This is a genomic window from Collimonas sp. (assembly GCF_035566375.1).
Taxonomy (GTDB): Bacteria; Pseudomonadota; Gammaproteobacteria; order Burkholderiales; family Burkholderiaceae_D; genus Collimonas.
This window is the reverse complement of record NZ_DATMRK010000046.1, coordinates 1-57,241: the sequence shown is the minus strand read 5'-3', so window position 1 is coordinate 57,241 and position 57,241 is coordinate 1. Positions and strand designations below refer to the sequence as shown.

53 protein-coding genes and 1 riboswitch are annotated in these 57,241 nt (G+C 56.8%); of the genes, 29 read left to right on the top strand and 24 right to left on the bottom strand.

Going from position 1 to position 57,241, the window contains the following annotated elements:
• The first annotated feature begins 211 nt into the window (after positions 1-211).
• The 12 genes from gspG (at position 212) to VNZ60_RS14225 (ending at position 11,506) form a co-directional block, all read left to right on the top strand.
• On the top strand, positions 212-676 hold the full coding sequence (gene gspG, locus VNZ60_RS14280) for a type II secretion system major pseudopilin GspG (protein WP_325660209.1): 465 nt from the start codon (positions 212-214) through the stop codon (positions 674-676).
• 5 nt (positions 677-681) lie between these two features.
• Complete coding sequence (locus tag VNZ60_RS14275) at positions 682-1,182, top strand: GspH/FimT family pseudopilin (RefSeq protein WP_414648848.1); 501 nt, start codon at positions 682-684, stop codon at positions 1,180-1,182.
• Positions 1,183-1,599, top strand: a complete 417-nt coding sequence (gspI, locus tag VNZ60_RS14270; RefSeq protein WP_325660206.1) for a type II secretion system minor pseudopilin GspI — start codon at positions 1,183-1,185, stop codon at positions 1,597-1,599.
• Complete coding sequence (locus VNZ60_RS14265) at positions 1,589-2,260, top strand: PulJ/GspJ family protein (RefSeq protein WP_325660204.1); 672 nt, start codon at positions 1,589-1,591, stop codon at positions 2,258-2,260. The genes gspI and VNZ60_RS14265 overlap by 11 nt, the downstream gene beginning before the upstream one ends.
• Positions 2,257-3,234 (top strand): type II secretion system minor pseudopilin GspK, encoded by a 978-nt coding sequence (gspK, locus tag VNZ60_RS14260; protein WP_325660203.1) that lies wholly within the window; start codon positions 2,257-2,259, stop codon positions 3,232-3,234. The genes VNZ60_RS14265 and gspK overlap by 4 nt, the downstream gene beginning before the upstream one ends.
• A gap of 14 nt (positions 3,235-3,248) precedes the next feature.
• The gene (gene gspL, locus VNZ60_RS14255; RefSeq protein ID WP_325660201.1) at positions 3,249-4,544 is read left to right on the top strand and encodes a type II secretion system protein GspL; all 1,296 of its coding nucleotides are present in this window, start codon (positions 3,249-3,251) and stop codon (positions 4,542-4,544) included.
• Positions 4,544-5,083, top strand: a complete 540-nt coding sequence (gene gspM / locus VNZ60_RS14250; RefSeq protein WP_325660199.1) for a type II secretion system protein GspM — start codon at positions 4,544-4,546, stop codon at positions 5,081-5,083. Before gspL ends, gspM begins: the two co-directional genes overlap by 1 nt.
• A gap of 81 nt (positions 5,084-5,164) precedes the next feature.
• The gene (gene gspN, locus VNZ60_RS14245) at positions 5,165-5,941 is read left to right on the top strand and encodes a type II secretion system protein N (protein WP_325660197.1); all 777 of its coding nucleotides are present in this window, start codon (positions 5,165-5,167) and stop codon (positions 5,939-5,941) included.
• Positions 5,938-8,241, top strand: a complete 2,304-nt coding sequence (gene gspD, locus VNZ60_RS14240) for a type II secretion system secretin GspD (RefSeq protein ID WP_325660195.1) — start codon at positions 5,938-5,940, stop codon at positions 8,239-8,241. Before gspN ends, gspD begins: the two co-directional genes overlap by 4 nt.
• Positions 8,238-9,689, top strand: a complete 1,452-nt coding sequence (gene gspE / locus VNZ60_RS14235) for a type II secretion system ATPase GspE (RefSeq protein WP_325660193.1) — start codon at positions 8,238-8,240, stop codon at positions 9,687-9,689. The genes gspD and gspE overlap by 4 nt, the downstream gene beginning before the upstream one ends.
• Positions 9,690-9,711: 22 nt before the next feature.
• Positions 9,712-10,932: a type II secretion system inner membrane protein GspF gene (gene gspF / locus VNZ60_RS14230; protein WP_325660191.1), complete on the top strand. Its 1,221-nt coding sequence runs from the start codon at positions 9,712-9,714 to the stop codon at positions 10,930-10,932.
• Positions 10,933-10,951: 19 nt separating this feature from the next.
• The gene (locus VNZ60_RS14225) at positions 10,952-11,506 is read left to right on the top strand and encodes a type II secretion system protein N (protein ID WP_325660189.1); all 555 of its coding nucleotides are present in this window, start codon (positions 10,952-10,954) and stop codon (positions 11,504-11,506) included.
• 63 nt (positions 11,507-11,569) lie between these two features.
• On the opposite strand, the gene hslU is transcribed toward VNZ60_RS14225, so the two are convergent.
• The 12 genes from hslU to VNZ60_RS14165 all read right to left on the bottom strand — a co-directional run bounded on the left by hslU (position 11,570) and on the right by VNZ60_RS14165 (position 25,798).
• A complete protein-coding gene (gene hslU, locus VNZ60_RS14220; protein WP_325660188.1) occupies positions 11,570-12,922 on the bottom strand; it encodes an ATP-dependent protease ATPase subunit HslU in 1,353 nt (450 codons plus the stop codon).
• Between the two features lie 11 nt (positions 12,923-12,933).
• The gene (hslV, locus tag VNZ60_RS14215; RefSeq protein WP_041743744.1) at positions 12,934-13,470 is read right to left on the bottom strand and encodes an ATP-dependent protease subunit HslV; all 537 of its coding nucleotides are present in this window, start codon (positions 13,468-13,470) and stop codon (positions 12,934-12,936) included.
• A 201-nt stretch (positions 13,471-13,671) separates the two neighbouring features.
• Positions 13,672-15,051, bottom strand: a complete 1,380-nt coding sequence (locus VNZ60_RS14210) for an STAS domain-containing protein (RefSeq protein WP_325660185.1) — start codon at positions 15,049-15,051, stop codon at positions 13,672-13,674.
• A gap of 411 nt (positions 15,052-15,462) precedes the next feature.
• Positions 15,463-17,484: a TonB-dependent receptor gene (locus VNZ60_RS14205; RefSeq protein ID WP_325660183.1), complete on the bottom strand. Its 2,022-nt coding sequence runs from the start codon at positions 17,482-17,484 to the stop codon at positions 15,463-15,465.
• A gap of 238 nt (positions 17,485-17,722) precedes the next feature.
• Positions 17,723-18,106: a hypothetical protein gene (locus VNZ60_RS14200; protein WP_325660181.1), complete on the bottom strand. Its 384-nt coding sequence runs from the start codon at positions 18,104-18,106 to the stop codon at positions 17,723-17,725.
• Between the two features lie 133 nt (positions 18,107-18,239).
• Entirely contained in the window at positions 18,240-19,133 is an 894-nt protein-coding gene (gene dksA / locus VNZ60_RS25260) for an RNA polymerase-binding protein DksA (protein ID WP_414648841.1), read from the bottom strand.
• 82 nt (positions 19,134-19,215) lie between these two features.
• A complete protein-coding gene (locus tag VNZ60_RS14190) occupies positions 19,216-20,277 on the bottom strand; it encodes a CobW family GTP-binding protein (RefSeq protein WP_325660179.1) in 1,062 nt (353 codons plus the stop codon).
• Between the two features lie 109 nt (positions 20,278-20,386).
• Positions 20,387-20,968, bottom strand: coding sequence for a Fur family transcriptional regulator (locus VNZ60_RS14185; protein WP_325660177.1), 582 nt, complete (start codon positions 20,966-20,968; stop codon positions 20,387-20,389).
• 111 nt (positions 20,969-21,079) lie between these two features.
• Positions 21,080-22,054 carry a tyrosine recombinase XerC gene (gene xerC, locus VNZ60_RS14180; protein WP_325660175.1) on the bottom strand — a complete coding sequence of 325 codons (975 nt, stop codon included), beginning with the start codon at positions 22,052-22,054 and terminating at the stop codon, positions 21,080-21,082.
• A 28-nt stretch (positions 22,055-22,082) separates the two neighbouring features.
• A complete protein-coding gene (locus VNZ60_RS14175; protein ID WP_325660174.1) occupies positions 22,083-22,748 on the bottom strand; it encodes a DUF484 family protein in 666 nt (221 codons plus the stop codon).
• 225 nt (positions 22,749-22,973) lie between these two features.
• On the bottom strand, positions 22,974-24,179 hold the full coding sequence (locus tag VNZ60_RS14170) for a porin (RefSeq protein ID WP_325660173.1): 1,206 nt from the start codon (positions 24,177-24,179) through the stop codon (positions 22,974-22,976).
• A 497-nt stretch (positions 24,180-24,676) separates the two neighbouring features.
• The gene (locus tag VNZ60_RS14165) at positions 24,677-25,798 is read right to left on the bottom strand and encodes a porin (protein ID WP_325660171.1); all 1,122 of its coding nucleotides are present in this window, start codon (positions 25,796-25,798) and stop codon (positions 24,677-24,679) included.
• 347 nt (positions 25,799-26,145) lie between these two features.
• Between VNZ60_RS14165 and VNZ60_RS14160 the strand changes: the two genes are divergently transcribed.
• A complete protein-coding gene (locus VNZ60_RS14160; RefSeq protein WP_325660169.1) occupies positions 26,146-27,765 on the top strand; it encodes a tetratricopeptide repeat protein in 1,620 nt (539 codons plus the stop codon).
• On the opposite strand, the gene dapF is transcribed toward VNZ60_RS14160, so the two are convergent.
• Genes dapF through VNZ60_RS14145 form a run of 3 tightly spaced genes read right to left on the bottom strand, consistent with a single transcriptional unit; the run spans position 27,762 to position 30,418 of the window.
• Positions 27,762-28,625: a diaminopimelate epimerase gene (dapF, locus tag VNZ60_RS14155; protein ID WP_325660167.1), complete on the bottom strand. Its 864-nt coding sequence runs from the start codon at positions 28,623-28,625 to the stop codon at positions 27,762-27,764. The genes VNZ60_RS14160 and dapF overlap by 4 nt on opposite strands.
• Before the next feature lie 24 nt (positions 28,626-28,649).
• Positions 28,650-29,558 carry an LpxL/LpxP family acyltransferase gene (locus VNZ60_RS14150; protein WP_325660166.1) on the bottom strand — a complete coding sequence of 303 codons (909 nt, stop codon included), beginning with the start codon at positions 29,556-29,558 and terminating at the stop codon, positions 28,650-28,652.
• Positions 29,555-30,418: a lysophospholipid acyltransferase family protein gene (locus VNZ60_RS14145; RefSeq protein ID WP_325660164.1), complete on the bottom strand. Its 864-nt coding sequence runs from the start codon at positions 30,416-30,418 to the stop codon at positions 29,555-29,557. Before VNZ60_RS14145 ends, VNZ60_RS14150 begins: the two co-directional genes overlap by 4 nt.
• Before the next feature lie 350 nt (positions 30,419-30,768).
• Between VNZ60_RS14145 and metK the strand changes: the two genes are divergently transcribed.
• The 5 genes from metK to metF all read left to right on the top strand — a co-directional run bounded on the left by metK (position 30,769) and on the right by metF (position 36,085).
• On the top strand, positions 30,769-31,929 hold the full coding sequence (metK, locus tag VNZ60_RS14140; protein ID WP_325660162.1) for a methionine adenosyltransferase: 1,161 nt from the start codon (positions 30,769-30,771) through the stop codon (positions 31,927-31,929).
• Positions 31,930-32,110: 181 nt separating this feature from the next.
• Entirely contained in the window at positions 32,111-33,178 is a 1,068-nt protein-coding gene (locus VNZ60_RS14135; RefSeq protein ID WP_325660160.1) for an AI-2E family transporter, read from the top strand.
• Between the two features lie 88 nt (positions 33,179-33,266).
• Positions 33,267-33,341, top strand: a riboswitch (S-adenosyl-L-homocysteine riboswitch).
• A 26-nt stretch (positions 33,342-33,367) separates the two neighbouring features.
• Entirely contained in the window at positions 33,368-34,816 is a 1,449-nt protein-coding gene (ahcY, locus tag VNZ60_RS14130) for an adenosylhomocysteinase (protein WP_325660158.1), read from the top strand.
• 69 nt (positions 34,817-34,885) lie between these two features.
• Complete coding sequence (locus tag VNZ60_RS14125; protein ID WP_041742591.1) at positions 34,886-35,230, top strand: phage holin family protein; 345 nt, start codon at positions 34,886-34,888, stop codon at positions 35,228-35,230.
• A complete protein-coding gene (gene metF / locus VNZ60_RS14120; protein WP_325660155.1) occupies positions 35,231-36,085 on the top strand; it encodes a methylenetetrahydrofolate reductase [NAD(P)H] in 855 nt (284 codons plus the stop codon).
• A gap of 22 nt (positions 36,086-36,107) precedes the next feature.
• On the opposite strand, the gene VNZ60_RS14115 is transcribed toward metF, so the two are convergent.
• Positions 36,108-36,707, bottom strand: coding sequence for a 5-formyltetrahydrofolate cyclo-ligase (locus tag VNZ60_RS14115; RefSeq protein ID WP_325660153.1), 600 nt, complete (start codon positions 36,705-36,707; stop codon positions 36,108-36,110).
• Between the two features lie 32 nt (positions 36,708-36,739).
• On the opposite strand from VNZ60_RS14115, the gene VNZ60_RS14110 reads away from it, so the two are divergent.
• Genes VNZ60_RS14110 through VNZ60_RS14095 form a run of 4 tightly spaced genes read left to right on the top strand, consistent with a single transcriptional unit; the run spans position 36,740 to position 41,427 of the window.
• Positions 36,740-38,716, top strand: a complete 1,977-nt coding sequence (locus VNZ60_RS14110; RefSeq protein WP_325660151.1) for a lytic transglycosylase domain-containing protein — start codon at positions 36,740-36,742, stop codon at positions 38,714-38,716.
• A gap of 25 nt (positions 38,717-38,741) precedes the next feature.
• On the top strand, positions 38,742-39,437 hold the full coding sequence (locus VNZ60_RS14105) for a glutathione S-transferase family protein (protein WP_325660149.1): 696 nt from the start codon (positions 38,742-38,744) through the stop codon (positions 39,435-39,437).
• 18 nt (positions 39,438-39,455) lie between these two features.
• Positions 39,456-40,682, top strand: coding sequence for a multifunctional CCA addition/repair protein (locus VNZ60_RS14100; protein ID WP_325660147.1), 1,227 nt, complete (start codon positions 39,456-39,458; stop codon positions 40,680-40,682).
• Positions 40,683-40,716: 34 nt separating this feature from the next.
• A complete protein-coding gene (locus VNZ60_RS14095; protein WP_325660145.1) occupies positions 40,717-41,427 on the top strand; it encodes a GNAT family N-acetyltransferase in 711 nt (236 codons plus the stop codon).
• A gap of 48 nt (positions 41,428-41,475) precedes the next feature.
• On the opposite strand, the gene VNZ60_RS14090 is transcribed toward VNZ60_RS14095, so the two are convergent.
• The gene (locus VNZ60_RS14090) at positions 41,476-41,994 is read right to left on the bottom strand and encodes an Lrp/AsnC family transcriptional regulator (protein ID WP_325660143.1); all 519 of its coding nucleotides are present in this window, start codon (positions 41,992-41,994) and stop codon (positions 41,476-41,478) included.
• A 143-nt stretch (positions 41,995-42,137) separates the two neighbouring features.
• Here VNZ60_RS14090 and phhA point away from each other — a divergent pair, with 143 nt between their 5' ends.
• Both phhA and VNZ60_RS14080 read left to right on the top strand, forming a co-directional pair.
• Positions 42,138-43,031, top strand: a complete 894-nt coding sequence (gene phhA / locus VNZ60_RS14085; RefSeq protein ID WP_325660141.1) for a phenylalanine 4-monooxygenase — start codon at positions 42,138-42,140, stop codon at positions 43,029-43,031.
• A gap of 362 nt (positions 43,032-43,393) precedes the next feature.
• A complete protein-coding gene (locus VNZ60_RS14080) occupies positions 43,394-47,035 on the top strand; it encodes an indolepyruvate ferredoxin oxidoreductase family protein (RefSeq protein WP_325660139.1) in 3,642 nt (1,213 codons plus the stop codon).
• A gap of 80 nt (positions 47,036-47,115) precedes the next feature.
• Here the strand turns inward: VNZ60_RS14080 and queC are convergent, their stop codons facing one another.
• The 3 genes from queC to VNZ60_RS14065 form a co-directional block, all read right to left on the bottom strand.
• Positions 47,116-47,826: a 7-cyano-7-deazaguanine synthase QueC gene (gene queC / locus VNZ60_RS14075; protein WP_325660137.1), complete on the bottom strand. Its 711-nt coding sequence runs from the start codon at positions 47,824-47,826 to the stop codon at positions 47,116-47,118.
• Positions 47,827-47,878: 52 nt separating this feature from the next.
• Positions 47,879-48,640 (bottom strand): DUF3108 domain-containing protein, encoded by a 762-nt coding sequence (locus VNZ60_RS14070; protein WP_325660135.1) that lies wholly within the window; start codon positions 48,638-48,640, stop codon positions 47,879-47,881.
• An 84-nt stretch (positions 48,641-48,724) separates the two neighbouring features.
• Positions 48,725-49,861, bottom strand: coding sequence for a DUF3108 domain-containing protein (locus VNZ60_RS14065; protein WP_325660133.1), 1,137 nt, complete (start codon positions 49,859-49,861; stop codon positions 48,725-48,727).
• Positions 49,862-50,018: 157 nt separating this feature from the next.
• Here VNZ60_RS14065 and VNZ60_RS14060 point away from each other — a divergent pair, with 157 nt between their 5' ends.
• The 4 genes from VNZ60_RS14060 (at position 50,019) to rfaE2 (ending at position 53,731) form a co-directional block, all read left to right on the top strand.
• Positions 50,019-51,254 (top strand): branched-chain amino acid ABC transporter substrate-binding protein, encoded by a 1,236-nt coding sequence (locus VNZ60_RS14060; RefSeq protein WP_325660394.1) that lies wholly within the window; start codon positions 50,019-50,021, stop codon positions 51,252-51,254.
• 69 nt (positions 51,255-51,323) lie between these two features.
• Positions 51,324-52,043, top strand: coding sequence for a PhaM family polyhydroxyalkanoate granule multifunctional regulatory protein (locus tag VNZ60_RS14055; protein WP_325660131.1), 720 nt, complete (start codon positions 51,324-51,326; stop codon positions 52,041-52,043).
• A 254-nt stretch (positions 52,044-52,297) separates the two neighbouring features.
• Positions 52,298-53,152, top strand: coding sequence for a ferritin family protein (locus VNZ60_RS14050; protein ID WP_211462522.1), 855 nt, complete (start codon positions 52,298-52,300; stop codon positions 53,150-53,152).
• Positions 53,153-53,251: 99 nt separating this feature from the next.
• Positions 53,252-53,731, top strand: coding sequence for a D-glycero-beta-D-manno-heptose 1-phosphate adenylyltransferase (gene rfaE2, locus VNZ60_RS14045; RefSeq protein ID WP_325660129.1), 480 nt, complete (start codon positions 53,252-53,254; stop codon positions 53,729-53,731).
• Positions 53,732-53,799: 68 nt separating this feature from the next.
• Here the strand turns inward: rfaE2 and VNZ60_RS14040 are convergent, their stop codons facing one another.
• The 4 genes from VNZ60_RS14040 to VNZ60_RS14025 all read right to left on the bottom strand — a co-directional run bounded on the left by VNZ60_RS14040 (position 53,800) and on the right by VNZ60_RS14025 (position 56,068).
• Positions 53,800-54,276 (bottom strand): copper chaperone PCu(A)C, encoded by a 477-nt coding sequence (locus tag VNZ60_RS14040; protein WP_325660127.1) that lies wholly within the window; start codon positions 54,274-54,276, stop codon positions 53,800-53,802.
• 57 nt (positions 54,277-54,333) lie between these two features.
• Entirely contained in the window at positions 54,334-54,690 is a 357-nt protein-coding gene (locus tag VNZ60_RS14035; protein WP_325660126.1) for a DUF2946 family protein, read from the bottom strand.
• A gap of 70 nt (positions 54,691-54,760) precedes the next feature.
• The gene (gene trmL / locus VNZ60_RS14030) at positions 54,761-55,243 is read right to left on the bottom strand and encodes a tRNA (uridine(34)/cytosine(34)/5-carboxymethylaminomethyluridine(34)-2'-O)-methyltransferase TrmL (protein ID WP_325660124.1); all 483 of its coding nucleotides are present in this window, start codon (positions 55,241-55,243) and stop codon (positions 54,761-54,763) included.
• Positions 55,244-55,297: 54 nt separating this feature from the next.
• Entirely contained in the window at positions 55,298-56,068 is a 771-nt protein-coding gene (locus tag VNZ60_RS14025; RefSeq protein ID WP_325660123.1) for a ComF family protein, read from the bottom strand.
• Between the two features lie 107 nt (positions 56,069-56,175).
• Between VNZ60_RS14025 and VNZ60_RS14020 the strand changes: the two genes are divergently transcribed.
• Complete coding sequence (locus tag VNZ60_RS14020) at positions 56,176-57,120, top strand: methyltransferase domain-containing protein (RefSeq protein ID WP_325660121.1); 945 nt, start codon at positions 56,176-56,178, stop codon at positions 57,118-57,120.
• Positions 57,121-57,241 lie beyond the last annotated feature (121 nt).

The following is a 57,241-nucleotide window of genomic DNA, read 5'->3' as shown; positions in this document are numbered from 1 at the left end:
GCCCCGCCGTTTATTTTTGCGGATTGGGCGCGACGATGCAATGTCGTTGCGCGTGTTTCAAGTATTATCATTGCTTTGTGGCAAGACTGTGACAAAATCTGGATAAATACAGTGAATAGAATTATGTCTCTCTCCAGGGTTATTTAACAATGATTGCGGCATATAATCGCCCTTTCCAAACATGTCAGTGGTTTTTTTGATAAGGAAAGAAATGCTTAACACAATGCCTGCTCCCGTCCGACGTCGTTCTTCGCTCATCGTGCAGCGCGGCTTTACGCTGATTGAAATCATGGTGGTGGTGGTGATCATGGGGATTCTGGCGGCATTAGTGGTGCCGAAGCTGATGGGGCGTACCGATGATGCGCGGATCCAGGCCGCACGGCAGGACATCGGTACCCTGATGCAAGCGCTCAAGCTGTACAAGCTGGACAACCAGCGTTATCCGACCACGGAGCAAGGTTTACAGGCGCTGGTCGCCAAACCTACCAGCGGTCCCGCCGCCAATGGCTGGAAAAGCGGCGGTTATATCGACAAGCTGCCTAAAGATCCCTGGGGCAATCCTTATCAATTCCTGTCACCCGGCCTCAAGGGGGAAGTGGATATATTCTCGTATGGTCCAGATGGTCAGGCGGGTGGCGAACACAACGATGCCGTCATCGGCTCGTGGGATCTGTAATGTTCATGATGGCGCATCGCAATCTGCGCCAGGCCAATCCCCTTGTACGCAATGGTTTTACCTTGCTGGAGTTGCTGGTAGTAGTGGTGATTGCGGGCATCACGCTAGGCGTGGTCTCGCTTAACGCCTTCCGTAGCGACCGTCAGGTATTGCAAAACGACGCGCAACGGATCGCCTTGCTGCTGCAATTGACGCGCGAAGAAGCCATCTTGCGCAATCGTCCCACCGCTTTCGAAGCCGACCCCAACAGCTACCGTTTCCTGGTGCGTGAAGAAAACGGCTGGCAGGCAATGACGCAGGACGACATGCTGCGCCAGCGCGATTTCAAGCGGACGCCCATGCAGTTATCCATGAATCCGCCGCCGACCGAAGCCTCAGCGCCGAATACACTGCGCATTACCTTCGGCCGCGAGCCGGTCGACAAGCCATTCGCGCTGACCCTGGCCAGCGGCGACAGCAGCGTCGTGATTCGGGCCGACGGCATCGGCCATTTTTCGGTCGAATAAATGCCTATCCTGCGCGCGCTTCCTCATCGTCCTTACTGTCGTCCTCATTTTCCTCATACTGCAGGTTTCACCCTGCTGGAAGTGCTGGTGGCATTGGTCATCGTCGGCACTGCGCTGGGCGCCAGCTTGCGTGCGGTTGGCAGCCTGACGCAAAACAGCAGCGGCTTGCGCGCCGCCATGATGGCCACCTGGTCAGCGGAAAACCGCCTGACGCAGATCCGTCTTGGGCATGAATGGCCGACCATCGGCAGCCGTTCCTTCGCCTGCCCGCAAGGCGACCTGCCGCTGCAATGCGAAGAAAAAGTCTCTGGCACGCCGAACCCGTATTTCCGACGGGTGGAGGTAGCGGTGTTCGCCAGCGCCAATTCGGAACGACGCATCGTCAATTTGTCGCAGGTGGTGCCGAATGCACGTTAAGCGCAGGTCGAAAAATGCTTGGTCCGGCTTTACGCTGGTAGAAATGATTATCGCAATCACCATACTTGCGATGGTGGCGATACTTGGCTGGCGCGGGCTGGACGGGATTGTGCGCTCGCGGGTGGCGCTGACCAACGAAATGGAACAAACGCGCGGCATGCAACTGACGTTTGCGCAACTGCAAAGCGATTGCGCGCAAATCGCTCCGGTCAGCCTGATGTCTGCGCGCCCTACCTTGCTGGCGGCGCCGGGACGCCTGCTGATGGTGCGGCTGGTGTTTGCGGATCAGCAGCCGACCCGCATCCAGATCGTCGATTACCGCTTGCGCGATGGCCGCTTGACACGCCAGGAATCGGCGCCGACCCGCGATCTGAATCAGCTCGACAGCATGTGGCAGAGCGCTCTCAACGATGGTGGCGACAACGCAGCAAATAATCAAGCTGTGAATCAAGCGGTGTTATTGCAATCCGATATCGCCAGCATGCAGATGCAATTGTGGGGCAGCGATGGCCAGGGCTGGCGTCCGTCCGCTGCCGCCAATGCCGGCAGCCAGGATACTGTTAACGTCAACGCCAATCATTGGACCGGTTTGCAAGTCGCGCTACAGCCGCGTGGCCACGACAGCGTCATGGCCAAGACTTTCCTGCTGGGGGCGTCATGAGCATGCCGCCAAGGACTCGGGCCAAACAACGCGGCGTCGCGGTGGTGACGGCCTTGTTGCTGACCACCCTGGCGGTGACCATCGTCGCCAGTTTGTTTTGGCAGCAGCAAGTGCAGGTACGCTCGATTGAAAACCAGCGCCTGCAATTGCAGAAAGACTGGATCATGCGCGGCGCACTGGATTGGGCCAGCATGATTTTGCGGGCTAGCGGTCGGCAGTTTAATTACGATCATCTGGGGCAACCGTGGGCCGCGCCCCTGGCCGACACCCGCCTGGATCAATATGTCGAAGACGGACAGCCGGCCGGCGACGCTGGCGACGCCATTCTGTCCGGCAGCATTGTCGATGCCCAGTCGCGCTACAACCTGAATAATCTCAGCCTGAATGGCAAACCGGTTCCGGATGAGGTGGCGGTGTTCAAGCGCCTGCTGGGTTTTTTGCGCCTGCCAACCAGCCTGGCTAATCCGACCGCGCAAGCTATCGCCAACAGCCAACCTGTCACTACGCCCGCAGGCCAACAGAGCGCTGCCAAGTCAGACAGCGGTACGCTGCCCATGTTGCAGGTAAGCGATCTGTTGTCGGTACCCGGTTATACGCCGGCAATAGTGCGGCAATTGCAAGACTTCGTGGTGGTGTTGCCTGTGGCCGGTGCAGCAACGCCGATCAATGCGAATACAGCGCCGGCGGAGGTGCTAGCCGCCCGTTTCGCCGATTTATCGCTGTCGGAAGCAAATACCTTGGTGGCTAGCAGGCGGACTGCGCCATTTCGCGAAAAGCCATTTTTGTTTACGCAAATGACACAACTTTTTGGAAAATCATTTTCGCAGGCGGCCAATGTAGAAGTTTCCAGTAACTTTTTTTTGGTGTACGGCAAGATTCGCATGGGGCGCGCCGCGCTCAATACCGTATCCTTGCTACAGCGCCCCGCCGGTAACCGCAACGGCAGCAATATAGTGTGGATCAGAGAACAATAAATGGAAGATTCGTTTTGAGTACCTTATATATCCGCTTGCCCGCCAGGGCCACGCTCGATAGCGCGGCGGCGGTGGCCATGCCCGATTGCTTTTTCGCGCTGGTGGCCGATAGCGGCCGCATCGAACGCCAGGGTGCTGAACAATTGTCCGGCCTGGCCGAAATTATCGCAGCTGCCACGCGCGTGGTGCTGATACTGGCCGCTGCCGACGTCAACCTGCTGCAGTTGCAGGTGCCGCCCTTATCCGACGCCAAATTGAAAATGGCGTTGCCGAATCTGGTGGAAGAGCAATTACTGGTCGATCCGTTCGACTGTGTAATCGTTGCCGGCCGCAAGCGCAGTGGTGCGGCAGCGCAGGTTGCAGATAAGGTTGCAGATAAGCTACGCCTGATCGCCGTGGTGCAAAGAGACTGGCTGGAGTTGCTGGTCAAAACCTTGCTGGCGCTGGGCGCCCACCATCTGCAAGCCTGGCCGGCCCAGCTTTGCCTGCCTCTGCAAGATCCTGACACGGCGGTCGCCGCCATTACCGATCACGGCGGCGATATCGATGTCGCATTACGCATGTCCGCAGAGCAGGGCATAGGCTGGTCCTTGTCGCCGGCCTCGGGACAGTCGGTGGCACAGGAAGTATTGGACGCCATGACGGCCATTTTGCCGCAGCAGCCGATTACTTTGTATGTGCCGCAATCCAGCCTGGCGCTGTATCAGGAACTGGGGCAGGGGCAAATCACGGTGCTGGCCGATGACTGGTCGCGCTGGATCAGCGGCACGCAGGACTTGGCGCGCAGCGGTGTGGATTTGATGAGCGGCCTGACTGCCAGCGCGGCAGGCACCGAGTTCAGCTGGCGCCGCTGGCGCTGGCCGCTGGGATTGGCGGCGGCCTTGTTGCTGGTAAATGTCCTTAGCTTGAATTACGACTGGCTGCGCATGCGGCGCGAGGCTGCCAGCCTGCGTAGCGGCATGATGCAAAACTATCGCGCGGCCTTTCCGAAAGAAACCGTGATTGTCGATCCGATCGCGCAGGCCAAGCAAAAAATCGCCGCTGCGCAACGCGAGGGCGGCCAGCTTGCGGCTGACGATTTTCTGACGCTGGCAGCCGTGTTCGGCGCAGTCTGGGCCGGATCGCCGCAAAGTGCAGACAGCACGGCCATCAGCAGCCTGGAATATCGCGACCACCATTTGCTGGTGCGTTTGAAAAATGCGGCAGATGCAGATGCCGCAGAAGCGCAAATCAAGAGCGCTCTGGAGAGCAGTCAATTAACGCTGAGCAAGCCGGCTACCGGCGTATGGCAGATCGGGAGCCGCAAGTAATGTCTACACGTAATCCGCTACAGCAAACCTGGGGAAAAATCAGTGCTTCTGCCAGCCACTACTGGGCGCAGAGGAATCAGCGCGAACGCCGCTTGCTGACGGCTGCTGCGGTGCTGATCGTAGTCGCGGTGATTTATCTGCTATTGCTGGATCCGGCGCTGAGCGGGCGCGCTCGCCTGCAAAAAGATTTGCCGGCGCTGCGTCAGCACGCCGCCGAATTGCAAGCGTTGACAGCCAAGGCAGCGTCGCTGTCGAACCAGTCAGCTGAACGGCCCGTCTCGCCGCTCAGCAAAGAGGCAGTTGAGAGCGCATTGAAAAGCAAGGGCTTGAATCCGCAAAGCGTGGTGCTCAGCGGCGATATGGCCAAGGTGCAGTTATCAGCGGTGGCGTTTCCCGGCTTGCTGGACTGGCTCGACGATGCGCAAAAAAACGCCCATTGGCAGGTGGTGGACGCCAACATCGGTGCAGCGGCCGGAGCGAATGCGCAGCCGGGCATCGTCAACGCCACGGTCACCTTGTGGCAGCAAAAGCATGAGTAATGGCCGTGTGTGTGGAGTACTGTCATTCCCGCTGTTATCCCCATCGCAGGAAGTTTGATGCGGGGGCCGGGCAGAGTATTGATGTGGACCGCAGCGGCGATCGTGAGCGCGTTGATCACGGTGTCGGCTTTTTTGCCGGCGGCGTGGCTGGCGCCGCTGCTGGAAAGCCGCACCGGCGGCCGGCTCACGCTGGGCGATGCCCAGGGTTCCTTGTGGCACGGTTCGGCCTTTATCGGCGCTGCGCCGAGCGGCAAGGATGCGGTTACGGCCTTATTGCCGGGACGTTTTGTGTGGCACCTGTCGCCGCTGGTTTTGCTGGGGCGGGTCCAGGCGACATTGGAGAATGCGCAAGTGCTGTCGAGCGTGGTCAGCATTCGGGGTAGCTGGAGCGCTTGGAGCATCAGCCCGGCCAGCCTGGCTTTGCCGGCCGAACGTTTGGCGGCGCTGGGCGCGCCCTTGAACACTTTGCAGCCGTCGGGCAAGATGCTGCTGGGCTGGCAGCAGCTGAGGCTGGTGCTGGCGGGTAATGGCTCCGGCTCCGGCAGCATCGATGTCAACGGCGTGATGACACTGGACATGCTGGCGATGGCGTCGCGCTTGTCGCCGGTCAAGCCGCTTGGCAGCTATCGCTTGCGGTTCGATTGGCAAGGGCGGCAGGCGGGCCTGACGCTGATGACATTGAGCGGGGCGCTGTTGTTGAACGGCAGTGGCAAATTGCAAGACGGCCATTTACAGTTTTCGGGTAGCGCGGAAGCGGCGGCAGGACAAGAGGAAAAGTTGGCGACTTTGCTGAGCTTGCTAGGTCAGCGGCGCCAGATGAATGGCAGAAACGTTATCGGACTAGAGTTCAAATCATGAAAGATAAAATGTATTTCGCACTACTTTCAAACACAAGCAACTGGCGCAGCGCGGCTGCCATCGTCCTGCTGACCTGCGCTACCGCCGTTGCGGCCCAGCAGCCGGTGCTTGGAGCAGGCGGCAATGCAAGCGGCGGCAATGCCAACGGCGGCGCGAACGGCCAGGCCGTGATGAATTTTGTCGGCGCCGACATCGAATCGGTGATCAAGGCCGTCGGCCAGTACACCAATACCACTTTCATCGTTGATCCGCGCGTCAAGGGCAGCATCAACCTGGTATCGGAAAAGCCGCTGAGCAAAAACCAGGCTTTCGATTTGCTGGCGTCGACCCTGCGCTTGCAAGGTTATGCAGTGGTGCGCGGCGACGGTTTTGTCAAGGTGGTGCCGGAAGCTGACGCCAAGTTGCAGGTGGCGCCGACCCGGCCAGCCAATGTCAGGGGCGATCAGATTGCCACCCAGATTTTTTCGCTGAACTATGAATCGGCAACCAATATCCTGCCGGTATTGCGGCCGCTGATTTCACCCAACAACACCATCAACGCCAACCCGGGCAATAACACGCTGGTGGTGACCGATTACGCAGAAAACCTGCAGCGTCTGGGGAAAATGATCGCCGCCCTCGATGTGCCGGCAGTCAATGATCTGGATGTGATCCCGGTACGTTATGCGGTGGCCAGCGATATTGCGGTGATGGCGAGCAAGCTGCTCGATTCCGGTTCCGCTGCGCCTGGCGCCGGCGACAGTTCCCGCACCATGATCATGGCCGATTCCAGAACCAATTCAGTGATCGTCCGCGCGCCGTCTGCGGGCCGCGCAAACCTGGCCAAATCGCTGATCGCCAAGCTCGATCAGCCGACCGCCAACGCCGGCAATGTGCATGTGGTTTATCTGAAAAACGCCGATGCCGGAAAGCTGGCTAAAACCTTGCGCGCGATTGTGTCGCAAGATCCTTCGGCCTCAACCTCCAGCTCATCGAGCAAGAGTTCCAGCGGCGGTTCCGGCAGTATGTTGCAAGGCGCCAGTACCGGCGGAGCGCTGAATTCCAGCAATTCGACGTCGCCATCGTCGCCGTCGCCATCGTCGTCTTCCGATACATCGTCGCAATCTTCCGGCGGCAGCAGCGCTGCCGGCTTTATCCAGGCAGACGAATCCACCAATACCCTGATTATTACCGCCAGTGAACCGGTTTATCGCAATATCCGCGGCGTGATCGACCAGCTCGATACCCGTCGCGCCCAGGTTTATGTGGAGGCCTTGATTGTCGAAGTAACGGATAGTGCGGCCAGTGAGATCGGTGTGCAGTGGCTGGCGCTGAGTGGAGATAAGAACAGCAATTATCGGGTCGGCGGCGGTACCGGATTTACTGGCACCAATACGGGTCTCGGTACTACCAATCTGTTCAACGCGGCAATTGGCCAGGCTGTCAATACCGGAACCACCTCTACAGTACCGACGGTCGGCAGCGGCTTGCAGCTTGGCATATTCCGCCAGATTGCCGGCAAGATCGGTTTGGGTGCTTTAGCCAGCGCCTTGAATTCCACCACCGGCAGCAACGTGCTGTCGATGCCGAATTTGCTGACGCTGGATAATGAGGAGGCCAAGATCATCGTTGGTCAAAACGTGCCTTTTGTCACGGGTTCCACTTTGACCACCGGTGCCGGCACCAGCAGCCCGTTCACCACCATCGATCGCAAGGACGTTGGTACCGCATTGAAGATAAAGCCGCATATTTCAGAAGGCGGTACGGTGCGCCTGGAAATTTCGCAAGAAGTCTCGGCGGTGATTTCGAACACGGCAAATGCTGCCAACGGACCGACCACGACCAAGCGCTCCCTGGATACCAATGTCTTGATTGACGACGGCGAGATCATTGCGCTGGGCGGCCTGATTGGCGATAACAACCAGAACGGCGTGCAAAAAGTACCGCTGCTGGGCGATTTGCCATTCATCGGCAATTTCTTCAAGTACCAGTCCGGCTCCCGCGAGAAAACCAATCTGATGATATTTTTGCGCCCGGTTATTGTGCGCGACAAAGACACCAGCAATCTGTTAGCCGTAGATCGTTACGACTACATGCGCAAACAACAGATCAAGGTGCAGCCAGACAAGAGCATCCTGACCGATTTCGGTTCATCGGTGACCTCCAGGCTGGAAGACGGCGGCCCGTTCATCGATCTGCGCAAGCAACAGGACGTGTCAGACCGGCCCGACGGCCAGCATCAGCCTGCGCAGGAACAGCCGCAGCTGCTGATGCCGAAACCCGCGCCTGCACCTGGCTTCTTGAATGACAGAACGCCATGAGCGATCCCAGGATGACGGATATGCGTCTGCTGCCCTACGCTTTTGCCCGCGATTTCTCCTTGCTGGCACTGCGTACGGAAGACGCTAACGGCGCTGACAACGCGGTGGAGTTATGGATTTCCGACGCCACCCAGCCAAGCGCCATCGCCGAAGCCAGCCGCCGCTTTGGCCGTGTCAAATTCCGTAAGCTGTCGCGTGACGAGCTAGACGAGGCGATCGCCAAGGCCTATGCCGGCGCCGGCGGCGATGCTGCGCAAGTGGTGGATGAATTTGAATCCGATCTCGATCTCGCCAAACTGATGCAAGACATGCCGGCGATCGAGGATTTGCTGGAATCGTCCGACGATGCGCCGGTGATCCGCATGATCAATGTCTTGCTGACCCAGGCTTTACGGGAAGGCGCATCGGATATCCATATCGAACCGTTCGAGCAGATTTCGGTAGTGCGTTTCCGCATCGACGGCAGTTTGCGCGACGTGGTGCGGCCCAAGAAAGCCGTCCATGCTTCGCTGATTTCCCGGATCAAGATCATGGCGCAACTGGATATCGCCGAAAAGCGCTTACCGCAGGATGGCCGTATCACGCTGCGTGTCGGCGGCAAGCCGGTGGACGTACGGGTCTCGACCTTGCCGACCGGGCATGGCGAACGGGCGGTGCTGCGTTTGCTGGACAAGGAAGCCGGCCGGCTCGATTTGCAGCATCTCGGCATGAGCCCGGCAGTGCTGCCGCAGTTCGATCGCCTGATTGCTCAACCGCACGGCATCGTGCTGGTCACCGGACCGACCGGCTCCGGCAAGACCACCACCCTGTACGCCGCCTTGTCGCGCCTGAATACCAGCAGCACCAACATCCTGACAGTGGAAGACCCGATCGAGTACGAACTGGCAGGCGTCGGCCAGACCCAGGTCAACGCGCGTATCGAGATGACCTTCGCCAAGGCCTTGCGGGCGATTTTGCGGCAGGATCCGGACGTCATCATGATTGGCGAAATCCGCGATCTGGAAACCGCGCAGATTGCGGTGCAGGCCTCGCTCACCGGCCATCTGGTGCTGGCGACCTTGCATACCAACGACTCTGCCGCAGCGGTGACCCGTTTGCTGGATATGGGGATCGAACCATTCCTGTTGTCGTCTTCTTTGCTGGGGGTGGTGGCGCAGCGTCTGGTAAGAAAATTATGCACCCATTGCCGCCGTCACGACGGCCAGTTATGGCACGCGGTCGGTTGCGAACAATGCGGCCATACCGGTTATCACGGCCGGGTCGGCGTCTACGAGTTGCTGCTGACTACCGACGAGATTACGGCGCAGATTCACAACCGGGCGTCGGAAGCCGAGATACAACAAGTGGCGCAGCGCAACGGCATGCAAACCATGCGTCAGGATGGCGAACGCTGGCTTACCGAGGGCGTCACGACTCAGGCCGAGCTGATGCGTGTCACTAAAGAGTAAAGAGAAATAAGCGAGGAGTAGAGTGCCAGCATTTCGTTACGAAGCGGTAGATGCCGCCGGCAGCACCACCAAGGGCGTGGTGAATGCGGATAGCGCCAAGATGGCGCGGGCCGATCTGCGCGCCCAAGGTTTACTGCCGTTGACGGTGGAGGCGATTGCGCAGCAGGTGGATGCTGCCGGCAATCTGAAGCGGCGCGGTTTTGGAGAGCATCTGTCGACGGTAGAGATCGCTCTGTTTACGCGCCAGCTGGCCAGTCTGCTAGAGGCCAGCCTGCCGCTGGAACAGGCCTTGACGGCGTTGCTGGAACAGTCCGAGCGTAGTTACCAGCGCGATCTGATCGCATCGATCCGCTCCGACGTCATGGGCGGCGCCGCCTTATCTACCGCACTAGCCGGGCACCCACGCGATTTCGCTGAAATCTACCGGGCCTTGGTGGCCTCGGGCGAACAGATCGGCCAGTTGTCACGCGTGTTGTCGCGCCTGGCCGATTACATCGAACGCCGCAATGCACTGGTGCAGAAGGTCAAGCTGGCGTTCACTTACCCGGCGATCGTGACCGTGGTGGCTTTTGTGATCGTGATTTTCCTGCTGACCTACGTGGTGCCGCAGATCGTTTCGGTGTTCGCCAACACCAAACAGAAATTGCCGATGCTGACGGTAATGATGCTGGCGACTTCTGATTTTGTCCGTAACTACGGCTGGATCGTCTTGATCGTGGTAATCGCACTGTTCTACGGCTGGCGCACGGCGCTGAAAAATCCTGCCACCAAGATGCGCTGGCATACCTGGCTGCTGAGCGCGCCGCTGTACGGGAAATTCGAACGCAGCTTGAATACCGCCCGTTTCGCCAGTACGCTGGCGATTACCACCGGTTCCGGCGTACCGATTTTGAAAGCGCTGCAAACCAGCCGCGATACGCTCTCCAACGTCGCCATGCGGCAGCAGGTCGACACTGCCGCCACCAGCGTGCGCGAGGGGGTCGGCCTAGCGCGCGCGCTGGCGGCGCACAAGCATTTTCCGCCGATGCTGATTCACATGATACGGGCCGGCGAAGTGACCGGCGAACTGCCGGCCATGCTGGAGCGCGCCGCCAGTGCCCAGGAGCAGGATCTGGAGCGGCGCGCCATGACTATCGCCGGCTTGCTGGAGCCAGCCCTGATTCTGGCGATGGGGGTGGTGGTATTGCTGATTGTGTTGGCGGTACTGATGCCGATTATTGAAATCAACCAGTTGGTGCGCTAGGACAAAGTCAGGGAAAAACGTGAATCTACAATTAACTAAAAAACTGGGCCGCCAAAGCAAACGACTGCCAGAGTTTCTCAGCCTGCTGCTATTCATGCTGCTGTGCGCTTGCACCGCTTACTGGGTCATGCAACTGATCAAACCGCCGTTGCGTGCGGTGACTGCGCCGCCGACAGAGGAACAGGCGCAGATCGATGTCTCTCTGGCCGCAGGGCTGTTCGGCGGCCGCGGCACGGTGACGGTTGCCAGTAACTACCAGTTATTGGGTGTGGTGGCGGCGAAAACAGAGGGCGAGAGCGTGGCGATCCTGAGTGCCGATGGTAAGCCGGCGCAGGCGGTGCGGCAAGGTAAGGAATTGCTGCCCGGGACCAGCGTCAAGGAAGTGCATGCCACTTATGTCTTGTTGTCGGAAGGCGGTGTTTTGAAGCGGGTGATGCTGCCGGAAGATGCGCGTTCCAAATCGGGATTGGGCGGAGCCGCCCCGCCGATAGCGATGCCGTCGCAGATGGCGCCGGCTCCTCTCAATCAGGATTTGCCGCCCGAACAGCCGCCGGTGCAAATACAAGAGAAATGAGGGAACAGGTGAATTGCCGGATCGAGATCCTATGCATGCAATAGGATCTCGATCCGGTTTGTCTTACAGCACGTAACGCGATAAATCTTCGTTGACTTCCAAAGCTCCCAGCCGCTGATCGACATAAGCAGCATCGATCACCATGGTTTTCTCGCCGGAGTTAGTCGCCGAAAACGAAATTTCTTCCAGCAGTTTTTCCATTACGGTATACAGCCGGCGGGCGCCGATGTTTTCGGTTTTTTCATTGACTGAAAAGGCGATTTCCGCGAGTCGCAGCACGCCTTCTTTGGCAAACTCCAGCGTTACTCCCTCGGTTGCCAGCAGCGCCTCATATTGCTTGGTCAGGCAGGCGTCGGTGCCAGTCATGATTCTTTCGAAATCGCTGATCGACAACGAATCGAGCTCGACCCGGATCGGGAAGCGGCCTTGCAGCTCCGGGATCAGATCCGACGGTTTGGCCAGATGGAAAGCGCCGGAGGCGATAAACAGGATGTGATCGGTCTTGATCATGCCGTATTTGGTGTTGACGGTGGTGCCTTCCACCAGCGGCAGCAAATCGCGTTGCACTCCGGCGCGCGAGACATCGGCGCCGCCGTTTTGCGAACGGGTGGCGATCTTGTCGATCTCATCCAGAAACACGATGCCGTTTTGCTCAACGTTATTGATGGCTTTTTGCTTCAGCTCATCTTCGTTAACCAGTTTGGCGGCTTCTTCCTCGATCAGGATTTTCATCGCATCCTTGATCTTGAGCTTGCGGTTTTTCTTGCGATTGCCGCCGACTCCGGAAAACATGGATTTGATCTGCTCGGTCATTTCTTCCATGCCGGGCGGAGCCATGATTTCCATTTGCGAAGTCGCTTCCGATAGCTCGATCTCGATTTCCTTATCGTCGAGCGTGCCTTCGCGCAGCCGCTTGCGGAAAGTCTGACGGGTGTTGCTGCCTTTGTCACCGCCGCTTTCGCCATCGCCTGGGCTTGGTTCAGGATGAAAGCCGAAATCGCGCGCCGGCGGCACCAGGATATCGATCACCCGGTCTTCGGCGGCATCCTCGGCACGGGTGCGCACTTTGCGCATTTCCGCTTCACGGGTTTGCTTGATGCCGATGTCGATCAGGTCACGGATGATGGTGTCGACGTCGCGCCCGACGTAACCGACCTCGGTGAACTTGGTGGCTTCGATCTTGATGAAGGGAGCATCGGCCAGCTTGGCCAGGCGCCGTGCAATTTCAGTCTTGCCGACGCCGGTAGGCCCGATCATCAAAATGTTCTTGGGCGTGATTTCATGGCGCAGCGGCTCGGCGACCTGCTGCCGGCGCCAGCGGTTACGCAAGGCAATCGCCACCGCACGCTTGGCGCGATCCTGGCCGACTACATGTTTATCCAGTTCTGAAACAATTTCTTGGGGAGTCATGTTCATGATGTTAGGTCTTAATCGAGAGTTTCGATGATGTGCGATTGATTGGTGTAAATGCAGAGTTCACCTGCAATCACCAGCGATTTCTTGACGATGTCGGCCGGCGACAATTCAGTGTTTTCCTGCAGCGCTTTGGCTGCCGATTGGGCGAAAGTGCCGCCCGAGCCGATTGCGCCAATGCCGTCGGTAGGCTCCAGCACATCGCCGTTGCCGGTGATCACCAGGGTGGTTTCGCGGTCGGCGGTCAACAGCATGGCTTCCAGCCGGCGCAACATGCGATCGGTGCGCCATTCCTTGGCGAGATCGACCGAGGCGCGCATCAGATTGCCCTGATGCTTTTCCAGTTTTGCTTCGAACAGATCGAGCAGGGTGAAGGCATCGGCAGTACCGCCGGCAAAACCGACCAGCACCTTGCCTTGGTATAACTTGCGGACTTTGCGGGCGGTGCCCTTCATGACGACGTTGCCGAGTGTTACCTGGCCATCTCCGCCGAGCGCAACGCTGTTGCCGCGTCGCACTGAAAGAATGGTGGTGCCGTGAAATTGTTCCATTTTGCTAGCCTCAGAAAAGGCGGCCCCGGGGCCGCTCATGCAGGACGCAGAGCGCCGGAGCTGCATGATGTGATTCGCTATCGAATGATAAATCGATACTGTTCCGAAAAAATGGGGACGGCCGGCTTGATTACAAGCGCTGAATTACACGGATTTAGCGTTGTTCTTTTGCTACTGCAGAGATTTGGTTTTGCTAAAAAACTAATTCTTGCGTGGCACTACACGCACGATTTCCTGTATGCCTACCACCTTGAACAGGGCCGTCACCAGATGGTTGACGTTGTGAAACTCAATCGCGTTGCCGCTGCCGGCAAGCAATGCCAAGCCATTCAGCAGTTCGCCGGCGGCGCTGAAATCGACCCTGACCAAACGCGAGCAATCCATGATCGCGGGGCTGTGGGCAATCGCGTGGGTTTGGATTTTGGTCAGCAACTCTTCGGTTCGCCCTTCAATCAGGATCGGCATCAGCAAACTGCTGCTGCCGCTGAGATTCACGTTTTGCGTATTGTCCTCAGCCGCAGTGATGATCTTGGCGTGCGGCGCTACAAACGGTGGTGGCGAGACTTCGAAAGTGATCGAGTAATCTATGCTGGCGTCTTCGTAGGCCTGCTCGAGATTGAGCAGATGCAATATTTCCAGCAGCAGCAGCCACGGCGCAGCGGTTTCGTCGCGTCGCCCGACCTGCAGGATCTGGCGAATCTTGTCGGCCAGTTCGTCGGCGCCGACCAGTGTCAGGTCCAGCCCGGATTTTTGCAGTTTTTTCAACATGCGCAGCAACAGGCCGCAACCGATCGGGTCGACCGCGCTGACCCGGGTAAACTCCAGGCGCACCGCCGGATGGGTGGCACTCAGTTTTTGTGCGCGTTCCAGCTGTTTGCCGATGTTGGCGTCGAGCTTGCCGGAGAAAGCCACTGCCGGCGAAGTGCCTGTTTTTTCCTGGGTTTTTGCCTGCGGATCGAGTGTCATGATATCGATCCAGGTCGGCGGCGAAGTTTCAAATTTGTTGGCAAAGTCGACCGATAGATTGTCGAATTCCTGTTGCTTGCCGGTGATCTGATACAGGTCCAGCAGCATCCACCAAACGATGTGGGTGGATGAACCGAGATTGTTTTCGGCAATTGCATTTAGCAGCAGCACTTCGGCAATGTCACTCTGATCGCTGGCAAACAATACTGCCGCCTCTTCAATTACTTCCGGCGTGTCGGATACCGACACTTCGATGCTGCCGCTGCGCGATTGATCGTCCAGATATTCTGTGGTCCTGCTCATTACCGGCAGCGTCAGCTGGGTGGTGAGCGGGCCCTGGGTGGTGGTCGGCGTGCTGTCGATGTCGGCCGACGCTTTGGAGGAGGGCGGCAGATGGACGAATTCGGACGACATCTCCGATTCGATCGCATCGATCTTCATGGTTGTGGTGCTGCGTGCCGCACCATCGCGCTGCGTGGTCGAGTTGGCGTGTCGCTCAGGACTTTCACCAAACAGAACCGGCGCTTGATTGTCTGCTGCGGCTGCTTCCTTGTCATCCGCCGGTGGTGTGCCGTTTGGACGATTATTTTTGCCGAAGAGCGAGAAAATCCCCACGTGTTAATCCTGAAAGTAAGTTGCTGTTAAAGCTGTACGAGTAGCTGCGATTTGTATTGAAAGCCGAGGTCTCGGATGGGCTAGCCGTGATCCAATTCCGATTCTGCGAATTACGCTTTTATCATCGCTTTTGCTTTGTTTATTGCACCATTTTTGTTTGGAGACCGTTCTTGCTTTTGCTTATTCTTAGGTAAAAAAAGCACGATCAATCGATACCGCTAAAGGTAACACAAAGCAACTCAGGAAGTATGCCTGGAAGCCCTTAAGTGATGACATAAATATGTTGTGAATTTCGCATTTCAGGTGGAAAGAACGATCACTCTCTAGGCCGATGCATGGGGCCAGGCGGGGGATTGCGCGGCAGGCCATGGCATGGATTATTGCCTTGCTTTGCAATCCCGGTTTTCTGTTTTAGAACTTGCTGCGTACCCCAAGAATCAAGCTGCGTCCTGGTTGTGGTGCGATGTCTTTCAACACGGAAGTCGCCAGACGGATATCCTGATTCAACAGATTTTTGGCCAAGGCAAACCAAGTGAGCCGAAGCGTCCCCAGCGTCTGGGTATACGAGAGATTGGCGTCGATTTTGGTGTATGCCGGCGTCACGCGGTTTTCAAAGGTCGCCAGCCGATCTTGTTGCTGTGCGCGCAGGACAGTGACGCCGCTACGCCATGCACCCTGTACATAACCGAGATCGACACCGTAACGGCTGGCCGGTTGCAATGGCAGGTTGCCCATCTGATCCAGCTTGCCGCGTGAGGCATCGGCAAAGCCGCGTATCGAAAAACCTTCGCCGCGCAGGTTGTAGCTTATTTCCGCTTCGGCGCCGCGGATGGTGGCGTCCGCCTGCGACCAGAAGCGTTCGGTGAACTCGCCGTCCAGCTCTGGCGCACCGCTGGCGTCAACCTGGCCGGCATTACGGCCAAACACATAATTGCTGACATGATTCTGGAACAGATTGGCTTTCCAGCGAATCAGCCCTGTAGTTTTTTGCAAGGTCAGTTCGATATTGCGCGAGGTTTCTTTTTTCAAGCTCGGATCGCCGATATCGAAAGTGGCGGTGGATTCGTGCGGGCCGTTGGAATACAGTTCTTCGGCAGCCGGTGCGCGTTGCGCGATTGAAACCGTGGGGCCGAAGCCGTATCCTGGCATGAAATTCCACAAAGCACCGACCGAATAGGATGCCAGGCTGAATTTGCGGTCAGCGAAACCGGACTCCGCATCGGGCCGGCGTTTGACCGATTCAAGACGCAAGCCGGCGCTAGTCAGCAGCGGACCAAAATTGCGTTCTTCCACCAGGAACGCCGCGATCGAAGTTGATTTGGTACGCGGTATGGTATTGGGCAGACCGCTCTCCGCAGCCAAGGCCGAGAAGCGCGTGTCTTCGGTTTGCATGCCGAAAGTGCCGTGCCAGCCGGCCAATGGTTTGTGCGCGAGTTCCCATCGGCTCTCGGTCGACTGGTTGGAGAAAATCGTGTTCGGTGTGCCGTTTTCCTGTTTCTCGGTGTGGGTGTAGTCGGTGTGGCCCAGCTTGAATGTGAATTTTTCGAAGCCTGCCAGCGGCTGGTCGACCTGGCCGGCGATGTCGTAACGGGTTTGATGCAGATCGATAAAGGACTTTTCTGCAGTGGGGATGCCATAGTGGTCGTCCAGGGTTGCCACCGAGGCGCCGACATAACCCCAGGAAGCCAGGTAGGAGGCGCCAGCGCCGACACCGGTTTCGTGGGTAAAGGAATTAGGCAGGCGGCCCGACGCTGAACCGGGATCGTTCTGGCTGGCATGGCCGGGGATCTTGTAATTTCCGGTATCGCGCCAGTTGCCGTCCAGATGCATGCCGATCGGTCCGGTGGCGCCGTCCAGGGTCAGAGAGGTGCTTCTGCCGTTATCGACGCTGCTATAGCGGGCCTCGGCTTCGCCACTGATCTCTTTTTGTAATTGGGTCGGGATGCGGTCATTGACGACGTTGACCAGGCCGCCGATTGCGCCGGAACCATACAACAGAGCGGCGGGGCCGCGCAGGATTTCAATTTGGCGGGCGGTAGCGGCTTCAGTGGCTACCGCATGATCGTTGGACAGGCTCGATACGTCGGCCACCGACATGCCGTTTTGCAGGATCTTGACGCGTGGACCTTCCATGCCGCGAATGATCGGGCGGGAAGCGCCGGCGCCGAAACCGGATGCCGATACGCCCAGTTCTTGCGACAAGGTGTCGCCCAGCGAGGCGCCGGTCTTGTTGCGCAATTCTTCACCGGACAAGACTTTGGTCGGCGTCAGGATCTGGGTATCGACATTGGCGTTGAGCGGACTGGCGTTGACCACGATGGGTGGCAAGGTTTTAGTTGCATCGATAGTGTCGCTCTGGGCGGATGCAGTAGACGACAGAACGGACAGCGCGGATAGAACCGCACTGGATAACAGCGTACGTTGGGCAGACATGATGATTCCTAGACAGGTGATGGCCGTCGCTTTTCATATCGATGCGGAAGCTGTACGCGACAGCGCCAGGCCAAAGCCTGCAGCTCCAGGCGACATCAGTCGTCGGCAGCAAGGCATGGCCAGAGCGCGATCGGGCACGGATTATCCGGACGACGGCCATATCGGCGATAGGGCGACGGCAATAAATAATTCGATGCGTTTGATGCTTCGGGATGAGCGAAACGAGTGAAGCGTCCTGTCAGGAACGGGGCGGTGCGCGTGGTGAAAAATGGCAGGTAAACGGCGCATCCCAAGAGGCGAATGCCTGCCACAAGGCCAGCAGGTGTTTGCCGGGTAGTGGCGGTAGCGCTAGAGGCGTCGAGTAAATCGCCGCTGCCAGGGTGGCGTCATCGAAGGCTGCGCAAGAGTGATGTGCTTTGCCGCCGCCTTCGATGGTGCGTTCAATCACCGACGTCATGTGCGTCAGGCGGGTCGACGGCTTGTTTTCCCAGGCTGCGTGGACGATGCTATGCGTCAGCCCCAGCCATTGGGCGAACAGGATCGCACATATCAGCACGAACACCAGCAGCGGCGCCAGGGCGGTGTGCTGGAGGCGTCTTGAGCGGCATGCTTGGGCTGACATCAAGGAGTCTGGATAACGTAAAAGCGCGTGAAAGCGGCAGAGGAAGCGCTAGTGATCAGGCCGCAGACAAACTACGCAAGCCTGCTATGCTGCTCCGGCTTGCGTTTTCCCCAAGCCGGACCGCTATCGAGAATCAATCGCCGTAAAGCTTTTGTTTCAGTTCGCGACGTTGTTGTGCTTCCAGCGACAGGGTAGCCGTTGGCCGCGCCAGCAAACGTGGAATGCCGATAGGCTCGCCGGTTTCTTCGCACCAGCCATACTCGCCGGCGTCAATCGATGCGATCGACTGCTGTACTTTCTTCAGCAATTTGCGCTCACGATCGCGGGTCCGCAGTTCGAGCGCATGTTCTTCTTCGATGGTCGCACGGTCTGCAGGATCCGGCACCAGGACGGTTTCACGCAAATGTTCAGTGGTTTCTCCTGCATTCTTGAGCAGGTCGATTTCTAACTGCTGCAAACGCGCTTTGAAGAAAGCCAGTTGCGCCTCATTCATGTAGTCCTTTTCGCTCATCTTGAGGATTTGCTCTTCGGTCAACAGAATGGATTCAGAGGTTGGTTTGGTTGTTTTAGTAGCCACTTCGCTTGCTTTCGATACGACGTTTTTTTCAATTTTATCCGTTGATCCGGCACTTACGGGCTTGTTGCTGGTGCTGCCAGCACCGGATCTGGCCGTTGGGGAACTCAGTTTCTTTGTAACAGAACTACCGCTCGTTGTATTACGCGTTACCTCGTTGCGCGTTTCCTTGTCAGCTGCAGGATCGGATTTTGTAACAGATTTGGCAATCGCCGTTTTCTTGGCTAGCGATTTTACAACAGGTTTGGGACTGGGTTTGGCAACTTTAGGCACGGCCTTGTTTGCGGTTGCAGCAGGGGGCTCGGTCTTCCGCGGCGCCTTGGCGGAGAGTTTTGCCGATTTTTCAGCTATTTTTTCACTGGCGGGAGCACTAGCCTGCCGGGCTTTCGGCGTCATTTTGCCTAGCGAGGCCGCTGCCTTCTTGGCAACGGTCTTTTTAACGGTCAGGTTCATGGTCCTCTCCTTAAATCAGCAACCAAGCGACGATGCGATTGGCCCGCTATCCAGTGATTTCCCAGCGCAAAACTGCCATAGTTTATACCAAACATTGCTCCAAACCGCGAATAAAAATGTCTTTCGGCAGATTCTTGCCAATGAAGACCATTTTGCTGCCGCGTGTCTCATTCTCATCCCATTTACCGCCGACATCGCTGCCCATGATCTGGTGCACTCCTTGGAACACTACCTTGCGGTCGGCGCCATCCATCAACAATACGCCTTTGTAGCGCAACATGCGCGGTCCGTAGACTTGTACCAGGCCGCCGAGAAACTCGTCAAGGCGCGCGGTATCGAATGGCCTTTCACTTTTGAACACAAAAGCCGCGATTTCGTCGTCGTGATGCGGGCGATGATGGTCGTGATGATCGTGGTGGGCATGTCCTTCATGTTGATGGGATGGGTGGTCGCAATCGTCGCCGCTATGCTCGTGGGCATGTTCTTCGGTTGCCAAAAAATCAGGGTCGATTTCCAGCTTGGCGTTGAGATTGAAACCACGGATATCCAGGATTTCGTCTATCGGCGTGTGTTGCGGATCGAGAGTAATGACCGGTGCGCGCGGATTGATGCGTTTCAGACGGCTGGTCAAGACGGCCACTTCTTCTGTGCTGACCAGATCGGTTTTGGAGAGCAGCAACTTATCGGCAAAGCCTACCTGGCGTTGCGCTTCTTCTTGTTGATCGAGCTGCGCCATTGCATGTTTTGCATCGACTACGGTGACGATGGCGTCCAGCATGAAGTGCATCGCCACTTCATCGTCGACAAAGAAGGTTTGCGCTACCGGCCCTGGATTGGCCATGCCGGTGGTTTCGATAATCACCCGGTCAAAGTTTAGTTCGCCCGCGGTACGGCGGCGTGCCAGCGTGGTCAGCGCAACGATCAGGTCGCCGCGCACGGTGCAGCAGATGCAGCCGTTGTTCATCTCGACGATTTGCTCGGTGCTGTCCTGCACCAGGATTTCATTGTCGATATTTTCCTGGCCGAATTCATTTTCAATCACGGCGATTTTATGGCCATGCTGCTGTTGCAGGATGCGGTTCAGCAAAGTGGTTTTGCCGGCGCCGAGAAAGCCGGTCAGGATAGTGGTCGGAATAAGTGCCATGGTCAGATTCAGAAAAATAAAAAACGATAAAAAGCGGGATAGGATTCAGATCAGTCACGCTGCTGCAGGGCTGTTTCAACAATGCTGTTACACAACGCTGCTACACCAATCAATGGGAGCAATCGGCGCACCAGCCCTTGATGGTCAGTTCGATTTCATGACCCTGAAAACCCTTGCCTAGCGTGTCTTGCAAAGCTTGTTGCAACTGCTTGCGCAGCTTGGCCGGGGTGCTGCCGGCATGGTTGTCGCCGAGCGCCAGTATGCTATCCAGGAAACCGGCGTCGCCGCTGCCGTCCAGGCAAAACACCTTGGCGCAACGGGTGCATTTGAAATGTCCGTGTTGATGCTGATGCTGGGTCTGGTGCGCTGCGGCGCTGTGTTCGGTACCGGCGCTATAACGGAATACGCGGTCGTCGCCGGCAATCTTGTGCGCCAGGCCGGCGTCGGTCAGGCAATCGAGGGCGCGATACAAGGTCACCCGGTCCATCTCGACAAATTGATCCTGCATGTCCTGATGCGAAAAAGCGCAACGTGCTTCCAGCAGGGCCGCCAGGACTTTGATGCGGGCAGGCGTGATGCGCAGCGCGACTTCGCGCAACTGCGCCTCGGCCAGTGCCGCCGCATGTGGTTGGGAGTTGCCCTTGGCGGCTGCAGTGGCAGCGGTAGATTTGGATTTCGGGCCTGGATTCATAATGCGATGTGGGTAGGTGAGACGCCAATTATGCCTGAAATGCAATTCAGTTGCATATTTGATGTCGGATGTGGCTCAATCCCGGTAGTTAAAACGCTTGCTGCCTGCTGATCATTTATCTGAAATTTTTTTTGCGCGCGGGTGGGCGGCGTCATAGACCTGCGCCAGGCGCTGGAAATCAAGCGAGGTGTAGACCTGGGTGGCGGCAATCGATGCGTGCCCCAGCAGCTCCTGCACTGCGCGCAAATCGCCGGAACCCTGCAGCATGTGCGAGGCGAATGAATGGCGTAGCACATGGGGATGGACATTGCTGGCGATGCCGAGCGACTGCGCATGATGTTTCAAGCGCAATTGAACCACGCGCGGCGACACGCGGGTGCCGCGTTCGGTCAAGAATAACGCCGCAGTATGCTGTTCCTGATCGCCTTTGAGCAGCGTTTCGCGTTGCGGCAGCCATGCCGCGATAGCTTGTATTGCCGGCTTGCCTACCGGTACGCTGCGTTTTTTCCCGCCTTTGCCGGTGACTGTCACTTCCGCCGCATCCAGATCGATCCAACCGGCCGATTCGTAGTCAGCCAGCCGCTTGTAACGTAGGTCCAGCCCCACCAGTTCCGAGACCCGCAGCCCGCTGGAATACAGCAATTCAAACATCGCGTGATTGCATAGCGCCATGCTGGATCCGGCATCGGCCAGCGGGTTGGGGCTGGCAACCAGATGTATCGCGTCATCCGCCGCCATCGCTTTCGGCAGCGGTTTGGCGCGTTTTGGCGCTTTGACGCCTTCGACAGGGTTGCTGGCAAGTGTGGTCTGTTCCGCCAGCCATTCGAAAAATCCGCGCCAGGCTGACAACTTGCGCGCAATCGAACTCGGATTCAAGCCGCGGGAGTGCAATTGCGCGGCAAATTTACGAATGTGGAAGTGAGTGACGGCGGCGAATTCCCAATGCTCGCCCAGCGCTTGTGTCAGGGCCGCCAGTTCTTTCAGATCACGGGCGTAGTTGCTGATGGTATGCGTTGACAGCTGGCGCTGACCGGCCAGGCTATCCAGATAGCTGCTCAGGTAAGTTGAATTGGTATCGCCGCTCACGATGTCGAAGGATGAGGATGCACCAGGGCTACGCGAGCAAGCAAGCCAGTGCCGCGCTGGCCGTTTCGCCAATTTGCACCAGGAAGTCGGTCGCCATGTCGGCGCTGAAGCGTTGCGGATCGGGGGAGCCCAGCACTAGCAGGCCGAAGGTTGCCGAGGTGGCGCTAGTGCTGCGTAGCGGCAGCATGGCAACGGACTGGACGTCGTGTTCAAGCCAGGCGGCAGCTTCGAAATCATTATTGCTGCCGCAAAACGGCAGGCTCAAGCCATTGGCGAAAAGTTTGACATCCTCGGAAGCCGCTGCCGCAAACCAGGTGTGCGAATAATCCTCGGCCACACCCCACAAGCGCAAGGTAGCCTGAGGCACTGCAAAGCTGGTGCGCAGGCCATCGACCAGTGTGTGCGGCAAGTCAACGTCATTACGCGCCAACAGCAAGCTGCGAGTCCAGGTATGCAGTTTATGCGAGCTGGCGTCATTTTCCTGGGCATTGCGCATCATGTCGGCGAGTCGCAAATCCTGCAATTTGATTTTCTCGCGCAGCACCTCCATCTGCCGCTCCTGCAGCGACACAGCGCGGCCTAACAAGGGGCTGCTGAGGCGGATCTTTGCCAGCAGTTCGGCATGTTCTTCGAAAAAATGGGGGGAGTCGATCAGATATTGGGCGACAGTATCGGGATCAAGTTGGGAGCTCATGAGGTGTGTGGACAAGGTCGGTGATGAAGAGAAGAAAAAGAATGATCAAGAGTACACCGCTATCGCGCTGCGTGACAACCCGGCAGCACGAGAGAGTTCGGCACGGGGTTCAGCTCAATGAGCGCGGCACAATAAAAAAGGCCCACATGGCAAGCCATGTGGGCCTTTTACATCTCTAGTCAAGCAACCTGGCCCGCTTGCTGCTGCGGGTTCGGTTAGCTTAAATTAGAACTTGTGACGGATACCAACAGCAACTGCTGTTTGGTTTTGCTTGTCAGTGTTGCTGCCGATGCCGTCACCGAAGACGCCTGGATTGGCAGCATCTTTAGCGCGCAGGTTCGAAACGAATGCATACAGGTCAGTACGCTTCGACAGGAAGTAGTCAGTACCCAGGTTGATTTGGGTCAGCTTACCCTTAGGGGAGTTTGCATCAGCAAATGTCAGCTTGTTGTACTGAACGCTAGCTAACAGGTGCAGAGGAGCTGTAACTGAGTAGTTCACACCCAGTTCGAAGATGTCAGCTTTGCTGTTGTTGGTGCCGCCAATGCTGAAGGCGCCGATTGGTGTCAGACCCAGAGTAGTCGAGCTGACTGCCAGAGGTTGCTTAACGCGCGACCAGTTACCGTACAGACGTGCAGGACCAACTTGGTAGCTAGCACCCAAGCTGAAAGTCTTCAGAGCTGTATCGCCAGCAGCGCCATAGCTATTGTTGAATACTGGCGAGCTGTTATTCAGCAGGGAAGCATCGCTGGCATTGCTATTGCCGGCAGCCGAAACAGTGCCCAATTTCGATTGGTAGTAAGCTGCGAACAGACCCAGTGGGCCGTTTGCGTACTGACCGCCCAGACCGAACGATTGGCCGCTCGAAGTTTTGCCAGCTGCTTCGCCGAAGCCATAGATTGCGCTACCTGTGAAGCCAGCGAAATCTGGTGTGTTGTAACGGATCGAATTGTTGGTACGTGTACCTTCCAAACGGTCCAGGTTGTGACCGACGGAACCAGTTACGCCGCCGAAGTCTTGAACCGAAGTCCATTGGCTGACGTCGTCCAGGATGTCAGTCTGACGACCCAGCAGAACGGAACCGAAGTTGCCGCCCAGACCGACCACCGACTTACGACGGAACAGAGTTGTCGAGGACTTGCTGTCTTGACCGTTCAAAGCGCCAGTGTCATTGTTGAAACCAGCTTCCAATTGGAACAGAGCCTTCAGACCGCCGCCCAGATCTTCAACGCCTTTGAAACCCAGACGCGAACCTTGGATAACGCCGGAGTTAACGCTGAATTTGCTACCAGTAGTGCCGGCGCCAGCCGAAGCCTTGCTTGTGTACACGATACCAGTATCAACGATACCGTAGATGGTTACGGAGCTTTGAGCTTGTGCTGCACCTGCGATTGCGCCGAGTACGGCCAGTGCGATTAGTGATTTCTTCATTTGACGTCCTTTATTTAGAAAACTGTCTTAAGGATCCGTACATCTTGCCGGATGGATGAACATTAAGGTGTCTCGCTGGCTATGCTGGCGGTTTGGTTTCCTGTGACGCTATAAATTGGTCGAAATTGAGGAAGATTGTTAATTGTGTTGTATTTTTGTGACACGAGGCGGGGCGAGCCTGGCTCTGGCCTGGCTGTATGTTTCCGCATGACTTGGTGGGGTGCGCCGAAAACGCAGGATAGGTGTTATTTACTGTCTGGCATGCTAAAGATGCATGGCGCATCAGAGCAGGTAAAGAACGTATTTCCAGTTTGCTTAAAGTGAACTCTGGCGACAATATGCGCCAAAATCTTCTATTTCTAGATAATCTCGGGCTACGCACCGTTAGTTCCTCTTCTCAGTTGCGACGGTTAATACGCCGGACTGGGAAGAGGGGGGGGGGCAAGCAGCCCCCCATAACGCAATCGAATCTATCGTCAAATGACAATAAAGTTTGATTAGAACTTGTGGCGGATGCCAACTGCAACTGCTGTCTGATTGCTGTTACCGTTGCTACCCTGTACTGCTGGAGCTGTAATGTCGCCAACCAGCGCGCCATTGCGGCCCTTTGCGTAGGAAGCCAGGGTATACAGATCGGTACGCTTGGACAGGTAGTAGTCCAGGCCCAGGCTGAACTGGGTCACGGATGGCTTGGAGCCTTGCAGACCGTCGATCGATGTCTTGGTGTGTTGAACCGCCGCCAGCAAGTGCATCGGTGCTGTTACAGCATAGTCTGCGCCGAGTTCGAAAATATTTTGCTTGAGCACGTCAGGCACGTTGACGCGCGACCAGTTGCCATACAGGCGTGCTGGACCGGCTTGGTAGCTGGCGCCCAGGCTGAATGTCTTGTTGACAGTGGTGCCGTCAAGGTGGGCGGCTGTCAGCTGGGCTGGAGTCAGGCCAGTCAAGGCGGTGATGCCGGAAATCAGCGTGTCGCTAGGGTTGGAGCCAAATTTCGATTGATAGTAACCAGCGTACAGTCCCAATGGGCCGTTAGCGTAAGTGCCGCCAGCGCCGAAGGATTGGCCGGCAGTTGTGTGGCCGGCTTGTTCGCCGAAGCCGTAAATCACGCTACCAGTGAAACCGCTCAGATTCATGCTGTCATAGCGAATCGAATTTTGCGTGCGGATGCCTTCGAGGCGATCAAAAGCGTGCGGGCTGCCTACGAAATTACCGAAATCTTTAACGGATGTGTATGCATGGCCAGCGTCGTCCAGGATGTCGGATTGACGACCCAGCGTAACAGTACCGAAGTTGCCAGCCAGGCCAACCACCGATTTACGAGCAAAGCCGTTGCCATCTGACGCGCCGGTATCGTTCTTGAAGCCCGCTTCCAGTTGGAACAAAGCTTTCAGGCCGCCACCCAGATCTTCGGTGCCCTTGAAGCCGAGGCGGGAAGTATCGATGTTGCCCGAGTCGACGCCGAACTTGCTGCCGTTGCTGGCAGTGCCGGTGCGCACGTTGTGATTCGAGAAAGTGATGCCGGTATCTACGGTACCGTAGATAGTGACGGAGCTTTGAGCTTGTGCTGCGCTAGCGATTGTGCCGAGTGCGGCCAATGCGATGAGTGATTTTTTCATTTAACGTCCTTGATTTGAAAATCGGCTTGAGGATCTGAGCTTTTTGCCGGAGGCGCGAACATTAAATGGGCTTGGCATAAAAGAATTTTATTTTGTTTGTTGGGCAATTGTTATTTTGCAAAAAGCGATGTTGTTTGTGAAATGTGTTGTATTTCGACAACTGATTTTGTGTGCTTTCTGGCTTTTTTTAAAAAAAACTATTGATGGTAGATTCGCGATAGCTCGCAGCCGAGTGATTAATTTGAGTATTTGTGTGGTGTAAAAGACGCGTAGATTGTAAAAATCTGCCTAAAATAAAACAGAATCGATTTATCAAGCATAATTTAGGCTTTTGCAACGAAGGCTTTATGGCTAAACGTGAGGACCTAGCGATCATCCGTGCCGCTCGTGCAGGGCAGGCTGCGGCACAACTGGCTTTAGGCAGCCGCTATCTGTTTGGCGGCAATGGCTTGCCACAAAGCTTCTCGACCGCGCTGCATTGGCTGGGCCGGGCTGCGCAACAACAGGAGTCCGAAGCGTGGATGTTGATCGGCAGTCATATTCCATTGGAGGTAGCGCGTGCCGCTGCTGATCCCTTGGCCCTTTGCGTCTGGTACGAACGGGCTTTTGACGCCGGCTCGATGCAAGCGGGCCTGGTGCTGGCGCAACTGGTATTGACTGGCAACGGCCAGCTTGGCGGTGAGCAGGTATTGCCGGGATTGCGCAGCAAGGTGATCAAAGTATTGGAAGCCGCTGCGAATGCTGGCGTGGCCGAAGCTCAATGGCTGTTGGCGCAACATGCTGACAGTGTGCCCGCAATTGCGGTCAACCGGACGTCGACGCTGGCGCCTGTCAGCGATAACCAGGCCGAGAGCAAGATGGGGCAGGATGCCACCTTGAAGTGGACCGCGCGCGCCGCGGATGCCGGCGTGATGCAGGCGCAGCAATCGCTGGCGCAGCTGGCCTGGGAAAAATCCGACTGGCCGGTTTTCCTGGAAAGAGCGTTGCCGCTGGCCAGAGCGTTGTCGGAACAGTATGCCGATATCTTGGCGCAATTGAATGTGCCGTCGGAAACTCTGGCGCGCCAGCTTGGCGAAGAAAACCTGTCTTTGCTGTTGCGCAGCGCTCAGGTGTTGCAGACCAGCGCCAGCTTTGATGCCGGCGAGGTGCAACAGTTTCTCGAACTGGCCGCATATGGCGACGATAAGGCTGCGCAATTGGCGCTGGGCCTCTGGTATGCCCGCATGAATAGCGATGGCGAGCGGGTGCTGGTAGGAACCGGCTCGGCCAATTATAAAAAGGCAATTCGCTGGCTGACGCTGGCGGGCGAGGCTGGTTTGGCGGACGCCTGGTACGCCCTGTCGCGGATATATTTGAAGTCGGAATTTTCCCAGCGCAATCTGGTGGATATGCAGCGCCATTTGGAACATGCTGCCGAAATGGGGCACTCTGCGGCGCAACTGGAATGCGGACTAAGTGCCTGGCGCAATCGACGCGAAAAACTCACCAACGATGTCCGCGCCGTCTACTGGTTGCAAAAAGCGGCGGCACAGGGCAGCAGCGAGGCGGCAGATCTGCTGGCAAAGATTGCCGACAGCGCGCAGCCGGCAGCCTGGGCGGAAGCGGCAAAACAACAACTGACGCGCGAGCAAGTCAAGGCGCACCCGTTTCTTGCCGCGCGGATTGAGCTCGCGATCTTATTTGGCTTGAGCCGGCCAGAAGCTTTGTTGCTGGATTTGAATCAAGCCGATTGCGGCCATTGCCTGGTAATCGACATCCGAGCCCACTATGCGCGCAGCAAACGTCGTTTGATATTGATCCAGACCGGCGACGAGCGCCAGGCCTTGAGCCGGATTGCGCGCTTGTTTGAAGATGTGGATTGCGGGCCGAATGGACCGGAAGGCAACTATCGGCAGCGCCTGTATCGCTTCAAGGCGGCGACACCGGCCTCTGAGCTCGAAGCCGACGAAGCAACCATTGACAGCTAATCAGCCGTAGTCATTTCGATTTCACCCTCGAATACCGATACCGCCGGGCCGGTCATCATGACCGCTTGCTGATCGCCAGCCCATGCAATCGACAATTCACCGCCATGGGTTTGCACTGTGACCGGCGAATCCAGCAAGCCGCGCCGGATGCCGGCTACCACCGCCGCGCAAGCCCCTGTGCCGCAGGCCAGGGTTTCGCCGGCGCCGCGCTCAAATACACGCAGCTTAATGTGATGGCGATCGACCACTTGCATGAAGCCGGCGTTAACTCGCCGCGGAAAGCGTGGGTGATGCTCTATCAGCGGGCCGTCGATCAAGACCGGCGCTGCCTCGCTGTCTTCAACCACTTGCACCGCGTGCGGATTGCCCATCGACACCACTGAGATCCAGGTTTGTTTGCCCGGAATCTCCAGCGGCCAGAGTACATCCTCGCCCATCGCCTGGCCGCTCAGATTGCTGGCGTCAAACGGCACCGCAGCGGGCGCCAGGATCGGAGCACCCATATCGACCGTGATGCGGCCGTCGTCTTCCAGCTTCGGCTCAATTACGCCGGACATGGTTTCCACCCGAATCGTGCGCTTGCTGGTCAGACCCTTGTCGGTGACAAATTTGACGAATGCGCGGGCGCCATTGCCGCATTGCTCGACTTCGCCGCCGTCAGCGTTATAGATCCGATAACGGAAATCGACACCATCTGTGTCTGATTTTTCCACCACCAGCATTTGATCTGCGCCTACGCCAAAGCGGCGATCGCCCAGTAGCTGCCATTGCGCTGCAGTAAAGTCTATATGCTGGCTGATCGCATCAATCACGACGAAATCATTACCCGCACCGTGCATTTTTGTGAATTTGAGTTTCATACGCGCATTATGATGGAAACGACGCTAGTGCGCAGCAGTGTCAGTCTGCTCCGGCGTGGATGAGGAATAGACATCGGCCTGTCCCGGCGGCCGCGTCTTGAAGCGTTTGTGGGCCCAGAAATATTCGGCCGGCGCTTCCAGGATACGGGCTTCGATAAATGCGTTCATGCGGCGGGTTGCCTCGGCAATATCGTCTCCGGGGTAATTTTCCCAGGCGGGGTAAAAGGTCACTTTCCAACCTTTGTAGCCAGGCAAGAAAGTCGCGATCATTGGCACCACATTGGCTTTGGTGGCGGCGGCGATCCGTGCAGTGGCGGTAAGGGTTGCCGTCGGGATCCCAAAAAACGGCACAAACTCGGCGTCCTTCATGCCGAAATCCATATCCGGCAGCATGATGAAGGGAAAACCTTCGCGCATCGCCCGGATGATCGGCTTGACGCCTTGCTCACGGTTAAACAGCTTGACCGGACGGAAGCGCGAACGCCCCTTCAGCAGCGCTGCATCGATTACCGCATCTTGCTGGCGCGTATAAATAGTGCAGATCGATAGCGCGGAATTCAACACCAGCGCGATGCCGGGAATTTCCAGGCAGACGAAATGCGGGCAAAGCAGAATAGTCGGACCGGCTTGCAAGGTGCTGAGCGGCAGATCCGATTCAATCTTGATCAGGCGGCGCAAGCGGTTTTCAGAGGCCCACCACAGCACGCTACGTTCCAGCACGCTGCGCGAGTATGCCTGGAAGTGGCGGCGCGCCAACGCCACGCGCTCAGTTTCCGGCATGTCTGGAAAACACAGCCGTAGATTGGTCAGCGTAATATGCCGCCGCGGTTTCATGATGATGAACAGTAACGAGCCCAGGGCTTCGCCAACCGGGCCCAGGATCCACAGCGGTAAAAAATGCGCCAGCCACAATAGTCCGAGCAAGGCTCTCATGCCTGCGGCCCCTGTGCGGCAGGGGGCGCGGGCGCCGCCACTCCAGGCGGCGTCTTGTAGCGGTTATAACTCCAGATATATTGCGCCGGGCAACGTGCGATCAGTCTCTCCATGGCCTGGTTGATGGCCAGCGTGCGTTGTTCGGGGCTGTGGCCCGGTGTTTCTTCGAATGGCACAAAGCGGATCACATAACCGCGGCCGAACGGCAACCGTTCGGCATAAGACAGGATAATCGGCGCGCCGCTCATTTGCTGCAGCTTGGCCGGCAAGGTCATGGTGTAGGCTGGACGTCCGAAAAAGTCGGCCCAGATTCCTTCGCCGTTCTGTGGCACCTGATCCGGCAACAAGCCGATCGCCTGGCCCTTTTTGAGTGCCTTGAACAGAGTCCGCACACCCGCCAGATTGGCCGGCGCCAGCAACAGGTTATGACGGCTGCGTGCGCCCTCGATCAAAGGTTTGAGGGCTGCTTTGCGAGGTGGCCGATAGAGTGCGGTAAGCGCGGTCTTGGTGGCGATGGCCTGGGCAATGATTTCAAAGCAGCCCAGGTGCGGGGTCAGGAAGATCACGCCGGTTTTGGCATCCAGCGCTGCTTGCGCCAGTTCCCAGTTTTCGATGGTGGCGGTACCCAACACGCGTTGCGGCGCGGCGCACCAGATGAACGGCAGCTCAAACATGCTCTTGCCGGACTCGCTGATAGCTTGCGGCAAAGCCGCTGGATAACCGGCCCGGAACAGATTGTCTTTTAACTTGCTGCGATACGAAGCAGAGGCCAGGTACACCAGCCAGCCGCCCAGCGTCCCTATTGCGTGTAGGAAAAATAGAGGTAGTGTCGAGAGTAGGCGGAAGAGTGTTACAAGCATTGGCGGAGCTCAATAAGAGCCAAAAGAGGGTGGATTTTGCCGATTTTTTTCAAGAGGCGTAAAATAGCACAATAGTCTGAAAACCGAATGGCGTTGCAAAGCGTTTTTTAGGCCCCAGATAGATTGCTTACAAGAATCGCATTAATATATAGTAACTAGCTGCCGTTATAGTAACCAGCAGCGGTAACTAGCAGCGGTAACTAGCAGCCGTAATTAGAATTTAGAATTAGCATCATCCGCCGAGTTAATAGACAACTTGCGAGGCGGCATACAAATTTCGCTAAAGCGTCGCAGGCTCAACAGGTTTGACTGCGACATGGTCATCACTGTTATTTTTTTAGGAGCCTGCTATGGCGCATGAATACCTCTTCACTTCCGAATCCGTTTCCGAAGGTCATCCCGACAAAGTCTCGGATCAAATCTCTGACGCGATTCTCGATGCAATTCTTACCCAGGACCCGCAAGCCCGGGTTGCTGCCGAAACCCTGTGCAACACCGGCCTGGTAGTACTGGCTGGTGAAGTCACCACTTTTGCCAACGTCGATTACATCGCCGTTGCGCGTGAAACTATCAAGCGTATCGGCTACGACAATGCCGATTTTGGCATCGACTACAAGAGTTGCTCGGTACTGGTCGGCTACGACAAGCAATCACCGGATATCGCCCAAGGAGTGGATGAAGGCAAGGGCCTCGATCTCGATCAGGGCGCCGGTGACCAAGGTCTGATGTTCGGTTATGCCTGTGATGAAACGCCGGAATTGATGCCGGCCGCAATTTATTACGCCCACCGGATCGTCGAACGCCAGTCGCAATTGCGCAAGGACGGCCGCCTGCCTTGGCTGCGCCCGGACGCTAAATCGCAAGTCACGTTGAAATACGTCGATGGCGTGCCAGTGGCGATAGACACCGTGGTGTTGTCGACCCAGCATGCGCCGGACATGCAGCACAAGGCGATTGAAGAAGCGGTGATCGAAGAAATCATCAAGCCGGTAGTGCCGAAGGAGTGGCTGCAAAATACCCGTTACCTGGTCAACCCGACCGGCCGTTTTGTCATCGGCGGTCCGCAAGGCGATTGTGGCCTGACCGGGCGCAAGATCATTGTCGACACCTACGGCGGTGCTGCGCCCCACGGCGGCGGCGCATTCTCTGGAAAAGATCCATCCAAGGTCGACCGCTCGGCGGCTTACGCCGGCCGTTATGTGGCAAAGAATATCGTTGCGGCCGGCCTTGCCACTCGCTGCCAGATCCAGGTGTCGTACGCAATCGGCATTGCCAAACCGACCTCGGTGATGGTGACCACCTTTGGCACCGGCAAGATCAGCGACGAAAAACTGGCGCAACTGGTGCTGGAACATTTTGACTTGCGTCCTAAGGGCATTGTGCAAATGCTCGACTTGCTGCGTCCGATTTATCAAAAAACTGCGGCCTACGGCCATTTCGGCCGGGAAGAGCCGGAATTCACCTGGGAACGTACCGATAAAGCTGCTGCACTGAAAGCAGCTGCGCTGTAATTGCTGTCCGGGCATGGCGGGATTTGTTTTCCCGTCATGCCGCACCGAACACCGGCCACGCCAGAATCGCGCTTTGCACGATTGTAACGACTTGTTACACTGACCTCCTCAGTGACTACCTTGAAAGAAAGATCGGGCGGCAGCAATTAGTGTATTGCACCTGATCTAACCAAGTCCCCACATGGCCTCCGTCCAAAAAATTGCATCTGAATCACCGTCCGATCCGGCGAAACCGCGCCCGATAATCACGGCGTTGCCGCGCTTTCGCCTGGCGGCATGGCTGGTGGCGCTAGCGGCATTGTTTCTGGTGTTGGCCTTGCATATGCTGACAGCCTTGCTGGCCGGCTTGCTGGTGTATGAACTGGTCCGCACATTGACGCCATTTGTGCAGCGCCGGCTGACCAGCGAGCGCGCCCACCTGATTTCGGTAGTGTTCTTATCGGCCATCATTATCGGGCTGTTGACACTGGCTATTTTTGGACTGGTGGCGTTTTTTCACGGCGGTCCCGACCGCATGCAGGTGCTGCAATCGAAATTGATATTGGTGCTGGACCAAGCTCGCACCCAACTACCCGTCTGGATACAACAATACCTGCCAGACGATATCGACGATATCCGGCAAACCCTCAGCGACTGGCTGCAATCCCACAGCAGCGAAGTGCAACTGGCCGGCAAGGAAGCCGTACAGGTATTCGTACATGTACTGATCGGCATGGTGCTGGGCGCCATGATAGCGATGAATGCGGCGCATCCGATGCCTTTGTTGCAACCGCTGGCCAGCGAATTGCTAGGGCGGGCGCATTTGCTGGCGGACGCCTTTCATCGCGTGGTGTTCGCCCAGATCAAGATTTCCTTGCTGAATACGACATTGACAGCGATCTTTCTGTTGGTGGTGCTGCGGCTCGGCGGCGTCCATCTGCCATTGACCAAGACCATGATCATCGTCACTTTCCTGGCGGGTTTGCTGCCGGTGATCGGTAACCTGATTTCCAACACCCTGATCGTGTTGGTTGCCTTGTCGGTATCGGTCTATGTGGCATTGGCTGCATTAGTGTTTCTGGTGGTGATACACAAACTCGAGTATTTCCTCAATGCGCGGATAGTCGGATCGCAAATCAATGCGCGCAGCTGGGAGTTGCTGCTGGTGATGGTGCTGGCCGAAGCGGCATTCGGTTTGCCGGGGTTGGTGGCGGCGCCGATTTACTATGCTTATATCAAGAGCGAGTTGCATGAAATGGGCTGGGTCTGAGGGCTAGCCGGCCATTCGCCAACCCGGATAGCCGGAATATGTATTTCAGCTAGCTGAAAATTTGCTGTTTTGCTTTAAAATAGCGGCTCGTATCCAAGGAGCGTTGCGACAGACATGGTCTGCCAGGCTTGGTACAGTCATTTTGCAACTGCGCTCACGTTACTTTTTTTCTAACGAAAGGAGGGCGTGATGAACGCCGCAGTCATGAACGCATCTACACATTCCTCGACACATTCCACATCTTCAACCCAGGATTACGTGGTTGCCGATATCAGCTTGTCCGCATGGGGCGACAAGGAAATCAAGATCGCCGAAACCGAAATGCCGGGCCTGATGGCAATTCGTGAAGAGTTCGCCGCTGCACAACCGCTCAAGGGCGCACGTATCACTGGTTCGATCCACATGACGATCCAGACCGCGGTGCTGATCCAGACCCTGGAAGCATTGGGCGCCAAGGTACGCTGGGCGTCCTGCAATATCTATTCAACCCAGGATCACGCCGCCGCTGCGATTGCCGCAGCCGGCACGCCAGTGTTCGCCTTCAAGGGTGAATCGCTGGACGACTACTGGGAATTCACGCATCGCATTTTCGAATGGCCGGGCGAAGAGCAAGCCAACATGATCCTCGACGACGGCGGCGATGCAACGCTGTTGCTGCATCTCGGCACCCGCGCTGAAAAAGACGCTTCGGTCTTGAACAATCCAGGCTCAGAAGAAGAAATCTGCCTGTTCAATGCGATCAAGAAAAAGCTGGCGACTTCGCCTGACTGGTACTCGACCCGCCTGGCTCAGATCAAAGGCGTGACCGAAGAAACCACGACCGGCGTGCATCGCTTGTACCAGATGCATAAGGAAGGCAAGCTGGCTTTCCCTGCGATCAACGTCAATGACTCGGTCACCAAATCCAAGTTCGACAATCTGTACGGTTGCCGCGAATCGCTGGTGGATGGCATCAAGCGCGCCACCGACGTCATGATCGCCGGCAAGGTTGCCGTGATCGCCGGTTATGGCGATGTCGGCAAGGGTTCGGCGCAAGCCATGCGCGCCCTGTCGGCCCAAGTCTGGGTGACCGAAGTCGATCCGATCTGCGCCTTGCAGGCAGCAATGGAAGGTTATCGCGTAGTGACCATGGAATACGCCGCCGAACATGGCGACATCTTCGTCACCTGCACCGGCAACTACCATGTGATCACCCACGCCCACATGCAAAAGATGAAAGACCAGGCGATCGTTTGCAACATTGGTCACTTCGATAATGAAATCGAAGTCGCCGCGTTGAAGCAATACACCTGGGAAAACATCAAGCCGCAAGTCGACCACATCATTTTCCCGGACGGCAAGCGCATCATCTTGCTGGCTGAGGGCCGCCTGGTGAACCTGGGTTGCGGTACCGGCCACCCGTCGTATGTGATGAGCTCGTCGTTCGCTAACCAGACCATCGCTCAGATCGAATTGTTCGCGAACACCAAAGCCTATCCGGTTGGCGTATACACCTTGCCAAAACACCTGGACGAAAAAGTCGCGCGCCTGCAGTTGAAAAAACTGAATGCGCAACTGTCTGTATTGACTGAGGAGCAAGCCGCCTATATCGGCGTCAAGCAAACCGGTCCTTACAAACCGGAACACTACCGCTACTAACAGCGAAGCTACGCAGCGGCATGCAAGTGTGCCGCTGCACCGGCCTCGCAAAATAAAAAGGAAGACACGATGCGTTTACTGATTACCTGGCTGATCAATACCCTGGCCTTGCTGGCGGTGCCGTATTTGATGCATTCAGTGCAGTTTGCCAGTTTCGGTGCGGCGCTGATCGCGGCGCTGGTGCTGGGTTTCGTCAATACCTTGATCCGCCCCATCCTGCTGTTGCTGACCTTGCCGGCGACTTTGCTGACGCTGGGTTTGTTCATCTTCATCATCAACGGCTTGATGTTCTGGCTGGTGTCGCATCTGGTGAGCGGATTTTACGTGGCCAGTTTCTGGTCGGCGGTTGGCGGCGCTATCTTGTACAGCATTGTTTCGTGGGCGCTTTCCACTTTGCTATTGAAGAAGAATTAGATGGTACAGAAAAACGCACAAAAGAATTTCAGCATTGAGTTCTTCCCGCCGAAGACACCGGAAGGGGCGGAGAAATTACGGGTGACGCGCGCCAAGCTGGCTGAGCTGCATCCCCGCTATTTTTCGGTCACCTTCGGCGCCGGCGGTTCGACCCAGAAGGGCACGCTGGACACCGTACTCGACATCCGTAGCGAAGGCCACGAGGCGGCGCCGCATCTGTCTTGCCTGGGTAGTTCGCGCGAAGCGCTGCGCACCATCCTGACGCAATACAAGGATCACGGCATCAAGCGCCTGGTGGCGTTGCGCGGCGATTTGCCTAGCGGTTACGGAGCGATGGATATTTCTTCCGGCGAGTTTCGTTATGCTAACGAACTGGTGGAATTCATTCGCGCCGAAACCGGCGACTGGTTTCATATCGAAGTCGCGGCCTATCCTGAAATGCATCCGCAAGCGAAGTCGCCGCAGGACGACGTGCAGCGCTATGTCAACAAGGTGAAAGCGGGCGCCAGCGGCGCCATTACGCAATATTTCTACAACGCCGATGCGTATTTCCGGTTTGTCGAAGAAGCGCAAAAACTGGGGGCCACGATACCGGTGATTGCCGGCATCATGCCGATCACTAATTACTCGCAACTGATGCGGTTTTCAGACATGTGCGGCACTGAAATCCCGCGCTGGATCCGTCTCAAGCTTGCCAGCTACGGTGACGACACGGATTCGATCCGGGCTTTCGGTCTGGATGTCGTGACCCAACTTTGCGAACGGTTGCTGGCAGGCGGTGCGCCCGGTTTGCATTTTTATACGCTGAATCAATCGGCGGCGACTATCGCGATCTGGCAGCGGCTCAAGCTATAAATTAAGCTATAAATTCGTCAAGCTATAAATTCGCTGCCTCAGTGATGACGGCGTCCAGCGCGATATCGTGCGCTGCGCCGTCAAATTCCACCAGTGCGCAAGAATAGGCAATGCCGATTGCCTGCGGGTGTGGCAGCGGCGCCAGCGTCCGGTCATAAAATCCGCCGCCGTAACCCAGCCGTATCTTGTGCTGGTTGAAACCCACGCAGGGAATCAACAAGGCTTGCGGCGTGGTTGCCACATCGCTCGCAGGTATGGCTACTCCAAATCCGTCCTTGGCCATGGCCTCGCCCGGACTCCAGCGGACAAACCGCAAGGGACTGTCGCTGCCCACTACTACCGGCAACGCCAGTTGCATGCCGCGCGCCGCCAGCTCGGCATAGGCAGGGCGCAGGTCCGGTTCGCCGCGGATTGGCCAATACACGCCCAGCACACCGTCTGGATGCGTCTCCGCCCAGAGCGCGGCCCAGGCAATGACCCGCCGCCCAAGCTCGGCATCCCAATCCTGGCGCCGGGCCGGGCTGATCGATTGCCGGCTTGCCAGCAAGGCGCGCCGCAGCAGCGTTTTGTCCGGGCCGGGCGTTGCATCGCTGGCATCACATGCTATGCTAGACGTCATCATTCGCATCCGTAAAAATAAGGTTGGCTAGTTCTATGTTCAAAAAAAAATGGCTTGCTGTTATCGCCGTCGCAGTCGCTTCCTCTGCCGTAATAAGCAGCGCAGCTTACGCCCAAAAACGCTCCGCAAATAACGCCGCAGCGGCCAGCTATACCAGTCAGGACGACGCCTTCCTGGCCTTGCGCGACGCCGCCCGCGCAAACAATGCAGATAAGACGGAGCTGTTGGCTTCTACTTTAAGTGATTATGACATTCCTTCGTATGTCGATTATTACCGCCTGAAGCCCTTGATCAAAGACCTGGTCGCTCCGCAATCCGAGATTCGTGACTACCTGGCGCGCTACGATGGCAGCGCGATTGCTGACCGCCTGCGCAACGACTGGCTGTTGGAGTTGGGCAAGGCGGGCGATTGGACCACCTTCGATGAGCAATATCCGAAATTCGTACTCGACGATGACACCCAGTTGAAATGCTACGCCTTGACTTCGGCGGCGTTGAAAGGCACGAATGTCGCTGCCGAGGCGCGCGCCCTGCTGACTACGCCGAAGGATTACGGTCAGGGTTGTACCGGCCTGATTGGCACGCTGGCGCAGAATGACCAGTTCAGCGCGGACGACGTGTGGTTCCAGATCCGGCAAGCGGTAGAAGCCGGGTTTGCCGTCGTCGCACGCCGCATGACGCCGTATATCGACGCTGACGATTCACAGGTGGCGCAGGCCATCGACAAATCGGCACTGGTGCTTGCGCGCGGCCCTGGAGCCGGCCGCAGCGGCCACGAATTATTCATTCTCGCCTTAGGGCGGATTGCCAAGAACGATAGCGGACGGGCAGCAGCAGCGCTAAGTGCCTCATCCGATCAGTTGACTTCATCCGAACGCTCGCTGGCATGGGCGCAGATAGCATTGCAGTCCGCGCTCAAGCTGGAGCCGCAAGCCATCGATTATTGGCGGCAGGTAAAGGGCAATGTCCCATTGTCGATGGATGCTTATCAGTGGCGCGTCCGTTCTGCACTGCGCGGCGGCGACTGGAAACTGGTCCGAGCCGGAATCGAGGCGATGCCGGCAGCTTTACGTAGCGATCCTGCCTGGATTTACTGGCTGGCGCGGGCCGATAAGTCCGAGGGCAAAGTCGATCAGGCGCAGCAGCAATTCCAGTCGATTGCCGACCAGACCAATTTCTACGGCCAGCTGGCGCTGGAAGAATTGGGGCAGAAAATTATCGCCGTTTCCTCCGCCCAGGAATTCAGTCCGGCCGAAATTGCGCCGATGGCAAATAATCAAGGCTTCCGTCGCGCACTGCGGTTTTTCGACATGAATCTGCGTTTTGAAGGCGTGCGCGAATGGAACTGGGAATTGCGCAAGATGACTGACCGTCAATTGCTGACGGCGGCTGAATTCGCCCGCCAAAACAATGTTCTGGACCGGATGGTGAGCACTTCCGACCGCACCAAGGTCGAAGTCGATTTCAACCAACGCTTTCCGGCGCCTCACCGCGATGTCATGGCCACCAATACCCAAAACCTGGGGCTCGACATGGCATGGGTGTATGGCTTGATCCGGCAAGAATCGCGCTTTATCAGAAGTGCGCGCTCTAATGTCGGCGCCAGCGGCCTGATGCAGGTGATGCCGGCGACGGCGCGCTGGGTCGCGAAAAAAATCGGCCTGAGCGGTTTTACCAATGACCAGATATCTGATGTAAATACCAATATCCTGCTAGGGACGAATTATCTGAGCATGGTGTTAGCGGATCTGGATGGCTCGCAAGCGCTGGCCTCTGCCGCCTACAATGCCGGCCCCGGGCGGCCGCGAGCCTGGCGTTCGACTTTGCCTGGCACGGTCGAAGGCGCGGTTTTTGCGGAATCGATCCCGTTTAATGAAACCCGTGGTTATGTAAAGAATGTGCTGTCCAATGCGACCTATTACGCCGCCCTGTTCGACGGCAAGCCGCAATCCTTGAAAGCGCGGCTGGGCACCGTCGCGCCCAAAGGTTTTGTTGAATCGGCGTTGCCTTGAAATTGCAGTCGAATAGGTAAAACACATGCAAACCACAGAACTTGATCCCAGCCTTTCCGCCGCTTTGCAAAAAGCCGGAGCAGATGGCTTGATACTGGTGATCGCCAACAAGAATTATTCTTCATGGTCGATGCGGCCATGGGTGGCGATGACAGCATTCGGGATTCCGTTCAAAGAGCATAAGATCCTGCTGCGGCAAGCCGATACCGCGAACCAGATAGGGCGCTATTCAGCCAGCGGCCGGCTGCCGATTCTGATGGTGGGCGATACACCGATCTGGGATTCCCTGGCAATTTGCGAATACCTGGCAGAACAGTTTCCCGATCTGGGCATGTGGCCGCAAGATTCTCTGGCGCGCGCCACCGCCCGTTCAATCTGCGCCGAGATGCATTCCGGTTTCGCCGCTCTGCGCTCAGACATGCCGATGGATATCCGCGCGCACAAGCCGGGGCAGGGCCGCACCCCAGGTTCCCAGGCCGACATCGCCCGCGTGATTGAAATCTGGGAGACTTGCTTATCCGAGTTCGGCCATCATCAATTCTTGTTTGGCGCATTCTCGATTGCCGACGCCTATTTTGCGCCGGTGGTGATGCGTTTCCACAGTTACGGCGTATCGCTGGCGCCGGCCTTGCAAGCTTACGCCGAGCGGGTACAGGCGCATCCCGCCGTGGCACGCTGGATACGCGAAGCGTTGGCGGAAACCGAAGTGTTGCCAGACTAACCAGGTGCCATCACAGCTATGAAAGTTTTTGAGGTGGGCGGCGCGGTACGCGACGAGTTGCTTGGCTTACCGGTAAAAGACCGTGATTACGTGGTGGTCGGCGCTACACCGGAAGATATGCTGGCCAAGGGGTTTCGGCCGGTCGGCAAGGATTTCCCGGTGTTCCTGCATCCGCGCACGCATGAGGAATATGCGTTGGCGCGCACCGAGCGCAAGACCGCGCCAGGCTACAAGGGTTTTGTGTTTCATACCGATCCCGATGTCACGCTGGAGCAAGACCTGGTGCGCCGCGATTTGACCATCAACGCCATCGCACGCGCCGACGACGGCACTTTGGCCGATCCGTTTAACGGCCGGCAGGATTTGCAGGATCGGGTATTTCGTCATGTATCCGAGGCTTTCGCCGAAGACCCGGTGCGTATCTTGCGCGTCGCCAGATTTGCCGCGCGCTTTACCGACTTCACGGTAGCGCCGCAGACCAATGCGCTGATGCAGCGCATGGTCGCTGCCGGCGAAGTCGATGCGCTGGTGCCGGAACGGGTGTGGCAGGAGCTGGCGCGCGGCCTGATGGAAACCCAGCCGTCGCGCATGTTCGAGGTCTTGCGCGCCTGCGGTGCGCTGGTTCGCATCCTGCCGGAACTGGATGTCTTGTGGGGCATACCGCAACCGGAAAAATATCATCCGGAAATCGATACCGGCGTACACGTGATGATGGTGGTGGATACCGCTGCGCGCGAAAATTACGAATTACGGGTGCGCTTCGCGGCACTCGTCCATGATCTCGGCAAGGGCGTGACACCGGCCGCCGGCTGGCCTAGTCATCACGGTCACGAAGGGCTTGGCGTGAAGCTGGTGGAACAGGTTTGCCAGCGTCTCAAAGTACCGGGCGAGGCGCGTGACCTGGCCCTCATGACGGCGCGTGAACACGGCAATGTCGGTCGCGCATTCGAGCTGCGCGCAGACACCATCGTGAACTTGCTGGGGCGTTGCGATGCGTTTCGCAAACCGCATCGTTTTATCGATATGCTGCGCGCCACCGAATGCGATTATCGCGGCAGGACCGGGTACGCCGGACGACCCTTTCCGCAACTCGCCTATCTGCAGGCCGCGTTGAAGGCGGCGCGCTCGGTCAACGCCGGCGTGATTGCCGGCATGCTCCAACAACAACCACAACGGATACCTGAAGCCATCCATGTGGCTCGGGTCGAAATGGTTGAGCAGGTGGTGCAAGCACAACGGCCTTGATCCGAGGTAAGCTTATCCGAAAGGGAGAGCGAGGATGACTGCGACAGATGCCAAGGCAGGTTCCGTAAGCGAGGCGCCGGGGAAAACCGGCGGTACCAGCTCGGACAAAACCAAGGCGTCGCGGCCGACCATTTTCGTTAAGGAATTGTCACGCCGCGCCCGCAAGCGTCTGCTGCGCCATTTCCTGGCATTGAGTAGCGGCGATCGCCTGCTGCGCTTCGGTTCGGTGTTGTCGGACGATCTGCTTAGCCGTTATGTCGAAAATATCGATTTTTCACGCGATACGGTGTTTGGTGTCTACGACCGCAAATTGCGCTTGCTCGGGGTCGGTCATCTGGCGTTTGCGCCACGCGAAGCGCTGCCGTCAGTGAGCGCTTCCACCAGCAAGGAGCGGGTCGCCGAATTCGGTGTCTCGGTTGCTGCTTCTGCACGCGGCATGGGGGTCGGCAGCCGTTTGTTCGAACGGGCCGCGATACACTGCCGCAACGTCGATATCGATACCTTGTACGTGCATTGCCTGGCATCGAACAAGGTGATGATGCACATCGCCAAGAAAGCCGGCATGGCCATCCATCGCGATTACGGCGAAGCCGACGCCTATCTGAAATTACCGCCCGCCAATCCGGCCAGCGTGCTGCAAGAGGCCGTCCAGGAACAGGTGGCGACGCTTGACTATACCGTCAAGGCGAATCTGCGTGCAGCACTGAAATGGCTAAGCAGCCTGCCGGGCATTAAGCGTGATTAAATACGCGATTAAATTAAAGTAGCAGGAGCGGTCGCCGCAAATTGGCGCTTAGAGCAAGGGCAGCGCCGTCGTATCTTTAATCCGTTGCAGGGCAAAACTTGATTTGACATCCAGCACCGCCGGATGGCGCAGCAAGGTCTCCATCATGAAGCGCGAAAAATGCGCCATGTCTTCCACATGCACCCGTAACAGAAAATCCATTTCACCCGTCATCGCGTAACAGGCGACCACCTCTGGCCATTGTTCGACCGCCGCCGAGAAGGAGGCACGCGGCGACATGGCCTGGTGTTGTGCTGCCGCTTTGGTGCCGCTCAGGTATTGTGGATCGCTATGTTTTTCCAGGCGCACGTTGATGTAGGCCAGCAAGCCAAGACCGATTTTGTCCGGCTCCAGCAGCGCGACGTATTGCCGGATCACGCCGGCTTGCTCCAGTTGTTTGATACGGCGCAGGCATGGCGACGGTGACAGATTGACCCTTTCCGCCACTTCCTGGTTGCTCAGGCGGCCATCCTCCTGCAAGATCGCCAAAATTTTACGGTCTGTTGCATCCAATGCAATCGTTGGCATAAATGACCCTAAAGAGATTAATTTTTATAATATTATTGCGTAAATTTTTCCGTGCGGGGCTAATTTTGCAATTAACTGCCACCAACTCGGCCCTATACTGTAGCCACGAAAGCAGGAAACGCGTTTAGTTTAGGAAAGCGAAAATGGATGCAAAAGTAGCGAATGTCAGCGTCAATACCGACGATTTTTTTGCCACTGTCGCCGAAAAATCGGACGGCGCTGCGTTGCGTGGCGATTACAGCAAGATCGACGCACAATACGTGGTCAAGCAGGAGTGGGATGCTTACACGCCGGAGCAGCACGCCCTGTGGCGTCGCCTGTATCAACGGCAAGCCAAGTTGATCCCGGGACGGGCTTGCGATGTGTTCATCGAAAGCCTGGAGTTGCTGAACATCGGTGACGGCATCCCGCGCTTCGAAGAGAGTTCAGCCTTGCTGTTCAAGGCCACAGGTTGGACCCTGGTGGCAGTGCCGGGCTTGGTGCCGGATCATATTTTCTTCGAACATCTGGCAAGCCGCCGCTTCCCGGTCACGGTATGGCTGCGCGATCCGGAAGAGTTCGACTACATTGTCGAACCCGATGTGTTCCATGATTTTTTCGGTCATGTTCCACTGTTGTTCAATCCGATTTTTGCCGATCATTTGCAAGATTACGGCAAGGGCGCCTTGAAGGCGATGAAGCTGGGCGGCCTGGCTATGCTGGCGCGCTTGTACTGGTACACCGTCGAATTCGGCCTGATCCAGAGCCCTGAGGGTTTGCGCGTGTATGGCGCCGGGATTTTGTCTTCCGGCGGCGAAATCGAACATTGCCTGACCAGTCCAGAGTCGTTGCGGTTGCCGTTCGATGTCGAGCGCGTGATGCGCACCTTGTACAAGATCGACTCCTACCAGGAAACTTATTTCGTAATTGATGATTTCCAGCAGTTGTTCAACGACACGGCGCCGGATTTTACGCCGATGTATGAGCGGCTGAAGGCGCTCGAACCGTTGCCGGCGAACACTCTGTTGCCTGGCGAAACAAATCTGTCGCTGAAATAAAAAAGCGGATTCTGCCGTGGAAGGCAGAATCCGCAAACTAGTGATAATGGGAACACTAGAGGGAGGAATGCCCGACATGGCTGGTCCAGGGGAGGTATTCAGCCACATCAGACAAGTTGTCATTACACGCTTAGTCGATTCTCATTCCTACTCGATTTACCAGTTGTTACAGTTGTTACGCCCGCTACACGGCGGCCCATTTATGCGGCGTGCATTGAGTCGCACCAGCGCTTGTGATAATCTGGGCGCCGCAACAAATAGCAAAACACAGGACGATTTGCCCAAAAGGCGAAGACGTTTTACCGCGTAGGATAACCTCCACGCAGTGCAATCAAAAACATAATTTTTGGCACGGAGACTGAATGAACGCACCACTCAAATCGGCGCAAGCCTTGCTGCCTACAGAATCGCCGCAAGCGTCTGAAGCTGATCGCATTTCCCTGGATGACAAATTTACGCTGGAGCGTGGCCGTGCTTTCATGACGGGCACACAAGCCATTATTCGTTTGCCGATGCTGCAACGGCAACGCGATGTCCTGGCTGGCCTGAATACCGCCGGTTTTGTTACCGGCTATCGCGGTTCGCCGCTAGGCAGCGTCGATCTGACCGCTGCCAAGGCAAAAAAATATCTGGACGCACATCACGTCAAATTTCATCCCGGCATGAACGAAGATCTGGCCGCGACCAGTGTCTGGGGTACGCAGCAAGTGAACTTGTTCCCGGGCGCTCAATACGATGGCGTATTCGGCTTGTGGTACGGCAAAGGCCCCGGCGTCGACCGCTGCGGCGACGTCTTCAAGCATGCCAACATGGCTGGCACTTCCCAACACGGCGGGGTGCTGGTATTGGCCGGCGACGATCACGCGGCAAAATCCTCGACTACCGCCCATCAGAGCGAACATATCCTGAAAGCATGCGGCATCCCGGTGCTGTATCCGTCCTCGGTGCAGGAGTATCTCGACTACGGCATGCATGGCTGGGCCATGAGCCGGTATACCGGCCTCTGGGTATCGATGAAGTGCGTCACCGATCTGGTCGAGTCCGGCGCCTCGGTCGATCTCGATCCGGATCGCGTCAAGATCGTGTTGCCGACCGCTGCCGATTTCGAACTGCCGGCGGATGGCTTGAACATCCGCTTGCCGGATACCGTGCTGGGACAAGAAGCACGGATGAACAATTACAAATGGTACGCAGCGCTGGCCTATGCCCGCGTCAACAAGCTGAATCAAATCATCTGGGACAGCCCGCGCGCCAAGATCGGCATCATCACCGCCGGCAAATCGTATCTGGATACGCGTCAGGCTTTGGCCGATCTGGGTATCGATGAAAACGTGGCGCGCGACATCGGCATTCGTCTGTACAAGATCGGCATGACCTGGCCGCTGGAAGCGGAAGGTGTGCGTGAGTTTGCGCAAGGCCTGGAAGAAATCCTGGTGGTCGAAGAGAAGCGCCAGATCCTGGAATACCAGGTCAAGGAAGAGTTGTATAACTGGCGCGACGATGTGCGGCCACGCGTGGTCGGCAAATTCGACGATACCGGCGAGTGGAGCAATCGCAGCGGCGAAGGCCATGGCGACTGGCTGCTGCCGGCCACCTACGAGTTGAATCCGGCACAAATCGCCAGAGCGATTGCGACGCGCGTTTCGAAATATTTCGCCGGCCATCCGGTGGCAGAGCGGGTGCAGCAACGAGTCGCCTATCTGGAAGCCAAGGAAGCGCTGTTGAATATCAGCAGCAAGCCCGATCCAAACAAAGATCGGGTTCCCCATTTCTGCTCCGGCTGCCCGCACAATACCTCGACCAAGCTGCCGGATGGCAGCCGTGGTCTGGCTGGCATCGGCTGCCATTACATGGTGTTGTGGATGGATCGGGAATCGTCGACGTTTACCCATATGGGCGGCGAAGGCGTGACCTGGGTCGGCCAGGCGCCATTCACTTCGGAAAAGCATGTGTTTGCCAATCTGGGCGATGGTACTTATTTCCATTCCGGCCTGCTGGCGATTCGCGCTTCGGTTGCCGCCAAGGTGAATATCACCTACAAGATCCTGTTTAACGATGCGGTTGCCATGACCGGCGGCCAGGCCTTCGACGGCCCGCTTGATCCCGCCATGATTTCACGGCAGATTGCGGCAGAAGGCGTGACGCCGATTATCGTGGTGACTGACGAGCCGGATAAATATGCCGCCGACACTAACTGGGCTCCTGGCGTGACGATCCGTCATCGCAGCGAGCTCGATGCGGTCCAGCGCGAACTGCGTGAAATCAGCGGCACTTCCGCGATGATTTACGACCAGACCTGCGCTTCCGAAAAACGTCGTCGCCGGAAACGCAATGAATATCCGGATCCAGCCAAACGCGCCGTGATTAACGAAGCGGTGTGCGAAGGTTGCGGCGATTGCAGCGTGCAATCGAATTGCCTGTCGGTAGAACCATTGGAAACCGAATTCGGCCGCAAACGGCAGATCAATCAGTCCTCGTGCAATAAGGATTTTTCTTGCGTGACCGGGTTTTGCCCGAGTTTCGTCACGGTCGAAGGCGGCAGTCTGAAGAAGCCGGCGAAAGTGGCTGCGACACCCGCTACTGCTGCCGCGCCGGTGGCTAGTCTGCCGTCGCCTGTCTTGCCAAATACGGTAAAGCCTTTCGGCATCCTGGTAACCGGCATCGGCGGCACCGGTGTGGTGACTATCGGCCAGATCCTGGCGATGGCGGCTCACGTCGAGGGTAAAGGTTGCTCGGTGCTGGACATGAGCGGCCTGGCGCAAAAGGGCGGGCCGGTGATGTCGCACGTGCGGCTGGCCGATCATCCCGACGATATTTATTCGACCCGTGTCGGCACCGGTGACGCCGATCTGGTGATCGGCTGCGATGCGATCGTCAGCGCCAACCGCGATGCCTTGTCGCGCATGGGTGAGGGACGTACTTACGCCGCGATCAACTCAACCCGCACGCCGACTGCCGCTTTCGTCAAGAATCCGGATTGGCAGTTCCCCGATGCAGCGGCCGAACAAGATATACGTGCGGCTTGCGGCAGCGACCGGGTGGAGTTCATCGATGCCGGTCGTATCGCTACTGCCTTGATGGGTGACGCCATCGCGACCAATATGTTCATGCTCGGTTACGCCTGGCAAAAAGGCTGGGTGCCATTGCAAGAGGCATCGCTGATGCGGGCGATAGAATTGAACGCTTTGCAGGTCGCGTTTAACAAACAAGCCTTTGTCTGGGGCCGGACTGCAGCTTGCGATTTGGCTGGACTGGAACAACGCACACGCCTCAGCGATACGCCGGCGCAAGTGATTGAATTCAAGCGCGCTCCCAATCTGGATGAGTTGATCAAGCGCCGTGTTGCGGTCCTGACGTCTTATCAGGACGCGGCATATGCCGAGCAATATCGTAGTTTTGTCGAACAGGTGCAGGCTGCCGAAGCGCAATTGTCTCATGCAGAAAGCGGGCGCACAGCGTCGCGCCTGAGCATGGCGGTCGCTACGTATTTGTTCAAGCTGATGGCTTACAAGGATGAATACGAAGTCGCGCGCTTATATACCGACGGCGCCTTCAAGGCCAAGATTGCCGGCATGTTCGAGGGCGACTACAAGCTCAAATTCCATCTGGCGCCGCCGCTGCTTGCCAAGCACGATGCACACGGCCATCTGATCAAACAGGAATTCGGCCCGTGGATGATGCGCGCTTTTGGTGTCTTGGCTAAACTGAAATTCTTGCGCGGCAGTGCCTTGGATATTTTCGGTTATACCGCCGAACGCAAGGAAGAGCGTGGCTTGATCGTGCACTACAAGGAAACCGTTGCTGCCTTGTTGCCGCAGTTGACAGCCGATAATCTGCCGGCTGCCGTGGCAATTGCCAGCATTCCTGAAGAAATTCGCGGCTACGGCCATGTCAAGGAGCGGCATCTGGTTGCAGCACGGACCAAGGAAGCGCAGTTGCTCGATCAGTTCAGTCACCCTGTATCTGAACAAAAAGAGGAGTTGCCGCGATCGGTTGCAGCTTAATCGAGAACGATAAAAAACGGCCGGTAGATGAATGTCTACCGGCCGTTTTTTTATCTACATGTCGACTTTCAGGATTCGGATCAGGCGCCGGCTGTTTGCTTGAATTGCTCATACCCGCGCGCGCGCAAGGCACAGGCCGGACATGTGCCGCAGCCATAACCCCAGTCATGCAAGGCGCCGCGTTCACCCAGATAGCAAGTATGCGTATCGGCCCGGATCAGGTCGACCAAGGAATCGCCACCCAGGTCTTGCGCCAGTTTCCAGGTCTCTGACTTGTCTATCCACATCAAGGGCGTTTCCAGTTTGAGCTGAGTTGCCATACCCAGGTTCAGCGCCACCTGCAAGGCTTTCATCGTGTCGTCGCGGCAATCGGGATAGCCGGAAAAATCGGTTTCGCACATGCCGCCTACCAGCACATTCAAACCACGTCGATAGGCGACGGTGGCCGCTACCGTCATGAACATAAGATTGCGTCCCGGCACAAAGGTGTTCGGCAAGCCGTTTTCCTGCATCACGATTTCAACGTCTTCGGTCATCGCAGTCGATGATATTTTCGAAATCAGCGACAGATCTATCATGTGGTCTTCGCCCAGTTTGTCGGCCCACTGCGGAAACCGGGCGCGGATTTTCTGTAGCAAGACCGGACGCACCGTCAGTTCAACCGCATGCCGCTGGCCGTAATCAAAGCCTATCGTCTCGACCCGCTCGTAGCGCGACAAAGCCCATGCCAGGCAAGTGGTGGAGTCCTGGCCGCCGCTAAACAGGACGATGGCGCCGTTTGGTGTAGTCATATGATTTGCAGTTTAAATATTCAAGAAGAGATTGTATGCTTTATTTTCTGCCCTATTTGCCGGCCTTATTGCTAACTTGTTGCAATGTTTGCTCGACAAAATCTTTGTTCGGTTCGGTAAACCGCAAGCGCACCGGATACCATTCAAGCGACGGCGCCAGCCAGATATCCAACTGCTGGTCCTTGGCGTCCGGCGGCGGCGCTTTGAAAATATGGACGGCGTCCAGATCGCCCATCGGCGTTTTGATTTTTTCAATGTTGATGACCTTGAACGTCCACGCTTCCGCATCGCGCATGCCGGCCACAAAGAATGTCCAGTCCGACCCTGGCTTGAATTGTTTCGGGACCGCTCGCGCCACCGAAATCAATTGCCAGATGATGCTGGTGCGATCCTGCTCGCCACCCTTTAGCGGATAACTCTCGCTGGACTCGGAAAAGCTGATGCTGCCGCTGTCGCGATGGAAAGTCGTGGTGGTGGCTTCCTTGCGAAAGCGCTTATTGATGAATTGCACAGGCGCCAGGCCGTAGCTGTCGATCGAACCTTCGCTGGAGGATTCGAGAATTTTTCCAAACAGCATGGCGCGGGTTTCCGAGGCGACGCTGAAGTGCTTATCGTCTACCTGCCATTTGACGCTGCCTTCGCCACCCAGCGTAATACCGCTCTGCTTGGCTTGAATCGCATAGCTCAGATCGGCCGACGGCGGCAGGTCTATCTTGTACTTGGTGGCAGGATGATCGGTGCTGGCGGCAGAAGCTGCCAGCATGCTGCAGCAAAGTGCGGCGGCCATGGATAGGCGGAGTAAAGGTGATGTCATGATTCTCCAAAAAATAATGCTGCTGCGATTCACAATACTTTAAACACAATACTTTAAAGCACTTGATCCAGTGACGCGGAAAGATCAATTTGCCGATGCCGTATCCAGTAGTTTCATCTTGGACAGCGACATGTCCAGATAGTCGCCGTCAGTTTCGGTAAAGCGTAGTTTGACCGGATACCATTCCTGTTGCGGCGCTAGCCAGATGTCCAGTCGTTGCTGGTGCGAGCCGGCCTCCGGAATGCGAATCACATGCCAGACATCGAGATCGCCACTGGCAACCGTAATTTTTTCCTGGCCGACCACCTGCATGCGCCAGGTTTCAGCGTCCAGCGGGCCGGCAACAAACATATCGATCACCGTGCCCGGGGAAAATTGCGCGCTATCGCCGCGGCCAATGCTGGCCAATTGCCAAACCACGCTGGCGCGGTCTTGTTCGCCGCCGCTGCGCGGGTAACTATTCTGCGACGAGGAAAAGATAATGGCGTTGCGCTCGCGCTGAAAAATCGTCTGGGTGGCGGGCTTGCGGAAACGCTTTTGCGAATAGGTCAGCGGCGCCACGCCAAAACCATTGATTTCACCTTCGCTCTTAAAATCGAGAACGGTAATAAACAGAGCTCCGGCCTCGCCGTTGATGGTGTAACTGCGGTCATTGGATTGCCAGGTGATTTTGCCGCTGCCGTGGTAGTTCTGGCCTTTTTGTAAAGCTTCCACATCGTACTTCAGCTCCGCCGACGGTGGTGGATTGACCTGGTAATGTTTGCCGGCCGCCGGCGCCGCTTCTGCTTGGGCTGAAGGGGCCGGTTCGGTTGTCGGCGGATTGGCGGCAACGGCCGCCGCTGTGTTGGTCGCCAGATCAATTGGAACCGGGGCGGTCGCTCCAAGGTCGATAATGGGCGTAACGGTTTCTCTGATAGGCGTATCCGGCACTTCGACCTGCGGCGCCGGCCGCGGTGCTGCTTTGGGGCGTGCCTTGGCGCTCGGCTTCGGCGTGGGTGCTTGCGGCAGCAGCACTGGCTTTTCAACTGGCGGCAACGGCGTGAGATTGGCCATGATCAGGCGTTCAGGCCTATTGACTGGCGTCGGTATGCTGAACTGGCGGCTGCCCCAGGCGAACAGGAGCAAATGTAGTAGCACCGTGAGCAGCAGCGCCCACAGCCACCGACGACGGCTGGCAAAGGTATAACTCGAAGTTGAGGGCGGTTCGAAAGAAGACGGCATCCGTATAGTGTAAACGTATCCGTCGGGATTAAGCTCGGCAAGACTGGGGCAGGCGATAAACCACGTAAAATATTGCATTTACATCAAACAAGAATAGCCACCGATGCTGCATCGCATACATTACGCCGCCAGCGTCGCGCTGGCAGTCACACTAGGCATGGGCGCCATGACGCCGGCGGCATCTGCCGCACCGACGGCTTTGCCGCCGATCCGGCTTGGCATGATCGAAGGCATGTCGGGACCTTTTGCCAATGCGGGTGAAGCCGTGGAGCGCAATATCCGGTTTGCGGTGGAGCAGGTCAACGGGCGTGGCGGCGTGCGTCTGCCGGATGGTAAACATCTCTTGAGCCTGACTGTGTTTGATAGCAAACAGGGCGTAGAGGATGCGTTATTGCAGCTCAAGCAATTGACCGACCAGAAAATTCCATTCGTATTGGAGGGCAACAGCTCCGCAGTTGCCGGGGCGCTGGTGGACGCCATCAACAAACATAACGCCCGGGTTCCAGACAATCGCGTGTTGTTCCTGAATTACTCGGCAGTCGACCCGGTATTGACCAATGAAAAGTGTAGCTTCTGGCATTTTCGGTTTGACGCCAATGCCGACATGCGGATGCGCGCGCTGGTCGACGTCATTAAAAGCGATAGCAAGGCAAAAAGCGTTTACCTGATCGGCCAGGACTACAGTTTCGGCCAGCAGGTTGCCAAGGCTGCACGTCAGCAACTGCAGGCGGCGCGACCGGATATCAGGATTGTCGGCGACGAGTTGCACCCTATCGGCAAGGTCAAGGATTTTGCGCCTTACATCGCTAAGATCCGTGCCAGCGGCGCCGATACGGTGATCACTGGCAACTGGGGCAACGATCTGACCTTACTGGTGAAAGCCGCCAAGGAGGCCGGTCTGCATCTCAAGTTCTACACCTTTTATGCGAATAGCCTGGGGGCGCCGGCGGCAATTGGCGATGCTGGCGTAGGGACGGTGCGCGCCGTTGCGGAGTGGCATCCGAACGCCGTCGACGGCAATGCCGCCAGCGATGCGTTTTATCGCAGTTTTCGTCAGCGCTATCCGCAGCCGAAAGATGACTATCTGTTTTTGCGTATGGATGTCATGATCGACATGTTGGTGACGGCCATCGAGAAAGCCCAAACCACGGACGCGGTAGCCGTTGCACGGGCGCTGGAAGGAGCGCAATACAAGAGCAAATTTCATGAAGCCAGCATGCGGGCTAGTGATCATCAACTGATACAACCCTTGTATGTGGCGGTGATGCAAAGGCTTGCCGATGGCGGTATCCGGTTTGATAATGAAGGTAGCGGTTACGGCTTCAAAACCGAGCGTTACCTGGCGCCGGCGGCAACGGCGGCGCCCAGTACATGCAAGATGCAGCGTCCCTAAAACGGTAGCAGCTACGAGGCTAGGGGCAAGTTGATAGCTGTTGTAGATTATCTCTGAAGGAGATGTGTGATGAGCAGTTCTAGTATTCCAGGAGTCGACGCAATGCAGGATAGTCTCGAATTCATCAAGAAAATGTGGGGCGGCATGGGCGTGCCCGGCATGGTTGTTCCCACCTTGTCGGTGGAAGAAATCAATAAGAAGATCAGCGATCTGAAAGCCGTGGAGTCGTGGCTGAATCTTAATCTGAATATGTTGCGCACCACGATACAGGCGCTCGAAGTGCAAAGCGCAACCATTTCTGCACTACAGGCAATGGCTGCGGCTAATCAGGCGGGTGTGCAGGCGAGCGTGGATCGCAAGGACGGCGGCGGCAGTGAGTCCAGCGCGAGCGCATGGGCGACGCCGGCCGGGTTCCCGTTTTCATTTATGAGCCCGGCGAAAAATGCTCCTGTTGCGCCGGATCCAGCCGTGCCGCCGGCCGCTGAAGCGCAAGCCGAAAATCCGCCAAGCGCCAGCAGCGCGGCGGATAACTCGCTGGGAAATTCAGGCGCTTGGTGGGACTTGCTGCAAAATCAGTTCAAGCAAGCGGTCAATAGTGTGGTCGCGGCAGAAAAAATGGTGATGCCGGCTAAAGCTGCTGCGGACAGCGAGGCCAAACCAACAGTCAAGCGGCATAGCAAAACTGGCAATGGTACAGCGTCAAAGTCTGCAGGGAAAAAGAGCAGCACCGCCGCCACTGGCGAGACAGCCGCGCGTTCAAGCAAAGCCAAGGCTGTTCCAAAAGAATGACAATATAGGAAGTATCCATGTGGCCGGACGTGCTAATTAGTTAAGTCCTGGTTTTTTAGGGCAGCTTGACTAGCGCCGGATAAGTGCAATGATTAAAGACCGATGCTTGGACGGAAAACTCTAAGTGATATCTTGACTTTGTTGTGATTTAAGCAGGGTTTTTAGCAAAAACTCGGCTCTCAGCCGGTTTATAAACGGTCCCGTAACAAATTCTTGGTAAAATCGAACAGTTAACTCACTTGCTTAAGGTATGTATGCTGTATCCAGAACTGTTTAAATCGCTTGAACAAGTCCGCTGGAACATGGAGACCGATATTCCATGGGACAAGTTTGACGCCACCCAACTGTCCGACGAACAAGCTCAGACTATTCGTATGAATGCGATTACGGAATGGTCGGCGCTGCCTGCAACCGAGATGTTTTTGCGTGATAACCACGGCGACAGCGATTTTTGCGCTTTCATGTCGGTATGGTTTTTTGAAGAGCAAAAGCATTCGCTGGTGCTGATGGAATATCTGCGTCGTTTCCGGCCTGAACTGGTGCCTACCGAAGCTGAGCTGGACAAAGTGCGTTTTGAGTTCGACCCAGCACCGCCGCTGGAAACTCTGATGATGCATTTCTGCGGCGAGATCCGTCTCAACCATTGGTACCGTTGCGCTTCCGATTGGCACACCGAGCCTGTGATTAAGCAAATTTACAAGATCATCAGCCAGGATGAAGCCCGTCATGGCGGCGCTTACCTGCGCTACATGAAGAAGGCCTTGTCTGAAGTGGGCGATAGCGCTTCTGCCGCGTTCGCCAAGATCGGCGTCTTGATGGCATCGGCGCGCCGCACCGAAAAACCGCTGCATCCGACCAATCTGCACGTGAATCAGTCGCTGTTCCCGAACGACACCGTGCAAAGCCGCCTGCCGGATCCGGAGTGGCTGGAACGCTGGCTGGACGAGCAAATCAAATTCGACGGCGTCTGGGAAAAGAAGGTGGTTGACCGCATCCTGCACAATATGTCTCTGCTGTTTGAACGTACCTTTGATACGGTGCAAGAGCTGAATCGCTATCGTAAGGAAGTTGTCGCCCGCCTGGCTTTGACGCCGGCCCAAGCAGTCTGATAGTCTGATGCTGGCGGTGCTAAGCATATAGCGCCGCCAGCGATTGATCCCAAGCCGCATGTTTTGCGGCTTTTTTATTGCGGTTTTTCTATGTTCGCCATGCCTAAATTTGAAACCAAGCTTTGCACCCGCGCTGAATTGAAAGCCCGCGTTGCGGCTTTGCCGCAGCCGGTGGTGTTGACCAACGGTGTATTCGATATCCTGCATCGCGGCCACGTCACCTATTTGGCGCAGGCGCGTGAACAAGGTGCGTCGCTGGTGGTGGCGGTGAATACCGATGCTTCGGTCAAGCGCTTGGGTAAGGGCGACGACAGGCCGATCAATACTTGTGCCGACCGCATGGCTGTATTAGCGGCGCTGGAAGCGGTCAGCCTGGTGGTCGAGTTTGATGAAGATACGGCGTTGGAAGTGGTTCAGGAAGCGCAGCCTGGCGTGTACGTTAAAGGCGGCGATTATCAGATGGATGCGATTCCGGAAGGTCAAGCGGTGCTGGCGTATGGCGGTCAGGTGGTCGCGATCGCGTTCGCGCATGATCGTTCGACCAGCAAATTGTTGAGCAAGGTGCGGCAAGGCTCCTGATTTTCACAAACGACGAGACGAAAAAAAGCGCGGATGCCGCGCTTTTTTTATGCAGGCGCCATTTGTTTTTAGTGTTGATGCGCCGCGTCGGCTGGTTTGCCGGTCAGATCGGTGACGAATACCGACACTTCGATCTTGCCTGCTTTCTGGAAAGTCAGCGTCAGCGGGAATTTGTCGCCGGCTTTCAGTGGCTGGGTCAGGCCGATCAGCATGATGTGATAGCCGTGACCCGGTGTCATGTCGACTTTGCTTGCCGGCAGCAGCTCAATCTCGCCGACTTCGCGCATTTTCATTACATTACCCTCCATGGACATGGTGTGGATCTCGGTGCTTTTTGCGATCAATGAGCTGACGCCTATCAGCTTATCGCTCTCTTTACCGCTATTCTCGATACTCAAGAACGCACCGCCGGCTGGCTGACCGGGAACTGTGGCGCGCGCGTAGGGATGGTCGATGTGCAGGCTGCCGAGCTGGTACTCGTGTGCGTAGGCGGAAACGCTGATGGCGAGAGCACAGAAAAACAGGGAAACGGAACGTAAAGACATGATGAACCTTTGCTTAAATTGGGGAAATGTCGACGGCGAACAGTGCGGTGTTTTCGTTCAATGGCTAGATTGCAGCGGCGGTGCACGCGCCTGAAAATTACTACCAGCCGGATTCGCATCGACTGTTGATGTGACTTGTAGATTGGGGGCCTCGCCTGCTCGTGCGCAAAGAGAACTCTGCATCGGCGTCGTCGGCAACGCAGGATTGTGGGAGGCTGCACAGCAATGTGCACATGCCCGATGATCCTTGGCGTGCAGCGGGTTTTGTTTGGTATCTGTATCCGTGCGCGTCGCGTTGACGCTGCAAATTTCCATCGCCGGACCACTTGCCGCCTGCACGGGCTGCATAGTGCCATTCAGCAAGAAGCTGGAAATGGCGAGCCAAGCGAAAAAGAGGCGGAGATTAGAAGTCATGGTGCCCATTTGCAAGATGGCGGATTATAACAAGCGCGGCTTGATTGTTCCTTTGTTAACGGGAATTTGTTCAGGAGCCGCCGCTAAAGCCGTTTTGGCGCCAGGCTTCATACACTACAACGGCCACTGTATTAGACAGATTCAAGCTGCGATTATCCGGCCGCATCGGCAGGCGGATGCGCTGCGAAGGCGCAAAAGATTCACGTAACGCAGGATCGAGGCCACGGGTTTCCGAGCCGAACACAAATACGTCGCCTGCCTGGAACTTGAGATTGGCAAATGGCGTTGAGCCGTGGGTAGTCATGGCAAACATGCGGCTGGCGTCATAGTTGCCGGCAGCACGCATACTGGCGACGAAGGCGTCCCAGTTGGCATGCACCTGCATGGTGGCGTAGTCGTGATAGTCCAGGCCGGCCCTGCGCATTTTGCTGTCATCGAGGGGAAAGCCAAGCGGTTCAATCAAGTGCAATTGCGCACCGGTATTGGCGCACAAGCGAATGATGTTGCCGGTATTCGGCGGGATTTCCGGTTCAACCAGTACCACGTGGAACAAGGTGATTCTCCTTATATATAGATAGTGGCCCGGATAGTGGGCCGCGAGGAATGCTTAGGGGGTTCTTGCGAACACGAAATTGGTGATGCGGCGGGCGCCGTGCCGGCGTAGCGTTTTCGCCAGTGCATGCAGCGTCTCGCCAGTGGTCATGACATCGTCGATTACACCTATATGACGGCCGCGTATCTGGCTTATGGCCGCTGGCGGCACGGCAAACGCCTGGCGCAGATTGCGACGTCGTTGCTCCATGTCCGGAACCTGAGACTGCGGCAGTGTGTCGCGTTGCCGCCGCAGCAGTCCATGTTGCAAGCCAAGTCCAAGCATGCGCGCAAAGGGCTTGGCTATCTCCAGAGCCTGATTGAAGCCGCGCTGTTGCAAGCGTTGGGCGCTGAGCGGTACCGCAGTCAGGATATCTGGTAAATCCGCCGGCAGTTCAAGTTCAGGATGATTGCAGAGGCTGCGCCGCCCCGCCTCGCATAACATTTGCGCAAACACGGGCGCCAACGCCAGCTGGCCGCCGAATTTTAGCGCCAGAATCAGTTGGTCGGCTGGCGCCGTATAGTCACATGCCACAATGGTGGCGTCGAAGGCTCGGGGTTGTTTCAGACAGTTACCGCATAGCGTTGGTGCGGGACCATCAATCTGAGGCAGCAGATTCGCGCATTGCCTGCAGCGTGCCGGGTGGCGGGAAAAATAATGTTTGCTGCAGCCGTCGCAGATAACGCGCTTGCCGCTTTGCCCGCACAGCGCGCAGCAGGACGGCATGCCCGCCAGGATGCGGGCAAGTTTCTGTTGCGGCCATTGGCGTAGCGCGGAAAATAGCAAAGGCGAGTCTCGTTCTATCAGGTGGATGTTGGCACACTCAGCCTACAGGCAATCAAGCGTGTAAACTACTGCCGATTATCGCATTTCATCTCACCTGCCGGATTCCGATGTCTACTTCACTTCCTCCTTTCGAAACTAGTCTTAGTGCGCCTATCGACTTGCGCCGGGTACGCCAACTGTTTGCCCGGCCTGAACTGGTACGCGAATCAGAGTTCATGCGTCGCGAAATTTCAAGTCGCATGCATGAGCGTCTTGCACTGGTGAAACTAGCGCCGAAGCGTGTACTGGATGCCGGTTGCGGCGCCGGCCCGGATATATATACATTGCAGCAGCGCTTTAGCGAAGCCGCCATTATTGGCTTGGATGCGTCTGTCGCCATGTTGTCGATGGCAAAAGAGCAACGTCAGACGGCGCAGTTATCGGTCAATCGCTTATTAAAGAAGTGGCTGCCATTTACCGGCAACAGCAATGATTTGGCGTCTGCTTTATTGTGCGGCGACTTTGCGCAATTACCGTTAGCGTCAAACACGGTTGATCTGGTCTGGTCCAACTTGGCTTTGCACTGGCATCCGCAGCCGGACCGCGTGTTCGCCGAATGGCGTCGTATATTGCGGGTGGATGGTTTGCTGATGTTCTCTTGCTTCGGTCCTGACACCTTCAAAGAATTGCGCAATGCATTCGCCGCTATCGATGACGGCGCACACGTACTGCCCTTCGTCGATATGCATGATTTTGGCGACATGCTGGTCAATGCCGGTTTCTCGACGCCGGTCATGGACATGGAAACGATCACAGTGACCTACGACACAGTGGAGAAATTGCTGGCAGATGTACGCGCCTGGGGCGGTAATCCATTAGCGACTAGAGGCCGTGGCCTATTGGGGCGCGCTGCGGCGAGTAATCTCAAGGCAGCGTTGGAAGCGAAGCGGCGGCCGGACGGCAAATTGCCGCTGACCTTTGAAATCATCTATGGTCATGCGTTCCGGCCTGTGCCCAAGACTACTAGTGGCGGCGAGTCCATCGTGCAGTGGGATTTGGGCAAAAAGAGATAAATCGAAATATTTTTAACAAAGTACTTGCTGGGTTTTAAAAGGGTTGCTATAGTTCGCCTCCCGTTGAGAACGACGCGAAACAAGCGAAGCAGCTGAGAGGTAAATGAGCTGTTTTTGCGAG

What these genes read in the sequence shown, in the direction of transcription:
- VNZ60_RS14055 (WP_325660131.1), top strand. Translation starts at nt 51,324, where the DNA reads ATGAGCAGTTCTAGTATTCCAGGAGTCGACGCAATGCAGGATAGTCTC.
- VNZ60_RS14050 (WP_211462522.1), top strand. Translation starts at nt 52,298, where the DNA reads ATGCTGTATCCAGAACTGTTTAAATCGCTTGAACAAGTCCGCTGGAAC.
- queC (WP_325660137.1), bottom strand. Translation starts at nt 47,826, where the DNA reads ATGACTACACCAAACGGCGCCATCGTCCTGTTTAGCGGCGGCCAGGAC.
- VNZ60_RS14105 (WP_325660149.1), top strand. Translation starts at nt 38,742, where the DNA reads ATGCAAACCACAGAACTTGATCCCAGCCTTTCCGCCGCTTTGCAAAAA.
- VNZ60_RS14020 (WP_325660121.1), top strand. Translation starts at nt 56,176, where the DNA reads ATGTCTACTTCACTTCCTCCTTTCGAAACTAGTCTTAGTGCGCCTATC.
- VNZ60_RS14185 (WP_325660177.1), bottom strand. Translation starts at nt 20,968, where the DNA reads ATGAATCCAGGCCCGAAATCCAAATCTACCGCTGCCACTGCAGCCGCC.
- VNZ60_RS14035 (WP_325660126.1), bottom strand. Translation starts at nt 54,690, where the DNA reads ATGACTTCTAATCTCCGCCTCTTTTTCGCTTGGCTCGCCATTTCCAGC.
- VNZ60_RS14040 (WP_325660127.1), bottom strand. Translation starts at nt 54,276, where the DNA reads ATGTCTTTACGTTCCGTTTCCCTGTTTTTCTGTGCTCTCGCCATCAGC.
- VNZ60_RS14065 (WP_325660133.1), bottom strand. Translation starts at nt 49,861, where the DNA reads ATGCCGTCTTCTTTCGAACCGCCCTCAACTTCGAGTTATACCTTTGCC.
- gspG (WP_325660209.1), top strand. Translation starts at nt 212, where the DNA reads ATGCTTAACACAATGCCTGCTCCCGTCCGACGTCGTTCTTCGCTCATC.
- VNZ60_RS14125 (WP_041742591.1), top strand. Translation starts at nt 34,886, where the DNA reads ATGCGTTTACTGATTACCTGGCTGATCAATACCCTGGCCTTGCTGGCG.
- hslV (WP_041743744.1), bottom strand. Translation starts at nt 13,470, where the DNA reads ATGGAACAATTTCACGGCACCACCATTCTTTCAGTGCGACGCGGCAAC.
- VNZ60_RS14165 (WP_325660171.1), bottom strand. Translation starts at nt 25,798, where the DNA reads ATGAAAAAATCACTCATCGCATTGGCCGCACTCGGCACAATCGCTAGC.
- VNZ60_RS14110 (WP_325660151.1), top strand. Translation starts at nt 36,740, where the DNA reads ATGTTCAAAAAAAAATGGCTTGCTGTTATCGCCGTCGCAGTCGCTTCC.
- metK (WP_325660162.1), top strand. Translation starts at nt 30,769, where the DNA reads ATGGCGCATGAATACCTCTTCACTTCCGAATCCGTTTCCGAAGGTCAT.
- VNZ60_RS14080 (WP_325660139.1), top strand. Translation starts at nt 43,394, where the DNA reads ATGAACGCACCACTCAAATCGGCGCAAGCCTTGCTGCCTACAGAATCG.
- gspI (WP_325660206.1), top strand. Translation starts at nt 1,183, where the DNA reads ATGCCTATCCTGCGCGCGCTTCCTCATCGTCCTTACTGTCGTCCTCAT.
- VNZ60_RS14170 (WP_325660173.1), bottom strand. Translation starts at nt 24,179, where the DNA reads ATGAAGAAATCACTAATCGCACTGGCCGTACTCGGCGCAATCGCAGGT.
- dapF (WP_325660167.1), bottom strand. Translation starts at nt 28,625, where the DNA reads ATGAAACTCAAATTCACAAAAATGCACGGTGCGGGTAATGATTTCGTC.
- metF (WP_325660155.1), top strand. Translation starts at nt 35,231, where the DNA reads ATGGTACAGAAAAACGCACAAAAGAATTTCAGCATTGAGTTCTTCCCG.
- VNZ60_RS14145 (WP_325660164.1), bottom strand. Translation starts at nt 30,418, where the DNA reads ATGCTTGTAACACTCTTCCGCCTACTCTCGACACTACCTCTATTTTTC.
- VNZ60_RS14070 (WP_325660135.1), bottom strand. Translation starts at nt 48,640, where the DNA reads ATGACATCACCTTTACTCCGCCTATCCATGGCCGCCGCACTTTGCTGC.
- VNZ60_RS14175 (WP_325660174.1), bottom strand. Translation starts at nt 22,748, where the DNA reads ATGAGCTCCCAACTTGATCCCGATACTGTCGCCCAATATCTGATCGAC.
- phhA (WP_325660141.1), top strand. Translation starts at nt 42,138, where the DNA reads ATGGATGCAAAAGTAGCGAATGTCAGCGTCAATACCGACGATTTTTTT.
- dksA (WP_414648841.1), bottom strand. Translation starts at nt 19,133, where the DNA reads ATGAACCTGACCGTTAAAAAGACCGTTGCCAAGAAGGCAGCGGCCTCG.
- VNZ60_RS14115 (WP_325660153.1), bottom strand. Translation starts at nt 36,707, where the DNA reads ATGATGACGTCTAGCATAGCATGTGATGCCAGCGATGCAACGCCCGGC.
- VNZ60_RS14060 (WP_325660394.1), top strand. Translation starts at nt 50,019, where the DNA reads ATGGGCGCCATGACGCCGGCGGCATCTGCCGCACCGACGGCTTTGCCG.
- gspD (WP_325660195.1), top strand. Translation starts at nt 5,938, where the DNA reads ATGAAAGATAAAATGTATTTCGCACTACTTTCAAACACAAGCAACTGG.
- hslU (WP_325660188.1), bottom strand. Translation starts at nt 12,922, where the DNA reads ATGAACATGACTCCCCAAGAAATTGTTTCAGAACTGGATAAACATGTA.
- VNZ60_RS14200 (WP_325660181.1), bottom strand. Translation starts at nt 18,106, where the DNA reads ATGTCAGCCCAAGCATGCCGCTCAAGACGCCTCCAGCACACCGCCCTG.
- VNZ60_RS14265 (WP_325660204.1), top strand. Translation starts at nt 1,589, where the DNA reads ATGCACGTTAAGCGCAGGTCGAAAAATGCTTGGTCCGGCTTTACGCTG.
- VNZ60_RS14135 (WP_325660160.1), top strand. Translation starts at nt 32,111, where the DNA reads ATGGCCTCCGTCCAAAAAATTGCATCTGAATCACCGTCCGATCCGGCG.
- VNZ60_RS14275 (WP_414648848.1), top strand. Translation starts at nt 682, where the DNA reads ATGATGGCGCATCGCAATCTGCGCCAGGCCAATCCCCTTGTACGCAAT.
- VNZ60_RS14205 (WP_325660183.1), bottom strand. Translation starts at nt 17,484, where the DNA reads ATGTCTGCCCAACGTACGCTGTTATCCAGTGCGGTTCTATCCGCGCTG.
- VNZ60_RS14160 (WP_325660169.1), top strand. Translation starts at nt 26,146, where the DNA reads ATGGCTAAACGTGAGGACCTAGCGATCATCCGTGCCGCTCGTGCAGGG.
- VNZ60_RS14100 (WP_325660147.1), top strand. Translation starts at nt 39,456, where the DNA reads ATGAAAGTTTTTGAGGTGGGCGGCGCGGTACGCGACGAGTTGCTTGGC.
- gspN (WP_325660197.1), top strand. Translation starts at nt 5,165, where the DNA reads ATGTGGACCGCAGCGGCGATCGTGAGCGCGTTGATCACGGTGTCGGCT.
- VNZ60_RS14150 (WP_325660166.1), bottom strand. Translation starts at nt 29,558, where the DNA reads ATGAGAGCCTTGCTCGGACTATTGTGGCTGGCGCATTTTTTACCGCTG.
- gspE (WP_325660193.1), top strand. Translation starts at nt 8,238, where the DNA reads ATGAGCGATCCCAGGATGACGGATATGCGTCTGCTGCCCTACGCTTTT.
- VNZ60_RS14190 (WP_325660179.1), bottom strand. Translation starts at nt 20,277, where the DNA reads ATGGCACTTATTCCGACCACTATCCTGACCGGCTTTCTCGGCGCCGGC.
- VNZ60_RS14090 (WP_325660143.1), bottom strand. Translation starts at nt 41,994, where the DNA reads ATGCCAACGATTGCATTGGATGCAACAGACCGTAAAATTTTGGCGATC.
- VNZ60_RS14095 (WP_325660145.1), top strand. Translation starts at nt 40,717, where the DNA reads ATGACTGCGACAGATGCCAAGGCAGGTTCCGTAAGCGAGGCGCCGGGG.
- gspM (WP_325660199.1), top strand. Translation starts at nt 4,544, where the DNA reads ATGTCTACACGTAATCCGCTACAGCAAACCTGGGGAAAAATCAGTGCT.
- rfaE2 (WP_325660129.1), top strand. Translation starts at nt 53,252, where the DNA reads ATGCCTAAATTTGAAACCAAGCTTTGCACCCGCGCTGAATTGAAAGCC.
- gspK (WP_325660203.1), top strand. Translation starts at nt 2,257, where the DNA reads ATGAGCATGCCGCCAAGGACTCGGGCCAAACAACGCGGCGTCGCGGTG.
- ahcY (WP_325660158.1), top strand. Translation starts at nt 33,368, where the DNA reads ATGAACGCCGCAGTCATGAACGCATCTACACATTCCTCGACACATTCC.